Source organism: Pseudomonas sp. 1L-B-1-E-C1, from assembly GCF_057291835.1.
The window spans coordinates 1-56,674 of the sequence record NZ_JBXAWN010000006.1; the positions used below are offsets into that span (position 1 = coordinate 1).

Genomic DNA, 56,674 nt, shown 5'->3' on the forward strand with positions numbered 1-56,674 from the left:
GAAGGTGGCTCTGATCGTCTGATCGAACGCCGCGTTGCCGAAGGTGGCTCTGATCGTCTGATCGAACGCCGCGTTGCCGAAGGTGGCTCTGATCGCCTGATCGAACGCCGCGTCGCATGATTCAATCGCTGTACCGCCACCCCATGAAAAAGCCCGGCCTGATCAGCCGGGCTTTTTACATTCAGTCGTCGCTTGGTGCGAGGTTTTCAGCTTGGCCACGTCGACGGAAACCGCGTGAACCAAACCGAACAGTGCGGCGGCTACTTTGCTGAGGTATTTCACAATAAACCGCATGGGAAAACGTCCGCAATCCATCTCTCGGACGGTGCGTACTCCAACGAGAATAATCCCCATCGGCAGCACCATCTTGGATTTCTTTGAACCCGTTCGCTGGCCGGCCGTCGGCGATGTCGCTTAACATGGCGCCACTTTGATAAAGACAGACACCGCCCTCCATGTTCAAAGCCAGTCTGCGTAGCCATCTCACACTGTGGTTCGGCGGTTTGTCACTGCTGACATTATTGAGCGTGGGCTTCTACGTCGGTCACATTGCCACCGAACAGATGAAACAGGCCAGCGGCAGCGCCTTGCTGAATACGGCGCGGGCGACGGCGACGTTGTTGGGCGAGCAACTGCGCGAACGGCAGTTGGAGGTTTATCTGCTAAGTCGCGCGCCGCATCTGGAGCGTGGTGATCTGGATAACCCGAACATTCTCAAATCGATGCAGCTGCGCACCCAGGCGCGCGCCGAATATGCGTGGATGGGCGTCACCGACGCCGAGGGCAACGTCCGCCAGGCCGTCAATGATTTGCTGGTCGGACAATCAGTGCAAAAACGCCCGTGGTTTCAGGTTGGCTTGCGTCGGCAATACACCGGCGATCCTCACGAAGCAGTGTTGCTGGCCAAATTATTGCCAGGCCTGCCCAATGGCGAGCCGCTGCGTTTCATCGATTTCGCTGCCCCTATTCATAACGCCGAAGGTCAAGTGATTGGCGTGCTGGGCGCACATGCGCACTGGAGCTGGGTGACCCGCATCGTCGAGTCGGCCGCGTTTTCACACAAGAACTCGGCGCCGGATGTCCAGGCGCTGATCGTCGACCACGATGGCAAGGTGCTCTATCCCGAAGCACTCATGGGGCAGCAACTGGCAGTCAACCATTCGGCTACGCAGGGCTGGACCACCGGTAGCGGTTACCTGACCAGCATGGTCACCGTGCCAACGCCATCGGGCACGGCGCTTTCGTGGTCGATCGCCATTCGTCAGCCACTGGAGACCGCGCTGCTCCCGGCGCGAACGCTGCAATACGAATTGTTGATACTCGGCGTATTCGCCGCCATCGTTTTCGGTCTCGTGGCTTATTACCTGGCGCTGTACCTGAGCCGCCCGATCGAACAACTCGCACGCTCGGCGAAAGAAGTGCAAAACAACCAGGCCGGCGCGCAATTCCAGCTCCAGCATCCGGTGCTGGAAATCGCCCAGCTCGGCCAGTCCATCGATGCAATGACGCAATCGCTGCTCGGCAAGGAGCGCGAACTGCAGGAGGCCAACGCGACCCTGGAAGCCACCGTGGCGCAACGCACCGCCGCACTCACCGAGGCCAACGCCGAGCTGCTGAGTCTGGCGACGCACGATGGCCTGACCGGCGTTTACAACCGTCGGCGGTTCGACGAAAAAATCACCGAATACTCACTGCTGTCCCGACGCACCGGACGGCCTTTCGCCCTGTTGTTGATCGACGCCGACCACTTCAAACGCATCAATGACAGCCATGGTCATGCAGTGGGCGATGAAGTCCTGCAGCAATTGGCGGAGCTGATCCAGCACAGTGTGCGCAGCACCGATTTCGTCGCGCGTTACGGTGGCGAAGAGTTCGCCGTGCTGCTGCCGGAAGTGGCGCAACCCGACACCCCGCAAGTCGTCGCCGAGAAGATTCGCGCGGCGGTGGCCGAAGCGGACTTTCCCGGTGCAGGAAACGTCACGGTCAGTGTTGGCCTGGCCCTGGCGGATCCGGCAGACAACAACCACATGGCGCTGATCAAACGTGCCGATCAGCAGCTGTATCAGGCGAAGGCTGCGGGGCGCAATCAGGTCGCGGTCCATGCCCACTGACACCGGCGTATGTCAACCAGAGACAGGTCTGCCGATGTTTTTGAGAGAGCTATCGCGAGCAGGCTCACTCCTACAAAAGCAAGAGCAAGAGCAAGAGCAAGAGCAAAAGATCGCAGCCTTCGGCAGCTCCTACAGTCTCCCAGTTCACCCTAGGCCGAGTGTCAGCTCGCCTGCTCTTGATCTTGATTCACGGGCGACGTCGGAAGGCTGAGCGGAGGGATTGATCCGGGCGTGGGAGCGCAGCGACCGTCTGGCGCAGCCAGACACAGCGGAAGGAGGTGCAGCGAAGCAAACCGGAGCCGCTGCGCCCGGATCGATCCCGCAGCGAAGGAACCCGAGCCTGCGAGGGCCGAACGCAGGAGCAAGCCTTTTCGGTTACCTTTTCGGCGTTTGGAAAAGGTGACCCGCCGTAAGGGCGGAACCCTAAGCAGCCGTTACCGCAGCAATGGATATGTACCCAATCAGACGGTAAACCATCGCCCGACTAGGGCTCAGCACTGAATATCTGCAAATACGCCAGCAAATTATTCAACTTCTCCTCATCACTCAGCCCCCAGAAAATCATCCGCGTACCCGGCACCACCCCTTTCGGATCCTCCAGATAAGCCCTCAACGTCGCCCGATCCCAGGTAATCCCCGAATTCTTCATCGCATCGGAATACACATAATTGGCCGAAGTCCCCGCAGCTCGGCCAATGATGCCGTTGAGCTGCGGGCCAAACCCCGGCCGGGCCGACTCGCCAACCTGATGACAACCGCCGCACAGGCGCGGGAAGATCTTCGCCCCGGCTTCAGGATCGCCCTCAGCCTGTGCGCTGGCGCTGAAGATCAAGGTGAGCAGCAGTGTCGTGGTGAATTTCATTGAACAGTCCAAACCTGGCTTTTCATGGCGTGAGCGCAGTTTACAGATAAGCGCCGACAATCGTTCTGACGGCGAGCAACGCCTGACGCAAGACGTCCATGTCCACTGAGCCCAGCGCCAGACGAAGCGCATGGGGCGTGTTGGATGACACCGAAAACGGCTCGGCGCTGGTGACGGAAATCTGCTGCTGCATCAACTCGACCACGATCTGATCGGCACGCACATCTTCGGGCAACGGCAGCCACAGAAAATACGAGGCCGGATGAGCAATGTAGCGCAGCCCCTCGAGCACCTCGGCGGCCAAGACCTGTCGCGCCATCGCATCACGACGTTTCTGCGCCTCAAGCACGGCGACGGTGCCGTCATCGAGCCAACCGCAGGCAATGGCGGTCATCACCCCGGGCGTGTTCCACGTCGTCGCACGAATGTTCCGTTCCAGTGCAGGCACTTGAGGCAGCGGCGCGGCAATGAAGCCGACCCGCAATCCGGTGGCGATGTTTTTCGACAGGCCCGATACGTAAAACGTCCGTTCCGGTGCCAGCTCGATCAAAGGGCATGGCGGGTTCTCGACCAGAAACCCGTAGGCGGCGTCTTCAATGATCGTCAGATCGTGCCGCCGGGCAATCGCTACCAATTGCTCGCGCTGTTCCAGTGGCATGACCCAGCCCAGCGGATTGTGCAGCGTCGGCATGCTGTACACGGCGCGCACTGCACGCTGGCGGCAGAGCCTGTCCAGTGCCGGCAAATCCGGGCCGTGCTCTGTCATCGGGATGACCAGCACTTCCAGATGCAGCGCGTCGGCCAGCACCTTGAACCCGGAATAGGTCAGCGCATCGGCGGCGATCACATCGCCGGGCTTGAGCAGGGCCATCAGCGTCACCGCCAAGCCTTGCTGAGCGCCATTGACGATCAGCACTTGGTCGGCTTCAACCGTCAGGCCGCGTGTCAACAGATGTCGTGCGACCGAGGCGCGTTCGTGGGCACGCCCAGCGTGGGGTTGATAACGCAACAGCGCTTCCAGATCACCGGACAACGCCAGTTGCCGCAACGCCGTGCGCAACAGCTCGGCCTGACCTGGCAACGAGGGATAGTTGAAATTCAGGTCGATCATGCCGACCGCCACGTCTTTCTGATCGATGCCCTGCCCCGGCGCCAGCGACGTTTCCCGGACAAACGTGCCGCGCCCGGCTTCGCCACTGACCAGGCCCATCGCTTCAAGCTCGGCATAAACCCGTGAAGCGGTAACCAGCGCCAGTCCTTCCTGGCTCGCCAGTTGCCGATGCGTCGGCAATCGCGTACCCGGCGCCAAGCGTCCGCCACGAATGTCCGCTGCGTAACGGTCAACCAAGGTCTTGTAACGGGAACGCGGCATGTCGGCTGTATCCATGACAATTTTTTGATTGTGCTGATTCTCCACCCTACGATCACGGCGACACAAGCCACTCTTTGAGCGCGACCGACATGCACACAACATCGACTGCGGCCAACCCGGCGCTGGACAAGACCAGTGGCTGGATCAACGGTTTTATCGGCGTACTGATTTTCAGCGGTTCGCTACCGGCGACGCGGTTGGCAGTGCTCGAATTCGACCCGGTATTTCTCACCGTAGTGCGGGCAGCGATTGCCGGGGGGTTGGCGGTGGGCCTTTTAACGTTGTTCAAACAGCGGCGACCGGCGCGCCATCAGTGGCTGTCGCTGTCGATTGTGGCGCTGGGCGTGGTGTTGGGTTTTCCGCTGCTGACCGCGTTGGCATTGCAGCACGTAACGTCAGCGCATTCGATCGTGTTTGTAGGATTGCTACCGCTGGCCACGGCGATGTTTGGTGTCTTGCGTGGCGGTGAGCGGCCGCGGCCTGTGTTCTGGATCTTCTCGATCCTGGGCAGTGCGCTGGTGGTAGGCTTTGCCCTGTCTCAAGGCTTGAGCGCCTCGCCCACCGGCGATCTGCTGATGCTCGCGGCGATTCTGGCCTGCGGCCTCGGTTACGCCGAAGGCGCGAAACTGTCGCGCAGCCTCGGCGGCTGGCAGGTGATCTGCTGGGCGCTGGTGTTGTCGTTACCGCTGATGACAGTGCTGAGCCTGTGGCTGGCGCCCGCCTCGTTCGCCGACATCAGCTTGCCTGCGTGGATGTGCCTGGGCTACGTGTCGCTGTTCAGCATGCTGATCGGCTTCGTGTTCTGGTATCGCGGTCTGGCCCAGGGCGGGACCGCCGCGGTCGGGCAGTTGCAGTTGCTGCAGCCGTTTTTTGGTCTGGCACTGGCGGCGACGTTGCTGCATGAGCAGGTCAGTGTCGGGATGCTCGGCGTCACGCTGGGGGTGATTCTTTGTGTGGCCGGGGCGAAGAAATTTGCCAAATAGGATTCAGTGTTCGGCTTTCCATTGCCGAGGACTCAGTCCGGTCTTGCGCCGAAAGGCCCGGGCCAGCGCCGACGGACTTTCGTAACCGACCTCTTCGGCAATCAGCGCAATCGGCCGGCCTTCGCGTAGGCGTTTCTGCGCAAGACTGACGCGCCAGCTCAGCAGGTAATCGGCCGGCGTCTGCCCGACCACGCGGCGAAACTGCTCGGCAAAACCAGCGCGGGACTGATTCGCCGCAGCCGCGAGATCGGCCACACTCCAAGGCTTTTGCGGCTGCTCGTGGATCAGGTTCAAGGCGCGAGACACGCGCGGATCCGCCAGCCCGGCCATCATGCCCGGCTGCTGATCACGACTGCCGATGAGATGGCGCAGCAGCAGAATCACCAGCAATTCAAACAGGCGATCCATCACCGCCACGCGCCCGCAATGTCCTTCAAAAGCTTCGTTGAACAGCCAGTCAAGGGTACTGCGCAGTTCCGGGATGTCGGTGAGTTTCAACACCAGATAGTCGGGTAACGCGGCGGCCAAGGCATTGCCCGAGCCACCGTCGAAAGTCAGCGAAGCACAGACAATCTGGCTGGCCATGGCTTCGTCGGCGAACATCCGATGGGTGAACGGCCGAGGGAAGAAAATCAGCGACGGTTCGTCCAGACGGATCTCCCGTTCGTTGCCCGGCTTGAGCAGCAACGCCCCCGCTTGCAGAACATGCACGTGGCCGACCGGTTCGCCCTCATGAACACTGACGCCGCAAAATGCGCCGCTGTGAAAGGTGCCGGCGTTCACGCCGAAGTGACTGAGTAACGTAGAAAGGCGATCCACGGCTGACTCCCAAGGGCACATCTGGACGATCTGCCGCATATCCTCGACGATTTGCCGCCAAAGCGCCATTGGCAGTCCCTAAGATCTCTCCATCGCCGCTGCACTTCGCTGCGGAATTTCGGAGAATCACCATGAGCCGCATCCCTGCAATCAGCCTCGACACCGCCACCGATGCCACCCGTCCTGCACTGGAAGGCGTGAAGAAAAAAATCGGCTTCCTGCCCAACGTCTTCACTACCCTGGCCCAAGCGCCGGTTGCATTCGACACTTACCTGCAAGCTTCGGCGATCCTCGGCAAGACCTCGCTCAGCGCCCAGGAAAAAGAAGCCGTCTACCTCGCCACTTCGCAAGTCAACGGCTGCGACTACTGCCTGTCCGCACACACGATGTTTGCCGGCAAGGCCGGGCTCTCGCCTGAGGACATCATCGCGGCACGTCATGGCGAACTGAATGCCTACGCTGCCCTCGCCCGCCAACTGACCGAAACCCGTGGCCACTTGAGCGACGAACAATTGGCCGCTGCCCGCGCTGCCGGTATCGATGACCGCAAGATCATCGAAGTGATTGCCCTGGTGGCCGTGCAGACATTGACTAACTACCTGAACAACACGGCGCTGACCGACATTGACTTCCCGGCCGTCGAGGCCTGAGCAGTCGCTCACGATCTGAAGATAAAACCGGTGGCGAAAAGACGCTCTTTTCGCCACCGCTGTTTTTTGCTGCCATGATGTAGGTCAGAATAATTCGCAGCGCAATCAGTGTCTGGTGCGCTGAAACCAAACCCCCAGCGCGCAGGTCTTTGTTCTCAGACAAATGCCCCGGAAAGACACGAACCCCATGACAGACTGGTTGCAAGACAATGGCGAGATGGCCGGGCAGATCCGCCGTCACGACTGGGCGAATTCGCCCCTCGGCCCGTTGGAACACTGGCCCGATGTACTCAAGACCACTGTCTCGCTCAGTCTCGCCTCGCATTTCCCTCAGGCGATCGTCTGGGGCCCGCAACTCATCACTCTCTATAACGACGCCTTCGTACCGATTCTCGGCGACAAGCCGCACGCGTTGGGACGTCCTTTCAGCGACATCTGGAAGGAAGCCTGGCATGAGATCAGCCCGATCGCCGAGGCGGCATTTGCCGGCCACGCCACCTATATCGAAAACTTTGCCCTGAAGATCGAACGCGGCAGCGGCCCAGAGCAGGCCTTTTTCACCTTCTGCTACAGCCCGATTCGCGACTCGCTGGGGGATGTGGTGGGGATGCTCGACACGGTGACCGAAACCACCCAGACCGTGTACCTCAACCAGCGTCTGGCGGTCCTCGATGCCATCGGCGACGCAGTGACCAATGCCACCGATGCGCAAGCAATCCTGGCAGCGAGCACGCGGCTGATGGTCGAGCAATTGCAGCTGTCCAACTGCGCTTACGCCGACATGGATGCCGACGAGGATGGCTTCACCATTCGCGGCGACTATGCGGCACCGGGCTCGCCAAGCATCGTCGGTCATTACCGCTTGCGCGATTTCGGTGAGAAGGCTGTCCGTCTGCTGCGCGCCGGAGAACCGCTGGTCATCCATGACAACCGCAGCGAATTGCCGCCCGAAGAATCGGCGACCTTTCAGGCCATCGGCATCACCGCGACCATTTGTGTGCCACTGATCAAGCAGGGCCGCCTGACGGCATTGATGGCTGTGCACGACAAGGTGCCGCGCGTCTGGTCGCGTTTCGAGCAGGCGCTGATGAGCGAAGTCACCGAACGCTGCTGGGCGCACATCGAGCGAGTGCGCGCCGATGCCAATGTCCGTGAAGGCCTGCTGGCGCTGGCGGAACTCAATGCCACGCTCGAGCAAAGGGTCGAAGAACGCAGCCTGCGGCTGGCCCAGGCCGAATCGGCGCTACGCCAGTCGCAAAAGCTCGAAGCCATCGGCCAATTGACCGGCGGGGTGGCCCATGACTTCAACAACCTGCTGACGATCATTCGCTCGTCAGTGGATTTTCTGCGTCAGCCCGACCTGCCGGAGGAACGCCGCCAACGTTATATGCGTGCGGTTTCCGACACGGTCGAGCGTGCCTCCAAACTGACCAGCCAGTTGCTCGCCTTCGCCCGTCGCCAACCGCTCAATCCGCAAGTGGTGGATGCCGGCGAACGGTTGGCCAATATTGGCGAAATGCTGGAATCGGTCACCGGCGCGCAGATTCATGTCTGTGTCGAACGGCCGGATCATCCCTGCTATATCCGCGTCGATCTCAGTCAGTTTGAAACCGCGTTGATCAACATTGCGCTGAACGCCCGCGATGCCATGAATGGCCAGGGTGAGTTAAAACTGCGCCTGGAGTGCCACAAAGCGCTGCCGGCGATTCGCGGCCATGGCGGTTCCAGCAGCCACTTCGTGTCGATTGCCTTGGCCGATACCGGGGCCGGCATTGATGCACACACCCTGGAACACATTTTCGAACCGTTCTTTACAACCAAGGCTGTTGGCAAAGGCACGGGGTTGGGGCTGTCTCAGGTGTTCGGCTTCGCCAAGCAATCGGGCGGCAACGTCGATGTCTCCAGCGTGCTTGGCCAAGGCACCGAGTTCACCTTGTATCTGCCGCAAGTGCCAGCGGACGAGGCTGAAGTGGACGCCGCCGAGGACGATGGCGAGGTACATCCGGTGTGTGAAAAGCGCCGGGTGCTGGTGGTCGAGGACAATCTCGACGTCGGCCGTTTCGCCAATCAGATCCTGCAGGATCTGGGTTATGAAACCGCGTGGGCGACCAACGCCGAAGAAGCCCTGCAATTGGCGGGCAGCGATGCCATGGCGTTCGATGCGGTGTTTTCCGACGTGGTCATGCCGGGCGTTACCGGCGTTGCCTTGGCCAGAGAGCTGCGCCAGCGCCGCCCCGATCTGCCGGTGATTCTGACGTCCGGCTACAGCGAAGAGCTGGCACGCAGCGGCTACGAAGGTTTCGAATTTCTCGCCAAGCCCTACTCCGCCGAACAGGTCTCGCGGATTCTCGGCAAGACCTGGCTCAAGGACGCGACGCCGGCGGGTTCAATCGTGAGCGACGCCGGCACGCTTGAGTAATTTCTTGCAGCGTTCCGACAGGTGAAACACCTGTAAATGCTTGCCGGCCTTGGCGTAGCGTTCACGCAGGGTTTTCAACGCGGCAATCGCCGAGTAATCGACAAAACTCAGGTGCCGGCAGTCGAGAGTGACTTTGGCCGGATCGTTGGCCGGATCGAACTGATTGAGAAACGGCGTGGTCGAGGCGAAGAACAGCGTGCCGTGCAGGCGATAGAGTTTGCTGCCATCGGCCTCCAGATGTTCATCGGCGTACAGTTCACGCGCCTGCTGCCAGGCGAAGTTGAGCGCGGCGATGATGATCCCGCAGAGCACCGCCGTGGCCAGGTCGGTGAATACGGTGATGGTGGTCACGGCGATGATAACCAGCACATCGTGCAGCGGCACCTTGTTGATCACCCGCAACGATGCCCAGGCGAAGGTCTGCTGCGACACCACGAACATCACCCCGACCAGTGCGGCCAGCGGAATACGCTCGATCAGCGGTGACAGAAACAGAATGAACAACAGAATCAGCACACCGGCCACTACGCCGGACAAGCGCCCGCGCCCGCCGGAGCTGAGGTTGATCACGGTCTGGCCGATCATCGCGCAACCGCCCATGCCGCCGAACGCGCCGGACACCATATTCGCCGCGCCGAGCGCCACGCACTCGCGATCCGGGTAGCCACGAGTCTCGGTGATTTCGTCGGTCAGGTTCAGCGTCAGCAGGGTTTCCAGCAGGCCGACAATCGCCATCAGGATCGCGTACGGAGCGATGATGCGCAGCGTTTCGAAATTCCACGGAATGTCCGGCAAGGCGAATGTCGGCAGACCGCCGGCGATGTGCGCCATGTCACCGAGGGTGCGGGTCGGCAGGCCGAACAGGTAGACCAGCAGACCAACGCCAAGAATCGCCACCAGTGCCGGCGGCACCGCCTTGGTCAGGCGCGGCAGAATGTACACGATGGCCATGGTCAGCAGCACCAGCCCGGTCATCAGGTACAACGGCGTACCGCTGAGCCAGTGCTCGCCGCTTTTGAAATGCTCCAGTTGCGCCAAGGCAATGATGATCGCCAGGCCGTTGACGAAACCGAGCATCACCGGATGCGGCACCATGCGCACCAGTTTGCCCAAGCGCAACAGCCCGAACGCCATCATGATCAGACCGCCGAGCAGCACCGTCGCCAGCAAATACTGCACGCCGTGTTGCACCACCAGCGCGACGATTACCACCGCCATCGAACCCGCCGCGCCGGAAACCATGCCCGGTCGGCCGCCAAACAATGCCGTCAGCGTACAAATGATGAAAGCGCCGTACAGGCCCATCAGCGGATTGAGATGCGCCACGAGCGCGAACGCAATGCATTCGGGCAACAGAGCAAACGAGGTGGTGAGTCCGGCCAGGACATCGGCGCGCAGACGAATCGGTTTCATGGCTTACCTGACTGAGCGGCCGACGGGCACGACCGCGGTTTTCGCGAAAAAAAGAGGGAGGCGAATGTTACGGAATTGTTCGGCCTCGGGCCAGTGAAACGCTGACACGGATTAACTCGGGCTTTATCCTCGCAGGCTTGCCACCTCAATGGATTCGAGCATGTCTGCGTTTCTGTCTGCCCGTGAAGTCTGTCAGCGTCTACGTGAAGTGGCGCTGGGTGTGCTTGCTTTCGAAATCTGCGAAGTGATTGCCGAATCCGGCCTGACTGCCGTCAATATCGAGGGCTGGCACTTGCTGCTGGACTTCGCCGAGGGACGCTTGCATCAGTGTGAATATGCCCGTAGCTGCGCCGGGGTTGAAGCGTCGCTGGATACTTGGCAGCGTTATGGCACTGACCCGGTGAGCCTGCTCAGCACATGGGAACTGGCGCAGATTGAGCGGTTACTGCGTGAGGCGAATCGCGTCCACGCCTAACGCATCGTCTCCAACTGCGGTGTTCTCTGATTTTGAGACCGGCCAAATCCCTGTAGGAGTGAGCCTGCTCGCGATAGCGTTAGTCCAGACAATAAAATTCTGACTGACAAACCGCTATCGCGAGCAGGCTCACTCCTAGAGGGGGGCGTGTGTATCAGAAGGTGATGTCGGCTGCGGGCTTGACGTCGATTCGCGCTACGGAACTGGTGAGCGCGGCGAAGTCCTTGTTGTGTTGGGCAATGATGTCGTCGGCGCTCATGGTGCCGTTGTCGACTGTCGAATGCGCGTCTCCCGCAACAACGACATCGTAGCCCCGCTCATGCGCGCTGCGCACCGTGGCGTTGACGCAGTAGTCGGTTTGCAGGCCGCAGATGATCAGCCGCTCGAAATCTTCGCCGGGTAGCAGCTTGCCGAGATCGGTCTGGTAGAAAGAATCCCCGGTAGTCTTGCCTACACGCAGGTCTTTTGTCGAAGTCAGCAAACCTTCGGCCAGTTGCCAACCGTCCGCACCATGCACGAACGGACCGTCCTTTTCTTCGTGCTGAATCAACACCACCGGAACGCCAGCTGTGCGGGCGCGTTGGCTGAGATCATTGATCGTGGCGATCACGCGGTCGATTTCAAAACACTGATATTCACCAGCACACAGCGCTTGCTGGACGTCGATGATCAGTAATGCGGTGGTCATGTCGAGCCTTCCTTGATCAGTCCTTGAGAATGGGGCGGACCTGCGCCCGCCCCTCTTTTACTCCGCTCAGTAACCCAAAGACAAGCCGGTATTGCGCCTTGGATCGTTGGCGCCGTAGAAGCGATTCTTGCCAACCGGTTTGCCGCCCAGTGACGGCGCGCCGACCAGAATCGCGGCGATGTGGTTGGCATCCTGCGGGCCGGCAAACTTGTGGCCCCAGCTTTCCAGAATCTTTTTCGTATCCGGGCTGGCGGCGAAGTCTTCGAGGTTGGTTTCTTCCGGCATCCACTGCTGATGGAAGCGCGGCGCGTCGACCGCTTCCTGCAAGCCCATGCCGTAATCGATGACGTTGAGCATGGTCAGTAAGGTCGCGGTGATGATCCGGCTACCACCCGGCGTGCCCACCACCATCACCACCTTGCCATCCTTGGTGACGATGGTCGGACTCATCGACGACAGCGGCGCCTTGCCCGGTGCGATGGCATTGGCCTCCCCCTGCACCAGCCCGTACATGTTCGGCACGCCGACCTTGGAGGTGAAATCGTCCATTTCATCGTTGAGGATCACCCCGGTCTTGCTCGCCATCACGCCTGCGCCGAACCAGTCGTTGAGGGTGTAGGTAACCGAGACAGCATTGCCCCACTTGTCGACAATCGAATAGTGCGTGGTGTTGCTGCCTTCGTGGGGCGCTACGCCGGGCTTGAGCTCTGCCGAAACGCCGGCCTTCTGCGGCTGGATGGCGTCGCGCAGTGTGGTCGCGTAGTTCTTGTCCAGCAGGTGCTCGATCGGATTCTTCACGAAGTCCGGATCGCCAAGATAGCTGTTGCGATCGACGTACGCGTGGCGCATCGCTTCAATTTGATAGTGCATGCCCTGGGCCGAATGGAAGCCCAGGTCCTTCATCGGATAGCCTTCAAGGATGTTCATGATCTGGCAGATCACCACCCCGCCGGAGCTTGGCGGCGGCGCCGAGACCACGTGGTAACCGCGATAATCACACTCCACCGGGGCCAGTTCGCGAGTCTTGTACTTGTCCAGGTCGGCCTGGGTGATGATGCCCTTGTTGCCCTGGCTGGAGGTGACGATGGCATCGGCGACCCAGCCTTTGTAGAAGCCATCGGCGCCCTTGTCAGAGATCGTCCGCAGGGTTTTCGCCAGATCCTTTTGCACCAGTTTCTGCCCGACCTGCATCGGCTCGCCGTTGCTGAGGAAAATCGAGCCGGAATCGCGCATGTCCTTCTTGAACACATCCGTCGCGTATTCGAGCAGTTCGACATCGCCCTGCTGCAGTTCAAAACCATCTTCGGCCAGCTTGATCGCCGGGGCGATCATCTCCTTGCGCTGTTTGGTCCCGTATTTGCTCAGGGCCAGCTCCATGCCCGACACCGTGCCTGGTACGCCCACCGCCAAGTGACCGCGAGTACTCAGGTCCGGAATGACGTTACCTTCCTTGTCCAGATACATGTTCGCTGTCGCTGCCAGCGGAGCTTTCTCACGGAAATCGAGAAAGGTCTTGCGTCCGTCCGCCAGTTGAATGGTCATGAACCCGCCGCCGCCAAGGTTGCCCGCAGCCGGGTAGACCACCGCCAGCGCATAGCCCACGGCCACGGCCGCATCTACGGCGTTGCCGCCGTTTTTCAACACATCGACACCAACATGGGTCGCCAGATGTTGCGCGGTGACGACCATTCCGTTCTCCGCCGCAACCGGGGCCACCGATGCCGCGTGAGCCATGAGACAGCTGAGCGCCAGGGAAGTCGCAATGAGCGATCTGGCCAAAGGTTCGTACTTCATGAGTCGATCTCTTTTTTGTTTTTGAGGTCTGCGCGAAACGCAGGGCAACGCTTCAGGAGCAACAAGCAGTATGGTCGGCTTTGCGTATTGCGCCTCCCCGTTCAGCCAGTATGCTGATCCGCGTTATCGCCCCGGATCCGGAGACGCCGTCATGCCTTATACATTCATCACCCTGCCCTCGCCGGTAGGCGCATTGAAGCTGGTCGCGAACGGCAGTCGACTCGCGGCCATCCTCTGGGAAAACGACAAACCGAACCGGGTGCGGCTCGGGCCGATGAGCAAAGCACCGGACAATCCGATCCTCATGCAGACCGCGCGGCAACTCGATGAGTATTTCGCCGGCACACGGAATCGCTTCGATCTCGAACTGGAATTTGTCGGCAGCGAATTCCAGAAAAAAGTCTGGGCCGCCCTCCTGACCATTCCTTTCGGCGAGACGCGCACCTACAGCCAGATCGCCGCGCAGATTGGCCATCCGGCAGCGGTCCGAGCGGTCGGCGCCGCCAACGGGCGCAATCCGATTTCCATTGTTGCGCCGTGTCATCGAGTAATCGGTGCTTCGGGAAAACTCACCGGGTTCGCCGGCGGGCTTGACGCTAAAGAGCGGTTGCTGACGCTTGAGGGTGGCCAGTGGTCAACATTTGGCAAAACAGGCGAACTGTTTTGACTCAGGCACCGAACAGGTTATTCATCGCTGCGTACTGCAACAGCATGATGGTCTTGGCATCGCAGATCTCGCCGCGCTGAAACGCTGCCAGGGCATCATCAAATGCCCACTCGAGCACTTCCAGTTCTTCGGTTTCCTCTTCCAGGCCACCACCGTCGCTGACCTTGGAGGCGGCATCGTATTCGGCGATAAAGAAGTGCAGCTTTTCGGTGACCGAACCGGGGCTCATATAGGCCTCGAAGACCTTCTTCACATCATGCACGCGGTAACCGGTTTCCTCCTCGGCTTCGTCACGGATGCGTTGCTCAGGGGCGGCACCTTCGAGCAACCCCGCCGCCACTTCGATCAATAATCCATCGTGGCCATTGACGAACACCGGCAAGCGGAACTGACGGGTCAGCACCACCGTGCGCTTTTCGCGGTTGAACAGCAGAATCGCCGCGCCGTTGCCGCGGTCGTAAACCTCGCGGGTCTGGCGCTGCCATTCACCGTTGTTGCGGTGGTAGTCGAAAGTGATTTTCTTCAGCAGATACCAGTCGTGGGACAACACCTGGGTGTCGACGATGTTGACCCGTTCAGCTGTGTTGGACATCGCGTCTGATCCTGTCTTCATGGGGGACTGCCATGGTCGGACAATTGCGCCGACAAAAAAAGCCCGGCAGCGCTACCGGGCTCGTTCAGCCTGCGTTGTTACTGGAAGTCGACGTCGAAGGCCTGGTAGAAGGCGTTGCCGGTGTTGGCGACGATCCACATCAGCACAATGACGTGATGTCCCTTTTTGTTGACCGGCAGCTTCACTTCGTGATCAACCTTGGCCTTCAATTCACCGGCATGACTGTAATACGGCACTTGCGGGTAGAAGTCCTCGAAGAATGGCTGGGTTTCGAGCTGCGCACGGCTGATGCGTTGCTGTGGATCCCAGCCGTCTTTGGTGATCAACCAGCGATAACCACGGGTGGTGTGCGGCGCGGTGTAGGCCCAACTGACCTTGAGGAGCTGGCCCGGATCGACATTGAGCAGCGGCCAGCTGAAGGAACGACCAAGCTTCTTGCTCATCTCGTCATCGGTGTAGTTCACGCAATCGCGGGCATCGGTCTTTCCGCCGCTGAGGATGTAGCCATCAGCCGGCGGCGCAACGCTGTCCGAGTCCGTCTCGAAGGGTGATGGAAACGATCCAGCTCCAAGCGCCGGGAAGTTCTTGCCGCCTTCCATTTCATTGACTTGCCAAGCGCCGAGCAAGCCGAGGTCGATGGCCACTGCGCCGCGACTTGCTGGCGAGATAACGCGACCGTGTTTCAGTTGGGTTTGTGGAATTGCCTGATTCAAGATGTTCACTCCGTTGATTTGAGAACTCTCCTTCCCGAGGAGAGGCCTTCAAGCTAACGGAGGTGGTTTTTTTGTCCATCGGCGCTTTTGTCGCAGTGCGATTGTGCAGGACGTAGAAAACCCGGAAATACTGGATGGATAACCAGTACCAGTCGACACGTCGCACTCAACGTGTAGCTGAACACCTACACGCCGAGTCGCCTTTGATCACTCAGACAGTTGCGCCTGATACTCCTTTTCGTACTGCCCGGCGAGTTGGGTTTTCTGTTTATCGTCGAGCAGCTTGCCGGCCATCTGGAAGAACTTGTGCTCTTCTTCCTCGAGGTGGTGATGCACCTTGTCGGAGAGCTTTTTGGCGGTGGCCAGCCACGCCGGACTGGACATCTCGGTCTCGTCGAGTTCTTCCATCATCTCGTCCATTTCGTGATGCTCGGAGATGGCGTGGCGGCTCAGGTCCACGCCTTCGTCGATTGCCATCAACGGGATGTAGAAGTGCCGCTCTTCGGCGGTTTCATGCGCTTGCAGCTCTGCTTTGAGCTGCTTGTAGGCCTCGACCCGCTCAGGGCTGTCGCCGCTGGTCGCGACCAGAGCTTTGGCATAAGTGCGCTGGCGCTCGTGGCTTTCGCGCAGGGCTTCAAAAATATTCAAGGGGCTTTCCTCATCAATCGCGCTCAGGGAAAGACGCGATAAAAGCCTAGACCGCAGCGCTTGTTTGGCGGTTCCGCTCGTTTGATCGAAGGGCTTGGAGGCGCTTGCCCGGACGCGTTAGGCTGGGCGTTCAATTACACAAGGAAGTCATGCATGAATTTGCGTATCGAGTTGACGCAGAACCCTACCGAGGAACAGCGTCAGGCCATTCTGCAGCCACTGATCGAGTACAACGATGCACAAACCGGCGGTTCGAAATCCGAGCCGTTTGCCTTGATGGTCAAAGACGAAAATGGCGAAATACTGGGCGGTTTGTATGGGCGAGTGATTTTTCGCTGGATGTTCATCGATCTGCTGTCAGTACCGGAGCAGGGTCGCGGACGGGGGATCGGCTCGAAGTTGATGGCTCAGGCGGAAGCCTTGGCCAAGGAAAAGAGTTGCTACGGAATCTGGCTCGACACCTTCGACTTTCAGGCGCCGGAATTTTACAAGAAGCTGGGCTTCAGCCAGTTCGGTGAGATCGTTGACTATCCACCGGGACACAAGCGGCATTTCTTTCAGAAGCGCCTGATTGACTGATTGCGCCGTCGTCTTCGCGAGCACGCTCGCTCCCACATTGGAATGCATTTCAACTTGTGGGAGCGAGCCTGCTCGCGAAAGCGCCAGCCGCCTCGACACACAATCAGAGACAGGTCGCCATCGCCGCCATGCGCCGCATCGCGACAAAATCATCCTGCTGCGCGTAGTAGTTCAGGGTCGTACCGGACGCTTCGGTAATCACATCGACAAACGACTCCGCCGAACGGGTGTAAACCGTCGTGCCGCCCGACTTGCGCGGCTCCATATAGGCCGCCGCGTCGACGCCGAACACCGCTTCGTCCTGCCAGGCGAATTGCACGCACCGGGCGACGTCTTTCTCCGGCTTGTCCGAGGTCAGGACCTTGTCCGGGCTCTGGGTACGAGCATCGTTCATCACCGAACCGGCGCACCCGGCCAACAGGGCCGCCGCCAGCGCTACCATCAGCATTCGCATTGCATTCGCTCATTGAGAAAAAAGCGGACTGTAGCACTGCAACGCGACAAATCGTTCTGCTTAACTGTTTTTATGCGCGACATGCGCGAACAGGTGCGGCACCCTACGGTCATCAGCCACACAAGGACATTACATGGCGCCTAGCGACCAGCGACATGAACAGGCTCTTAAACTGTTTCTCGATGCGCGACCCGAACTGCGTGAAACTCTCGACCATCTCAACCCGCTGCTGGCCCAGGCCAAGGGCGAAACCCAGGCGCAATATCGCGAAGAACGCTTGCATGAAGCATTCGAGGCTGAGGCGGAAAGCCAGGGGTTGTTCGCCTGGGAGCTGACGTTGCAGTTGACCGCTGATTCGCCCGAGGACTATCAGGCGCAACGGCTTGAGGTGCATCGGGAAGTCGCGGAAATGGCGGGGATGGACTGGATTGAGTATTGCGATCTTTACGGCATCACACCGTAAAACGTGTAGGAGCTGCCGAAGGCTGCGATCTTTTGATCTTGATCTTGAAGAGCAAAATCAAAAGATCGCAGCCTTCGGCAGCTCCTACCAAGGAATCTGCATGAAACCGGGGTTTCGCGGCTGCCGCAATAAAGCTTTATCATGGGCGCAGTTTCGCTGATCGAGTCCATCATGAAGTTCGCCATTGCGCTGTTTTCCGCCGCCCATGCGCCCTCCTCGCGTCGTGCCCTGCTGTTTGCCCAGGCCGCACTGGCGGGCGGCCATGAGATTGTCCGGCTGTTCTTCTATCAGGACGGCGTCTTCAACGCCTCCGATGCCGTAGTGACACCGCAGGATGAACTGGACCTGCCCAAGCAATGGCGCGCCTTTATCAACGAACAGCAACTGGATGGCGTGGTCTGCATCGCCGCCGCCCTGCGCCGTGGTGTATTGAATGAAGAAGAAGCCAGGCGTTACCAGCATGAAGCGATTTCGCTGAGCGCGCCGTGGGAATTGTCCGGTCTTGGTCAGTTGCACGACGCCGTGCAGGACGCTGACCGTCTCATCTGTTTCGGAGGCGCATGAACATGGCCAAATCGCTGTTGATCATCAGCCGCCAGTCGCCCTGGTCCGGCCCCGGCGCGCGGGAAGCGCTGGACATCGTGCTGGCCGGTGGCGCCTTCGATCTGCCGATCGGCTTGCTGTTTCTCGATGACGGCGTGCTGCAACTGGCCGCGGGGCAAAACGCCAAGGCCTTGCAGCAGAAAGACCTCAGCGCCAATCTGCAGGCGCTGCCGATGTTTGGTGTCGAGGAGTTGTTCTATTGCGCAGAAAGCGCCCACGCCCGCGGTCTTGGCAAACTGTCGCTGGACGAAGCGCAGCCGCTCGCCGCTGAACACATCACCGCCCTTATTGACCGTTACGACCAGGTGATCACCCTCTGATGTCGACTTTGCATGTGTTGTCTCATTCCCCGTTCGGCGACGATCGCCTGACTAGCTGCTTGCGCCTGCTGGGCAGCGCCGATGCGGTGTTGTTGTCCGGCGATGCGGTGTATGCGCTGCAACCGGACACTGTGCCGTTTTCTGCGCTGCAAGAGCGAAAAATCGACCTGTTCGTATTGGTTGAAGACGCACAAGCCCGTGCGATCGAGATTCCGGACTGGGCCAAGGCCATCGATTACCCCGCCTTCGTCGAACTGTCGATCCATCACGCCAAGGTCAACAGTTGGTTATGAATTCGATGACCGTCGGCGCCCGCGCCATCGAACTGGACAAGGATGGTTTTCTCGTCGACCTCAGCGACTGGTCGGCGGAAGTTGCCAGTGCCCTCGCCGCCGCCGAAGACATCGAGTTGACCCCCGAACACTGGGAAGTCCTCGAACTGCTGCGCAGCTTCTACGCCGAATTCCAGCTGTCCCCGGCCACGCGACCGCTGATCAAGTACACCGCGTTGAAACTCGGGGCGGACAAAGGCAACAGCCTGCACCTGAACCGACTGTTCAAAGGCACCCCTGCCAAACTCGCCGCGAAGCTGGCGGGCCTGCCCAAACCGACGAATTGCCTATGACCGACTTTCCAGCGTTGACCCTCGCAACACCCGCCGAACATCCGTTCGCGCAATTCGTACGGATTCTCGGCAAAGGCAAACGCGGCGCCCGCGACCTGACGCGTGAGGAAGCCCGCCAGGCGATGGGCATGGTGCTTGACGATCAGGTGGAAGACACCCAACTCGGCGCATTCCTGATGTTGCTGCGGCACAAGGAAGAAAGCGCCGAGGAAATGGCCGGTTTCACCGAGGCGCTGCGCGAACGCTTGCAGGCGCCGGCAATGAATGTCGATCTGGACTGGCCGACCTACGCCGGCAAAAAACGCCATCTGCCGTGGTATCTGCTGGCGGCCAAGTGCCTGGCGCAGAACGGCGTGCGCATCTTCATGCACGGCGGCGGTGCGCACACGGCCGGGCGTCTGTACAGCGAACAACTGCTGGGGGAACTGAACATTCCTCTGTGCCGCAACTGGCAGCAGGTCGGCACGGCGCTGGACAACGGCGGCCTGGCCTTTATGCCGCTGGTGGACTGGGCGCCGCAGTTGCAAAAGATGATCGACCTGCGCAACACCCTGGGCCTGCGTTCGCCGATCCACTCGCTGGCGCGGATTCTCAATCCGCTGGGCGCACGCTGCGGCCTGCAAAGCATTTTTCACCCGGGTTACCAGGCGGTGCATCGCGATGCCAGCGGCTTGCTTGGCGACACGGCAATCGTGGTCAAGGGCGACGGAGGTGAAATCGAGATCAACCCCGACGCGACCAGCCATCTCTACGGCACCAGCGGCGGTCAGAGCTGGGATGAAGAATGGCCGCAGCTGTCAGCGCAACGTCACGTCAAACCCGCCTCGCTGGACATCGGACACTTGAAAGCCGTGTGGCGTGGCGATGTGGTCGACAGTTACCCGCAAATGGCCCTGATTGCGACCATGGCCCTCGCCCTGCGCGGCCTTGGTCAAAATCGTGAACAGGCGTTCATCACCGCCGAGCAATATTGGGCAACACGCAACACATCGATCTAACCGATCATTAGCGCCCGATCTTTGCGCTTTTTGTTCGAACTCATCGGAATAGACTCGACTCCAACGCATATTGGTTTTGGGAGTCTTGATCATGGGTTTACTCGTCGACGGCCACTGGCAGGACAAGTGGTACGAAAGCAGCAAGGACGGCGCGTTCCAGCGCGAACAAGCGCAACGGCGCAACTGGGTGACCGCCGACGGCCAGCCCGGCCCCAGCGGTGAGGGCGGCTTCGCTGCCGAAGCCGGGCGCTATCACCTCTACGTTTCCCTCGCCTGCCCTTGGGCGCATCGCACGCTGATTCTGCGCAAGCTCAAAGGGCTGGAAAGTCTGATCGACGTTTCGGTCGTCAGTTGGTTGATGCTGGAGAATGGCTGGACCTTCGATACAGCGCTCGGCTCGACCGGCGATAAACTCGATGGCTTCGATTTCATGCATCAACGCTACACCGCTGACACGCCTGACTACACCGGGCGGGTGACGGTGCCAGTGCTGTGGGACAAGAAACTCAAGCGCATCGTCAGCAACGAATCGGCGGAAATCATCCGCATGTTCAACAGTGCATTCGACGACCTCACCGGAAACGACCTGGACTTCTATCCGGCGCCGCTACGCAATGAAATCGATGCGCTGAACGAGCGGATCTATCCGGCGGTGAACAACGGTGTCTACCGCGCCGGTTTTGCCACGTCGCAGCAGGCTTACGAACAGGCGTTCGATGAAGTATTTGCTGAACTGGACCATCTGGAACAATTGCTCGGTGCCAATCGCTACCTGAGCGGGGAATACCTGACCGAAGCCGATGTGCGCCTGTTCACCACGATGATTCGCTTCGACGCGGTGTATCACGGGCACTTCAAGTGCAACCTGCGGCGGATCGCCGATTACCCGAATCTGTCGAACTGGCTGCGTGAGCTTTATCAGTGGCCGGGGATCGCCGAAACGGTGGATTTCCAGCACATCAAGCATCATTACTACGGCAGCCACAAGACGATTAACCCGACAGGGGTTGTGCCGAAGGGGCCGGAGCAGGATTTCACTGTGGCCCATGACCGGGCGCGGCTGAGCGGGAAAGGAGTTTGGCGCCGGGGCTAACCACAAAAGCAAAAGATCGCAGCCTTCGGCAGCTCCTACATGAGAATGCGTTCCCTGTAGGAGCTGCCGAAGGCTGCGATCTTTTTGCTTTGACTCAGATTTGCGCCTGAGCCCCTTCAAACCACGCCAGTTTCTCGCGCAGTTGCACCACTTCGCCAACGATCACCAGGGTCGGCGCATGCACTTCATGCTCCGCCACCAGCCGCGGCAAATCGGCCAGCGTGCCGGTAAATACCCGCTGATTGACCGTGGTGCCCTGCTGAATCAACGCCGCCGGGGTGTCCGCCGCGCGACCATGCCTGATCAACTGCTCGCAAATGATCGGCAAACCCACCAGGCCCATGTAGAACACCAACGTCTGCGCCGGAGCGACAAGGTCAGCCCATGGCAGATCGGTGGAACCATCCTTCAAGTGGCCAGTGACGAACCGCACGGACTGCGCATGATCGCGGTGGGTCAACGGAATACCGGCATAGGCTGCACACCCACTGGCCGCCGTGATCCCCGGCACCACTTGGAAGGGGATGCCGTGAGCCGCCAACTCTTCGATTTCTTCGCCACCACGGCCGAAGATGAACGGATCGCCGCCCTTCAACCGCACCACACGCTTGCCGGCCTTGGCCAGATCGACCAGTTGCTGATTGATCTGATCCTGCGGCACGGCGTGTTCGGAACGACGCTTGCCGACATACACCCGCTCGGCATCGCGACGGCACAGCTCCAGAATCGCCGGCGCTACCAAGCGGTCATAGAGCACCACATCGGCTTGCTGCATCAGACGCAGTGCGCGGAAGGTCAACAGATCCGGATCGCCCGGGCCGGCGCCGACCAGATAAACCTCGCCAGTGGTGACCATTGGCTCGCCATCCACTTTTGCCTGCAACAGGCGCTCGGCTTCAGCGCCCTGCCCGGCCAGTTGACGGTCGGCGATCGGGCCCTGGAAAACGTCTTCCCAGAAGCCGCGACGCTGCTGCACATCCGGAAACAGGTTTTTCACCTGATGGCGAAAACGCGCAGCCAGCCCGGCCAACTGACCGTAAGTCGAGGGAATCCAGGTTTCGATTTTTGCCCGGATCAGACGCGCCAGCACTGGCGCATCGCCGCCGCTGGACACGGCAATGATCAGTGGCGAACGGTCGACGATCGCCGGGAAGATCACGCTGCACAAGGCCGGCGCATCGACCACGTTGACCGGCACGCAACGCCGATGCGCATCGGTGGAGACTTGCGCGTTAAGCGTTTCGTCGTCGGTGGCGGCTATGATCAGCCCGCAACCGTCCAGATCCGTTTCGACGTAACCGCGCAGCAGGCATTCACCGCCGCTGGCAGCGACCAGTTCAGCCAGTTGCGTTTCGATTTCAGGTGCGACCACCCGCAGCAGCGCACCGGCATCGGCCAGCAGGCGGGATTTGCGCAAGGCAATTTCCCCCCCACCGACAACCAACACACGACTGCCGCGCAGGTTATGAAACAGCGGCAGATATTTCATTTAGCCGATGACCTCAAGGCCACCCATGTACGGCTTGAGCACGTCCGGCACACGGATCGAACCGTCGGCCTGCTGATAGTTTTCCAGCACCGCCACCAGCGTACGACCGACCGCGAGGCCGGAACCGTTCAAAGTGTGCACCAGCTCAGGCTTGCCGGTTTCCGGGTTGCGGAAACGCGCCTGCATGCGACGAGCCTGGAAATCGCCGCAGTTCGAGCACGAGGAAATTTCGCGGTACTTGTCCTGGCTCGGAATCCACACTTCAAGGTCGTAGGTCTTGACCGCGCTGAAACCCATGTCGCCAGTGCACAGTGCCAGGGTGCGGTAAGGCAGGCCGAGCAGTTGCAGAACTTTTTCGGCGTTGGCGGTCAGGCCTTCCAGCGCTTCCATCGATTGCGACGGCTCGACGATCTGGACCATTTCGACTTTGTCGAACTGGTGCTGACGGATCATGCCGCGAGTGTCACGGCCCGACGCGCCGGCTTCGCTGCGGAAGCACGGGGTGTGGGCAACGAACTTGATCGGCAGCAACTTGGAATCGACGATTTCGCCGGCAACGATGTTGGTCAGCGACACTTCGGCAGTCGGAATCAGGTACAGATCGGCTTCACCTTCACGGGCGATCTTGAACAGATCTTCTTCGAATTTCGGCAGCTGGCCGGTACCTTGCAGCGCCGGGGCCTGAACCAGGTAAGGCGTGTAAGCCTCTTCGTAGCCATGCTCGTTGACGTGCAGGTTGATCATGAACTGCGCCAGCGCGCGGTGCAGGCGGGCGATCGGACCACGCAACAAGGCGAAACGTGCACCGGACAGCTTGGCGGCGGTTTCGAAGTCCAGCCAGCCAAACTTCTCGCCGAGAGCGACGTGATCTTTGACTTCGAAATCGAACTGGGTCGGCGTGCCCCAGCGGCGCACTTCGACGTTGTCGTCTTCGTCCTTGCCGACCGGAACCGACTCATGCGGCAGGTTGGGAATACCGAGCAGGATCGAATCCAGTTCGGTCTGGATCGCGTCCAGTTCGACCTTCCCAGCGCTCAGTTCGCCCGCCATGCGCTCGACATCCGCCATCAGCGGCGCGATGTCTTCACCGCGCTGCTTGGCCTGGCCGATGGATTTGGAACGCGCGTTACGCTCAGCCTGCAGTGCTTCGGTGCGGGTCTGGACGGTCTTGCGCTGTTCTTCCAGCGCTTCGATGCGCGCGGTGTCCAGGGCAAAGCCACGGGAAGCCAGGCGGTCCGCTACGTCCTGAAGGTTGCTACGTAACAGTTTGGAATCGAGCATGTCGGTTTCTCGTTATCAAAGTTTGGTCAGGGACAGGCCGGCCCACGTGGCGAGCAGCCCGCCGAATACGCTAAGTGCCGCGTAGCCCAGGGCCAGCAACACTTGCCCGCTTTCCAGCAGGCGCACCGTATCCAGTGAAAAGGATGAAAAAGTCGTCAGCCCCCCGAGGAAGCCGACCATCAACCCGGCGCGCACCTCGATCGGCACTTCCGGGCGTATCAAAAACAGGCCGTACAACACGCCAATCAGCAGGCAGCCCACGATATTAACGGCCAGCGTCGCGGTATAGAAGTGCCGCGGCCAATTGGCGCTGACCCAATTGCCGGTGGCGAAGCGCAACAATGTGCCAGCGACGCCGCCGACCGACACTGCGATGATCAATGGGACCACTACTTTCTCCGCTGCCGAGGGCTCAGACGATCGAGTTGAGCGAGGTGATTGAGCTTCTCACCGATCTTCAACTCCAGGCCACGGGGCACTGGCTGATAGAACGGAATCGGCTCGAGTTCTTCCGGGAAATAGTCTTCGCCGGCGGCATAAGCGTCCGGCTCGTCGTGGGCGTAGCGGTACTCGTCGCCGTAACCCAATTGCTTCATCAGCTTGGTCGGTGCATTGCGCAGGTGCAGCGGCACTTCCAGCGAGCCGTTTTCGGCAGCCGCGCGCAGGGCGGTCTTGAAGCCCATGTACACCGCATTACTTTTCGGTGCGCAGGCCAGATACGTGATGGCCTGGGCCACTGCCAATTCACCTTCCGGACTGCCGAGACGCTCCTGCACCTCCCACGCCGCCAGGCAAAGGCTCAGCGCACGCGGGTCGGCGTTGCCGATGTCTTCGCTGGCCATGCGCACCACGCGTCGCGCCAGATACAGCGGATCGCAGCCGCCGTCGATCATCCGCGCGAACCAGTACAGCGCGCCGTCAGGATTGGAGCCGCGCACCGATTTGTGCAGGGCCGAGATCTGGTCGTAGAACGCTTCGCCACCCTTGTCGAAACGCCGACGGGTGTCGCCGAGCAGGCTTTGCAGCAGCTCGGTGCCGATTTCGCTATTGTCTTCAGCCAGGTCGGAGGCGTTCTCCAGCAGATTGAGCAGACGCCGGCCATCGCCATCGGCGGCGGACAGCAGCATCTGAAAACCCTCATCGCTCAGTGTCAGATTGCGCTTGCCCAGCCCGCGCTCTTCGGTCAAGGCCCGATGCACCAGTTTGCGCAGCGCCGCTTCGTCGAGGCTTTTCAGCACATAGACACGGGCACGCGACAACAAGGCGTTGTTCAGTTCGAACGAAGGGTTTTCGGTGGTGGCGCCGATGAAGATCAGCGTGCCGTCTTCAACGTATGGCAGAAACGCGTCCTGCTGCGACTTGTTGAAACGGTGTACTTCATCGACGAACAGGATCGTGCGCTTGCCGTACTGGCCGGCCTGCTGCTTGGCGATCTCAACGGCCTGACGGATTTCCTTGACCCCGGCGAGCACCGCCGAAACCGTTTCGAAGTGCGCATCGGAGACTTCAGCGAGCAACCGCGCCAGGGTAGTCTTGCCCACACCCGGCGGCCCCCAGAAGATCATCGAATGCAGCGCGCCCTGCTCCAGCGCCTCGCGCAGAGGCTTGCCGCGAGCGAGCAGGTGTTCCTGACCGACGTACTCATCCAGATTGGCCGCACGCAGACGCGCGGCCAAAGGTTGGGCTATCGGTGCACTGCGAAACAGATCCATCACGTAGCGTTGAAACCTCTGATTTGCCGATCATTGACACTGTAGGAGTGAGCCTGCTCGCGATCCGGTTTGCCAGTCAATGCTTGATTGGCTGACCCACCGTGATAGCGAGCAGGCTCGCTCCTACAGGTGTTTGCGATTTATTCCTGGATGACGTCGGCACCCTTGGGAATGTCGAATTTGAACTTCGACGCCGGTACCGCCTCGTTGGCCTTGACCCCGGTAAACAGGATATTGGTGCGCTGGCCGACACTGTCAATCAGTTGCATGTCATTGAGCAGACCGTTGCGGAACGACAGGCGCAGATTGTCGAACAGGGTGTCCTTGGTTTTCGGCTTGAGGGTGAAGTCGATCACGCCGCCCGCCTCTTTCGCGCTGATATCGAAGCTCTGGCTGATCTTCGAGACATCGCCGGACAACAGCAGCGCCGGGGTCTGGGTCAGACGCTCATCGAGCTTCTTGATGGTCGCCTGTTCAAGGTCCGGGTCCCACAGGGTGACTTTCTTGCCATCGGAGACCATGGTCTGCTCGGCCGGCGCGTTGGTGTGCCAGTAAAACAGGCCCGGACGCTGCAGGGTCATATTGCCGGTGGTCTCCTGCAATTGAGTGCCGCCGCCGTCGAGGGTCAACTGCGAAAAATTCGCCGACAGGGTTTTCGATGTTTCCAGCAATTGGGTCAGACGCGCCACGTCCTTTTCGTCGGCGTGGGCCGAGAGCGTGGTCAGCGCCAGTACTGGCAACAGCATGCGGATAAGGCGCATGAGAGTCCTCTTGAATACTCGTGGAAGAGCGAGTGGTGCGTCATTGCGCCACTCGAATCGGTGCGTTATCAGTCGCGTACCGGGCCTGGGGCCAGGACTTCACGCGATCCGTTGGTGTTCATTGACGTGACGACGCCCGCCATTTCCATGGCTTCGATCATCCGCGCGGCGCGGTTGTAGCCGATCTTCAGTTTGCGCTGGACTGCGGAAATCGACGCGCGACGGCTTTCGAGGACGAACTGCACGGCTTCGTCATACAGCGCGTCGGCTTCCGGATCATCACCGTCACCACCACCGCTGCTGCCTTCAAAGCCGCTGCCCGCCTCTTCGACACCGTTGAGGATGTCGTCGTTGTATTCCGGCGCGCCGCGCAGTTTCCACGCCTCGACCACACGGTGAACCTCATCGTCGGAAACGAACGCGCCGTGGACGCGGATCGGCAGACTGGTGCCCGGAGGCATGTAAAGCATGTCACCGTGACCGAGCAACTGTTCAGCGCCACCTTGGTCGATGATGGTCCGCGAGTCGATCTTGCTCGATACCTGAAACGCCATACGAGTCGGGATGTTGGCCTTGATCAGACCGGTGATCACGTCCACCGACGGGCGCTGGGTCGCAAGAATCAAGTGAATCCCCGCCGCACGCGCCTTCTGCGCGATCCGCGCGATCAGTTCTTCGACCTTCTTGCCGACGATCATCATCATGTCAGCGAATTCGTCGACCACGACGACGATGGTTGGCAGTTTCTGCAATAGCGGCGCTTCGTCGTGAATGCTTTCACGCTTGTACAGCGGATCGCTCAACGGCTCACCGGCTTCCTGGGCTTCCTTGACCTTGGCGTTAAAGCCGGACAGGTTACGCACCCCCATCTTCGCCATCAGCTTGTAGCGCCGCTCCATCTCGGCAACGCTCCAGCGCAAGGCGTTGGCAGCGTCCTTCATGTCCGTCACCACCGGGCACAGCAGGTGCGGAATGCCTTCGTAGATCGACAGCTCGAGCATTTTCGGGTCGATCATGATCAGCTTGGCGTCGTCCGGGCCGGATTTGAACAGGATCGACAGGATCATCGCGTTCACGCCCACGGACTTACCGGAACCGGTGGTACCGGCCACCAGCAGGTGCGGCATCTTCGCCAGGTCGGTGATGACCGGCTTGCCGCCAATATCGTGACCGAGCGCCAGGGTGACCGGCGATTTGAAGTTGTCGTACTCGGGCGTCGACAGCACTTCGGAGAAGCGCACGATCTGGCGGTCTTCGTTGGGAATTTCGATACCGACAGTGGTCTTGCCCGGAATCACCTCGACCACGCGCACACTGGTCACCGCCAGCGAGCGTGCCAGGTCCTTGGCCAGGTTGGCGATGCGGCTGACTTTCACGCCGGCAGCCGGCTGGATTTCGTAACGGGTGATCACCGGCCCCGGATGGATCGAATCGACGGTGACTTCGACGCTGAATTCCTTGAGCTTGATCTCCAGCAAGTGGCCGACTGCAGCCAAGGACTCAGGCGAATAGTTGAGTTGTTTCTTTTCCGCAGGATCAAGAATCGAAATCGGCGGCAAGGTGCCTTCCACCGCGCTGTCGACGAACAACGGTGCCTGCTTCTCTTTCTGCACGCGCTTGCTCGGCTCCGGCGCCTTGGCCGGTGCCGGGGCGATGACCGGCGGCACCTGCTTCTCACGATCGGACATGTGCTTGCTCAGTGCCTGCTCGCGTTCGATCAGACGTTCCTTGACCTTGGCCTGTTCGCGCTTGTCGGTGACAGTCGGTGCGACCACATCATGTACGCGGTCATCGACCTCACGCAGTTGCGCGACCAGTTGCTTGCGTTCGGTGCGCGCCGACCACCAGCGGTTGAGCGCACCCTGGAAGAGTTCGAAGAGATCAAGGGTGATCTTGCCGGTGACGTCCATCACCTTGAACCACGACAGGTCAGTGAATACGGTCAGGCCGAACAGGAACAAGGCGATGAACAGCAGCGTGCTGCCCTGAATGTTCAGCGCGTTCTTCGCCAGATCGCCAAGGCTTTCGCCCAACGCCCCGCCAGCGCCCGCCGGCAGCCCGGTCGCGGCATGAAAGTGAATGTGCGCCAGCGCAGCACCGGAAAGCACCAGAAACACCAGACCGATCAGGCGCCAGGAGAACAGCCAGCCGCTCCACTGCCACGGTTCGTGACGTTGACGGAAAATCTGATACGCCTTGACCGCCAGCAACAGCGGGAAGATATAGGCGAAGTAACCGAGCACCATGAACAGGATATCGGCGCTGTACGAGCCCGCAGGCCCGCCGAAATTCTGCACATCGTCGATCTTGCTGTTATGGCTCCAGCCCGGATCGTCCTTGCCGTAAGTCAGCAAAGCCATCATCAGGAACAGGCACAAGGCGCCAATGGCGATCAATGCACCTTCCTTGAGCCGGTAGTGCAGCTGTTGGCGCCAGAGCGGAACGACTGTTTTGGGTGCTTCGGTGGTCTTCTTCAAAACGCTTCTTTTCCTGCGCCCGAGGCGCGTCCATCTATTGAATGACGATAAAAAACTGCCAGTCCAGGCAGGTAACAAAGGTGAAAAGCCCAATTGAGACTACTTTTAACACTGTGCCACTGGTTTTATAAACACAGCCATAAACACTGCGCACAGCGCAAAGCCGTTACAACCCGGCATTGTACGGGTTTGTGCGCCCGACGCCATGCTTGAGACCCTTGCCTTGAGCATAGCCAAACGTACACGCGCTGCGTTGCAATTGGAGCACGCATTGTCTTTTGTGACAAAGGCTTATGAGCTGTATTTGATGAACGTAGCGAAGCCAGCGATTTCCATTGAGTCAAAACGATTTGCGAGCATCGCCATGGTGACGCTTACGACCACGGCCGACACATCAAGTTGCAGCCCGATGGTTACCTCACTGGACATCTGTGCAGGACATCGGCGCCGTTTCGCGGCAAACTCTTTCGCGGGGCTGCGCGCCCCTGACCGCCCTCCCCTTCTGCAAGCCTGGATGCCATGCTGACTTGGTTACAACGTAATTCCCTGACCTTCCCTTCACTGGACAAGGCCATGCGCGAACCGAACGGATTGCTCGCCGCCGGTGGCGACCTGTCTGCCGATCGATTGATCCAGGCCTATCGCCATGGCTGCTTTCCATGGTTTTCCGAGGGTCAGCCAATTCTCTGGTGGTCGCCAGATCCCCGCACCGTGCTTTTTCCCGATGAACTGCATGTCTCGCGCAGTCTCGCCAAACTGCTGCGCAAGCAACGCTATCAAGTAACCTTCGACGAGGATTTCGACGCCGTCATCCGCGCCTGCGCCGCGCCCCGGGATTACGCTGACGGCACCTGGATCACCGAGGCCATGCAGAATGCTTACATGGAGCTGCATCGTCGCGGCTTCGCTCATTCGGTTGAGGTCCGGGACGATGGACAACTGGTCGGCGGCCTGTATGGCCTGGCGATGGGCCAGCTGTTTTTTGGCGAGTCGATGTTCAGCCGCGCCGACAACGCTTCCAAGTACGGCTTCGCCACCCTCGTGCAGCATTTGAAAGCCGCCGGCTTTGTCCTGATCGACTGCCAGATGCCGACCGATCACCTGCACAGCCTCGGTGCACGATCGATCGCGCGTAGCGAATTCGCCGATTATCTGGCTCGGCATCTCGACCAACCGAATACAGCGACCTGGGTTTGCTGAGCGACTTTTGCGCAGGTGGCTTACACTTAATCCACCAGCTTATCCCGAGGGTTGATTCATGACCGAGTTGGCGCGATTGAAGTTTTATGCCACTCAGCCCCACTCTTGCAGTTATCTGCCCGAGGAGCAGGCCACGACGCTGTTTCTCGACCCGAGTCAGCCCATGGATGTGCACGTCTACGCAGATCTGTCGGAAATGGGCTTTCGTCGCAGCGGCGATCACCTGTACCGGCCGCATTGCCAGAATTGCAATGCGTGCGTGCCTGCGCGCATTCCCTCCGCGCAATTCATCGCCAATCGCCAGCAAAAGCGCATCTACAAACGCAACGCGGATTTGCAGGTGCAGCCGGTCAAACCGCACTTCAGCGAAGAATATTTCGATCTGTACCAGCGCTACATAGAACAGCGCCATGCCGACGGCGACATGTACCCGCCGAGCCGCGATCAGTTCTCGACGTTCCTTGTGCGTGACCTGCCCTTCTCGCGCTTCTACGAGTTCCGACTCGACGGACGGTTGCTCGCGGTGGCGGTCACCGATCTGCTGCCAAACGGTCTGTCGGCGGTCTACACCTTCTACGAACCGCACGAAGAACGCCGCAGCCTGGGTCGTTACGCGATCCTCTGGCAAATCGCCGAGAGCCAGCGTCTTGGCCTTGAGGCGGTGTACCTCGGTTACTGGATCAAGAACTGCAAAAAGATGAACTACAAGACGCAATATCGGCCCATCGAATTGCTGATCAACCAGCGCTGGGTCATCCTGAACTGAACCTGCGGCCTAAACCCCTTGGCGTAAACACCATTTTTCGGGCACAATGCACGCCGCTTTTGCCTGGCGCAGTTGCACCGGGCCATTCATTGGATACCGAGGGCTTTACTGCATGTCGAAAGAAGACAGCTTCGAAATGGAAGGCACTGTCGTCGACACCCTGCCCAACACCATGTTTCGTGTGGAGTTGGAAAATGGGCACGTCGTAACCGCGCATATTTCCGGCAAGATGCGCAAGAACTACATTCGTATTCTTACCGGTGACAAAGTGCGCGTCGAGCTGACGCCCTATGACTTGAGCAAAGGGCGGATCACTTACCGCGCTCGTTAATCAAGTCAATACAGAACGCCCGGTTTATGCCGGGCGTTTTTGTATCTGCGCTTTATTGGTTTGTGTGTATATCCGTTTTTTCGGGTGCGGCCGCTGGCGGTTTCGCTCTTACAGCGAGTCACCTTTTCCAAACGCCGAAAAGGTAACCCAAAAGGCTTTGCCCCTGGCGTACGGCACTTCGCCTAGGCTCAGTGTTCCCTCGCTACGGTGTCCATCCGGGGGCATCGCCTACGGTTTGCTTCGCTGCACCTCCTCTCGATGTATGCGGCTACGCCGCACGGCGCTGCGCGCCTACCCCCGGATGAACACCTACGCTCGGCCTGCCGATGGGGCAAAAGATCAAAAGCCAAAGCAAGATCAAGAGCCCCTCACCCTAGCCCTCTCCCGGAGGGAGAGGGGACTGACGGTGGTGTTTGGGAGAGTTACGCCGACGTGCGATACCGCGTTGAACTCAGGCTGTGAAAAGCCCACACATCGACCCCCTCTCCCTCGGGAGAGGGCTGGGGTGAGGGGAAGCACCACCACAAATCCAAAGCCGACCACGCCCCGCTCTTCACCACTCAATAGGCCGAGTGTTAGCTCGCCTGCTCTTGTTCTTGATCCATGGGCGACGTCGGAAGGCTGAGCGGAGGGATTGATCCGGGCGTGGGAGCGCAGCGACCGTTTGGCGAAGCCAAACACAGCGGAAGGAGGTGCAGCGAAGCAAACCGGAGCCGCTGCGCCCGGATCGATCCCGCAGCGAAGGAACCCGAGCCTGCGAGGGCCGAACGCAGGAGCTAGCGTTTTTTGCTTACTTTTTTAGGCGCTTGTAAAAAAGTAAGTCGCCGTAAGGGCGAAACCCTAAGCAGCCGTAACCGCAGCAACGGATATTCACCCAAAACCCCCAAACGACAAACAGCAAAAAGGCGCCCGAAGGCGCCTTTAGCTTTATCAACAGCCAACAGCCGTCAGGCCATTTCCGCAGTAGTTTCGAAGTCGAACGTCAACTCCCCGTCCTTGATGTCGATGTGCACCACACCGCCATGCTCGGCCAGTTCGCCAAACAGAATCTCCTCCGCCAGCGGACGCTTGATCTTGTCCTGGATCAGACGCGCCATTGGACGCGCGCCCATCGCCGAGTCATAACCACCCGCCGCCAGCCAACTACGCGCAGCATCAGTAACCTCAAGCAACACACGCTTGTCTTCCAGCTGCGCCTGAAGCTCGGTGAGGAACTTGTCCACCACGCTCTTGATGACCTCATGGCTGAGGCGACCAAACTGGATAATGGTGTCCAAACGGTTACGGAATTCCGGCGTGAAGCTCTTCTTGATCACTTCCATCGCATCAGACGAGTGGTCCTGATGGGTGAAACCGATCGAAGCCCGCGCGGCCGTTTCGGCGCCGGCGTTGGTGGTCATGATCACGATCACATTGCGGAAGTCTGCCTTGCGCCCGTTGTTATCAGTCAGCGTACCGTGATCCATGACCTGCAAGAGCAGGTTGAAGACTTCCGGATGCGCCTTCTCGATCTCATCGAGCAGCAATACGCAATGTGGCTGCTTGGTGATCGCTTCGGTCAACAGACCGCCCTGATCGAAACCAACATAGCCTGGAGGTGCACCGATCAGACGCGATACGGTGTGACGCTCCATGTACTCGGACATGTCGAAGCGAACCAGTTCAATCCCCAAAGCCTTGGCCAGTTGCCGCGCTGCCTCGGTTTTACCGACACCGGTAGGCCCTGCGAACAGGAACGAACCAACTGGCTTGTCAGGCGACTTGAGCCCGGCGCGGGACAGCTTGATCGCGGTCGACAGCGAGTCGATCGCAGCGTCCTGACCAAACACCGTCAGTTTCAGGTCACGTTCAAGATTACGCAGCAGTTCCTTGTCGGAACTGGTGACGTGCTTCGGCGGAATCCGCGCGATTTTCGCAACGATGTCCTCGACCTGTGGCACTTCGATACGCTTGACGCGCATCTCCACCGGCTGCAGACGCTGGTAGGCGCCCGCCTCGTCGATGACGTCGATGGCCTTGTCCGGCATGTGCCGGTCATTGATGTAGCGCGACGCCAGTTCCGCAGCGGCACGCAACGACTCATCGCTGTACTCGATGTTGTGATGCTGCTCGAAACGTCCTTTCAGGCCGCGCAGGATACCGATGGTGTCTTCCACCGACGGCTCGACGACATCGACCTTCTGGAAGCGGCGCGCCAGGGCGCGGTCCTTCTCGAAGATGCCACGGAATTCCTGGAACGTGGTCGAACCGATGCAGCGAATGTCGCCAGACGACAGCAGCGGCTTGAGCAGGTTGGAAGCATCCATCACGCCACCGGAGGCAGCACCCGCACCGATGATGGTGTGGATCTCGTCGATGAACAGGATCGCCTGCGGACGTTTTTTCAGTTCATTGAGCAGCGCCTTGAAGCGCTTCTCGAAATCACCGCGATACTTGGTGCCCGCGAGCAGAGCGCCAAGATCGAGCGAATAAACAACCGCATTGGCCAGCAGATCCGGCACCTGGTTGTCGACGATGCGCTTGGCCAGGCCTTCGGCAATCGCGGTTTTACCAACGCCTGCCTCGCCGACCAGCAGCGGGTTGTTCTTGCGCCGACGCGCGAGAATCTGCGCGACACGCTCGACTTCCGATTCACGGCCGACCAGCGGATCGATGCGACCCTGGCGCGCGAGTTCGTTGAGGTTGCTGGCATAAGCATCCAGAGGATTGCCTGAAGAAGAAGACTCACCGCCCTCGTCGTCCTGCATATCTTGTTCACCTTCAGAGTGATCGCCGTGCCCCGGTACTTTGGAGATGCCGTGGGCGATGTAGTTGACGACATCGATGCGCGCAACGCTCTGCTGCTTCAGCAGGAACACTGCCTGACTCTCTTGCTCACTGAAGATGGCGACCAGCACATTGGCGCCGGTCACTTCGCGTTTGCCCGAGCTCTGTACGTGAAAAACAGCACGCTGCAGGACACGCTGGAAGCCCAGGGTTGGCTGGGTTTCGCGATCCTCGTCATGCACGGGGATCAATGGCGTGGTGGAGTCGATGAACTCCTGCAGATCATGCTTGAGTTTGTCGAGGTTTGCGCCGCAGGCACGCAAAACGGTGGCGGCAGCCTCATTATCCAATAGGGCCAGCAGGAGATGTTCGACAGTCATGAACTCATGACGTTTCGAACGAGCCTCCTTGAAGGCTAGATTGAGGGTGACTTCGAGCTCGCGGTTTAACATAGCTTCACCTCATACCCAAGTGGTCGGCGATTAACCGTCCTTCTCGATTTCACAGAGTAGCGGATGCTGGCTTTCCCTGGCGTACTGGTTGACCTGCATGGCCTTTGTCTCGGCGATGTCGCGGGTAAACACTCCACATACTGCCCGGCCTTCTGTATGGACGGCCAGCATGACCTTGGTCGCCAGCTCGCGATTCAGGTTAAAAAACACCTCGAGCACTTCGACGACGAAATCCATCGGTGTGTAGTCATCGTTGAACAAAACCACCTTGTACATCGGCGGCGCCTGTAACGCGGGCTTTGCTTCCTGAACAGCAACGCCTGCCGAATCGTCGTCGTGCTCCTGTGGAAGATCCTTTTGGAGAAGCGGGCGATCCTGATTGAATGTTAGTCGAATCTGGCTGATTGCATGCATGGAAAAAAAGGTTCGTCAGTTGTGCGAATACAGTGGTGGGGGCGGTTGCACACGTTTTCAACTACGACTGCCCGGTCACCTTGACTATCGGGAAAACGGTGTTACAACCAATAGAGCCCACAGTGGGTAAAAAAGATCCGCGGAGTCAATTCTTTTATCGAATTCGATTGCGGATGTCGTGGATGATACTCCAGCGATGGAGTCTGTTGCAGAGGGATTTGAGCATGGCTGTCGGCAAGGTGAAATGGTTCAACAATGCCAAGGGGTTCGGCTTTATCAATACCGACGCCCGGGAAGGTCGCGATGAGGATGGCAAGGACATTGATTTCTTCGCCCACTACTCGGCCATTCTAATGGACGGGTACAAGACGCTGAAAGCGGGCCAGTCAGTGAAATTCGACATCGTGCAAGGTCCGAAGGGACTGCATGCGGTAGCCATTGAGTCCGTAATCATCGAACCATCCACCGCTTCTGAAAGTGCCGCTGTCGGCGCAGCTGCCGCTGCCGCAACTGCCAAAGCGATGAGCTGACTGATTCCGGCCTGAATACGCTTAGAAAAAAAACCGCCTGACTCAACCCATCGAGTCAGGCGGTTTTCATGTGCCTGTAACTTTTACATATGCGAAATCAACGCATCCCCGAACCCCGAAGACGAAACCAGCTTGGCCCCATCCATCAAACGCTCGAAATCATAAGTAACAGTCTTCGCGCCGATCGCACCGTTGGTGCCCTTGATGATCAGGTCCGCCGCTTCAGTCCAGCCCATGTGACGCAACATCATCTCGGCCGAGAGGATCAGCGAGCCCGGGTTGACCTGATCCTTGCCGGCATACTTCGGCGCGGTACCGTGGGTCGCCTCGAACATCGCCACGGTGTCCGACAGGTTGGCGCCCGGCGCAATGCCGATACCACCCACTTCCGCGGCCAGGGCGTCAGACAGATAGTCACCGTTGAGGTTAAGCGTAGCGATCACATCGTATTCGGCCGGGCGCAGCAGGATCTGCTGGAGCATGGCGTCGGCGATGGCGTCCTTGACCACAACGTTCTTGCCGGTTTTCGGGTTCTTGAACTGCATCCACGGGCCGCCATCGAGCAGGGTCGCGCCGAACTCTTCCGCCGCTACCTCGTAGGCCCATTCCTTGAAGGCACCTTCGGTGAACTTCATGATGTTGCCTTTGTGCACGATCGTCAGCGAGTCGCGGTCATTGTCGACCACGTATTGCAGGGCCTTGCGCGCCAGGCGCTTGGTGCCTTCGCGGGATACAGGCTTGACGCCGATGCCGCAGTTTTCGTCGAAACGGATCTTGGTGACGCCCATTTCTTCTTTAAGGAATTTGATGACCTTGGTGGCTTCCGGCGAACCGGCCTTCCATTCGATACCGGCGTAAATGTCTTCGGAGTTTTCGCGGAAGATGGTCATGTCGACATCGCCAGGCTTTTTCACCGGGCTTGGCACGCCTTCGAACCAGCGCACCGGGCGCAGGCAGACGTACAGGTCGAGCTGCTGACGCAGGGCCACGTTCAGCGAGCGGATACCGCCACCGACCGGAGTGGTCAGCGGGCCTTTGATGGAGACCACGTAATCCTTGACGGCGTCGAGGGTTTCCTGCGGCAGCCAGGTGTCCTGATCGTAAACCTGGGTAGCTTTTTCGCCGGCGTAGACTTCCATCCAGGAAATCTTGCGCTTGCCGCCGTAGGCCTTTTCAACAGCAGCATCGACAACCTTGATCATCACCGGACTGATGTCGACACCAATACCGTCACCTTCGATGAAGGGAATGATCGGGTTATCAGGAACATTGAGAGAATGGTCTGCATTGACGGTGATTTTGTCGCCGACGGCTGGAACCTGAATCTTCTTGTAACCCATGCTGAACTCCATTGTTTGGATTGAACACCTGGCTTGCTTCGAGCGTAACCCAGTTGAATCAACACGCAAACCCTATGTTCCGGCGCCGCGCACATCTCGTTTCGTACAAGCCTGAAAGCAAAGGGAAAAGCGCCAAACTCCAGCATTCGTAACGAGTCTTTGCCCGATGCTGCCCTGCGACCTTTAGACCAATGGACGAGAATCGTTGCATATGAACCATCGGCAGATTGCCAGCTACCTATGTATAATGCCGCCCGCTGACCACAGGGTCACGACGGCTGGCCTCTCTAGCACGAGACTTTCCGCCTGATTGGTCGGGTTGTTACCGCAGCCTGACTGCTTGACGCTCTACTGATGCACCCAACATCACCGCGAAGAATCTCGACATTCGGTTCATGGATGACTTTGAACGAACGCGCTTACCCGGCGCCCCTCGAGTTTCTGCGCACGCTTTAGCAAAGAAGAGAGAGTTAATCCGAATATGCCCACCCGCTCGAAGATCATCTATACCTTCACCGACGAAGCTCCTGCCCTCGCCACCTATTCCCTGCTGCCGATCATCGAGGCTTACACCGCCTCGGCCGATATCGCCGTGGAAACCCGCGATATCTCTCTTGCAGCACGCATTCTGGCAAGCTTCCCCGAGCAACTGGGCGACAAAGCCGTAGCCGACCACCTCGCTGAACTGGGCGACCTGGCCGTTACGCCTGAAGCCAACATCATCAAGCTGCCGAACATCAGTGCTTCGGTGCCACAGCTGCAAGCCGCGATCAAAGAGTTGCAGGCACAGGGCTACAACCTGCCGGATTACCCGGAAACCGTGACCAGCGACGCCGACAAAGACGCCAAGGCGCGTTACGACAAGGTCAAGGGCAGCGCCGTGAACCCGGTTCTGCGTGAAGGCAACTCCGACCGCCGCGCTCCGCTGTCGGTGAAGAACTATGCGCGCAAGCACCCGCACAAAATGGGCGCCTGGGCCAAAGACTCCAAGTCCCACGTCGCTCACATGAGCACCGGCGATTTCTACGGCAGCGAAAAAGCTGTCCTGATCGACGCCGCTGACGCTGTGAAGATCGAACTGATCGCCAAGGACGGTACCGCTTCCGTTCTGAAAGAAAAAACCACCGTTCAGGCTGGCGAGATCCTCGACTGCGCCGTGATGAGCAAAAACGCCCTGCGTGCGTTCATCGCTGCCGAGATCGAAAGCGCCAAGGCCCAGGGCGTGCTGCTCTCGGTGCACTTGAAAGCGACCATGATGAAGGTCTCGGACCCGATCATGTTCGGCCAGATCGTTGCCGAGTTCTATAAAGACGCACTGACCAAGCACGCTGACGTGCTGAACCAGATCGGCTTCAATCTGAACAACGGCATCGGCGATCTGTACGCGCGCATCAAGGCCCTGCCGGCCGAGCAGCAAGCGCAGATCGAAGCCGATATCGCAGCGGTCTATGCCGATCGTCCGTCGCTGGCGATGGTCAACTCCGACAAAGGCATCACCAACCTGCACGTGCCGAGCGACGTCATCGTCGACGCCTCGATGCCGGCGATGATCCGTGACTCCGGCAAGATGTGGGGCACCGACGGTCAGCTGCACGACACCAAGGCTGTGATCCCGGATCGTTGCTACGCGACCATCTACCAGGCCGTGATCGAAGACTGCAAAGCCAATGGCGCTTTCGATCCGACCACCATGGGCAGCGTGCCGAACGTCGGTCTGATGGCGAAGAAAGCCGAAGAGTACGGCTCCCACGACAAGACCTTCCAGATCAAGGCTGACGGCATCGTTCGCGTCACCGACAGCAAAGGCAAGCTGCTGATGGAACAGGCTGTCGAAGCCGGCGACATCTTCCGCATGTGCCAGACCAAGGACGCGCCGATCCAGGACTGGGTCAAACTGGCCGTCAACCGTGCTCGCGCAAGCAGCACGCCAGCGATCTTCTGGCTCGACCCGATGCGCGCTCATGATGGCGTGGTGATCGAGAAGGTTCAGGCGTACCTGAAGGATCACGACACCAGCGGCCTGGACATCCAGATCATGGCCCCGGTCGATGCGATGAAGTACACCCTGCAGCGCACCCGCGAAGGCAAGGACACCATTTCGGTGACCGGTAACGTACTGCGCGACTACCTGACCGACCTGTTCCCGATCATGGAGCTGGGCACCAGCGCCAAGATGCTGTCGATCGTGCCGCTGATGAACGGCGGTGGTCTGTTCGAAACCGGCGCCGGCGGCTCGGCTCCGAAGCACGTGCAGCAACTGGTTGAAGAGAACTTCCTGCGCTGGGATTCGCTGGGTGAGTTCCTCGCCCTCGCCGCTTCCCTTGAGCACCTGGGCGTGAACTACAACAACCCGAAAGCGCTGGTGCTGTCGAAAACCCTGGACCAGGCCACCGGCCAGTTCCTCGACAACAACAAGTCGCCATCGCGCAAAGTCGGCAACATCGACAACCGCGGCAGCCACTTCTACCTGGCGATGTACTGGGCTCAGGCCCTGGCCGCCCAGACTGAAGACGCTGCACTGCAAGCGCAGTTCGCGACCCTGGCCAAAACCTTGACCGAGAACGAAGCGACCATCGTTGCCGAGCTCAACGCCGTTCAGGGCAAGCCAGTCGACATCGGTGGTTACTACCACGCCGACGCCGAGCTGATCAGCAAGGCCATGCGCCCAAGCGCAACCTTCAACGCCGCGATCGCTGCGCTGGTTTAAGGTTGTAATGCGTTAAACAAACCCCGGCCTTGTGCCGGGGTTTGTGTTTTCAGAATGCACGCAATTCCCTTGTGGGAGCGAGCTTGCTCGCGAATGCGGTTTATCATTCAAGGTCTTCATTGACTGACCCACCGCTTTCGCGAGCAAGCTCGCTCCCACAGTGTTCTCATTACATTCTCAGAATTGAGGAAAATTTATGGAATGGCTCCCCCACATCACCGTCGCTACCGTCGTCGAGGACAACGGTCGCTTCCTGATGGTCGAAGAACACAAAGGCGGCCGTAACGTGCTCAACCAGCCCGCCGGCCATCTCGATCCGGATGAAACCCTGATCGACGCGGCCATTCGCGAAACCCTTGAAGAAACCGGTTGGGACGTTGAACCCACCGGGGTGATCGGCATTTATCTGTACACCGCCCCGAGCAACGGCGTGACCTATCAGCGCGTGTGCTTCAGCGCCAAAGCCGTCCAGCACCATCCGGATTACCAGCTCGACGACGGCATTCTCGGGGCCAAGTGGCTGACCCGCGACGAATTAATCGCCCAGCGCGACCACTGGCGCAGCGAGCTGATCATCCGTTGCATCGACGATTATCTGGCGGGCAATCACTTCGGCCTCGAACTGATCCGCCCTTCTCTTTAGCCTTGCGGCCGCGAGCCTGATAGAATCGCGCCCTTTTCCAAGACACTCATTGAATTCCTATGCGTGATCCAGCCCCTTCTGACACATCCAAGAAGCGCGTCATTGTCGGCATGTCCGGCGGCGTGGACTCTTCCGTTTCCGCCCTTCTGCTGATCGAGCAGGGTTATGAAGTGGAAGGCCTGTTCATGAAGAACTGGGAAGAAGACGACGGAACGGAATACTGCACCGCCATGGACGATCTGGCGGATGCGCAGGCTGTCTGCGACAAGATTGGCATCAAGCTGCACACCGCCAACTTTGCCGCCGAGTACTGGGACAACGTGTTCGAGCACTTCCTCGCCGAATACAAGGCCGGCCGTACGCCGAACCCGGACATCCTGTGTAACCGCGAGATCAAGTTCAAAGCGTTCCTCGACTACGCGATGATGCTCGGCGCCGACCTGATCGCCACCGGCCACTACGTGCGCCGCCGCGATATCGATGGCCGCACCGAGCTGCTCAAAGGGCTCGATCCGAACAAGGATCAGAGCTACTTCCTGCACGCCGTCGGCGGCGAGCAGATTGCCAAGACCCTGTTCCCCGTCGGCGAACTGGAAAAGCCTGAAGTCCGCGCGATTGCCGAGAAGTACGAACTGGCCACCGCCAAGAAGAAGGATTCCACCGGGATCTGCTTCATCGGCGAGCGCCGTTTCAGCGATTTCCTCAAGCAATACCTGCCGGCACAACCGGGCGAGATCAAAACCACCGAAGGCGAAGTCATCGGCCGTCATCACGGCTTGATGTACCACACCATCGGCCAGCGTCAGGGCCTCGGCATCGGCGGTTTGAAGGACGCCGGTGACGAGCCGTGGTACGTGCTGCGCAAGGACCTGGACACCAACGAGCTGATCGTCGGCCAGGGCAACAACCATCCGTGGCTGTTCTCCAGCGCCCTGCTCGCTTCGGAAATCTACTGGGTCAACCCGATCGACCTGAGCCAGCCGCTGCGCCTGACGGCGAAAGTGCGTTATCGCCAGAGCGATCAGGCCTGCATCCTGGAAAAAACCGCCAGCGGCTACCGCGCCGTGTTCGACGAGCCGCAACGCGCGGTGACGCCGGGCCAGTCGGTGGTGTTCTATGACGGCGAAATCTGCCTTGGTGGCGGTGTGATCGAAGTGGCCGAGCCGTGGAGCGGCCAGGCATGAGCCCGACTCAGGAGCAATTGACGGCGCTGGGCGGCGTGTTTCTCGCCGCCGTGCTGGTGGATCGCATCGCCAAGACCGGCCAGACCAACGAAGCGGGCCTGAGCTGCATGCTCGGCAGCCTGCTGGTGCGTGATCCGAAAGATACGCTGGATGTGTACGGCGGCGACGACATCAATCTGCGTGAGGGTTACCGCGCGCTGATTGGCGCCCTCGAGCGCGATCCGAGCACCTTGCAGCGCGAGCCACTGCGCTATGCCCTGTCGATGCTCGGTCTTGAGCGGCAACTGGCCAAGCGTGACGACATGCTTGAGACGATTGCCAAACGCCTGCCGCAGATTCAGTCGCAGGTGGAGCATTTCGGCCCGGCCCACGAAAACGTCGTGGCCGCTTGCGGTGCGTTGTACCAGGACACTTTGAGCACTCTGCGCCAGCGCATTCAGGTGCACGGCGACATGCGCAACCTGCAGCAGCCGAGCAACGCCTCGAAGATCCGCGCCCTGCTCCTCGCCGGTATCCGCTCGGCGCGCCTGTGGCGACAGCTCGGCGGCCATCGCTGGCAGTTGGTGATCAGCCGCCGCAAGCTGCTCAAGGAGCTTTATCCGTTGATGCGCAGCGAATAAACGCCGCGTCATGAAGGCTTTGTAGTCTGTAACGCGTAATACGCCGGTCAGTTGGCGACGGACCGGCGGATTTTTTCATGTATGATACGCGCCCCATTTCGTTGCCCGACTGTCCGAGAACACCCCATGCAGCTCTCTTCGCTCACTGCGGTTTCCCCTGTTGACGGCCGCTACGCCGGCAAAACCCAGGCCCTGCGCCCGATTTTCAGCGAGTACGGCCTGATCCGTGCCCGAGTTCTGGTTGAAGTGCGCTGGCTCCAGCGCCTGGGCGCCCACGCTGGCATCCCTGAAGTGCCAGCCTTCTCCGCCGAGGCCAACGCCGTTCTCAACGAACTGGCGGAAAACTTCTCGCTGGAGCACGCCGAGCGCGTCAAAGAGATCGAGCGCACCACCAACCACGACGTCAAAGCAATCGAATACCTGCTCAAAGAGCAGGCAGCCAAGCTGCCGGAGCTGGCCAAGGTCAGCGAATTCATCCACTTTGCCTGCACCAGCGAAGACATCAACAACCTGTCCCACGCGCTGATGCTGCGCGAAGGCCGTGACGACGTAATGCTGCCGCTGATGCGCCAGACCGCCAACGCTATCCGCGAACTGGCCATCCGTTTCGCCGACGTGCCGATGCTGTCGCGCACCCACGGCCAGCCGGCTTCGCCAACCACTTTGGGTAAAGAGCTGGCCAACGTGGTTTACCGTCTCGAGCGCCAGATCGCTCAGGTCGCTGCCGTGCCACTGCTGGGCAAGATCAACGGCGCCGTCGGCAACTACAATGCGCACCTCTCGGCCTACCCGCAGATCGATTGGGAAGCCAACGCCCGCGCCTTCATCGAAGACGAGCTGGGCCTGGGCTTCAACCCGTACACCACGCAGATCGAACCGCACGACTACATTGCCGAGCTGTTCGACGCGATCGCGCGCTTCAACACCATCCTGATCGACTTCGACCGTGACATCTGGGGCTACATCTCCCTGGGCTATTTCAAGCAGCGCACCATCGCTGGCGAAATCGGTTCGTCGACCATGCCGCACAAGGTCAACCCGATCGACTTCGAAAACTCCGAAGGCAACCTGGGTATCGCCAACGCACTGTTCCAGCACCTGGCGAGCAAACTGCCGATCTCCCGCTGGCAGCGCGACCTGACCGACTCCACCGTCCTGCGCAACCTCGGTGTCGGCTTCGCCCACAGCGTGATCGCTTACGAAGCCAGCCTCAAAGGCATCAGCAAACTCGAACTCAACGAGCAGAAGATTGCCGCTGACCTCGATGCTTGCTGGGAAGTATTGGCCGAGCCGATCCAGACCGTGATGCGTCGCTACAACATCGAAAACCCGTACGAAAAGCTGAAAGAACTGACCCGTGGCAAGGGCATCAGCCCTGAAGCGTTGCAGACTTTCATCGATGGCCTGGACATGCCAGCCGAAGCCAAAGCCGAGCTCAAGCAACTGACCCCGGCCAACTACATCGGCAACGCTGTGGCACAAGCCAAACGCATCTGATCGACCGTTTGCTCCGTTTGAGACGCCCGGCCGCGCCGGGCGTTTTTATTCCCGTCTGAAAAGTGCTTTTTTTCAATAGGTTACATATGAATTCCGATATTCCTCTTCAACTTCTGGGCGGCCTCACAGCACGCGAATTCCTGCGTGACTACTGGCAGAAAAAACCGCTGCTGATCCGTCAGGCGATTCCTGACTTCGAAAGCCCGATCGACGCCGACGAACTGGCCGGCCTGGCCCTGGAAGAAGAAGTCGAATCGCGCCTGGTCATCGAGCACGGCGAGCGTCCGTGGGAACTGCGTCGCGGCCCGTTCGCCGAAGACGAGTTCAGCAAACTGCCGGAAAAAGAGTGGACCCTGCTGGTGCAGGCGGTTGACCAGTTCGTGCCGGAAGTCAGCGAGCTGCTGGAAAACTTCCGCTTCCTGCCGAGCTGGCGAGTCGACGACGTGATGATCAGCTTCGCCGCACCGGGTGGCAGCGTCGGCCCGCACTTCGACAACTACGATGTGTTCCTGCTGCAGGGCCACGGCAAGCGCAACTGGAAAATCGGCCAGATGTGCGACTCCGAGAGTCCGCTGCTGCAGCACGCCGACCTGCGCATCCTCGCTGAATTCCACGAGACTGAAGAGTGGGTGCTGGAGCCGGGCGACATGCTTTACCTGCCGCCGCGTCTCGCCCATTGCGGCGTCGCGGTCGACAACTGCATGACCTATTCGGTCGGCTTCCGCGCCCCAAGCGCCGCTGAAGTGCTGACCCACTTCACCGACTTCCTCAGCCAGTTCCTGACCGACGAAGAGCGCTACACCGATGCCGACGCCAAGCCGGCGGTCGACCCGCACCAGATTCAACACGACGCGCTGGATCGCCTGAAAAGCCTGCTCGCCGAGCACATGAGCGATGAGCGTCTGCTGCTGACCTGGTTCGGCCAGTACATGACTGAGCCGCGTTATCCGGAACTGGTGGTCGGACCGGAAGACGTCGAAGAAGAAGACTTCCTCGCCGCCCTGCAGGACGGTGCTGTGCTGATCCGCAACCCGAGCGCGCGCCTGGCCTGGTCGGAAGTCGATGACGATCTGCTGCTGTTCGCCAGCGGCCAGAGCCGTTACCTGCCGGGCAAGCTGCGCGAACTGCTGAAGCTGATCTGCGCCGCTGACGCCCTGCACGCCGATAACCTCGGCGAATGGCTGAGCGATGAAGACGGCCGCAGCCTGCTCTGCGAACTGGTCAAGCAAGGAAGCCTGGGGTTCGCCGATGAATAAAATTCGCGTTCGTGTCGCAGACTGGCAGAAGGATATCGCCGAGATCCGGCGCATTCGTGAAACGGTGTTCATCGCCGAACAATCAGTGCCACCCGAGCTTGAGTGGGACGCGGATGACGCGACCGCCGTGCATTTTCTGGCGTTCGAAGGCGACTTCCCGATCGGCACGGCGCGACTGTTGCCCGATGGGCATATCGGTCGGGTTTCGGTACTCAAAGACTGGCGCGGAATGAAGGTCGGTGACGCGCTGATGCAAGCCGTCATCGCCGAAGCCGAAGCCCGCGGTCTGAAGCAACAGAAGCTCAGCGCTCAGGTGCAAGCCACAGCGTTTTATGAACGCCTGGGCTTCAGCCTGGTCAGTGAGGAATTCCTGGAAGCCGGGATTCCGCATGTCGACATGGTTCGGCATTCGGCCTGATACCGAGGCGCGGCCTTCGCGAGCAGGCTCGCTCCCACAGTAGATCTGCGGTGGACACATATTTTGTGTCAGAAAGAGATCCAGTGTGGGAGCGAGCCTGCTCGCGAAAAGGCCCTTGAGAACACCACTAACCGCCCCGGCATTCAACGATGTCGGGGCGTTTTGCTGTCTACGATTCAACTTGCCCCACCCCGGGCCGACAAACTGGCAATATCAAGCCTTTCGAACGCGGAGATAACGGACATGTCCCTACGCACCCTGCTCACCACCCTGCTGCTCGGCTGCAGTTTTTCGGTGCTGGCAGCCACAGAAATCGTCCCTCTCAAATACCACACCAGCGCCGACATGCTGCCGGTGGCGCAGGACTTCATCGGCCAGGACGGTCAGGTCAGCGCTTACGGCAACCAACTGATCGTCAAGGCCGAGCCGGGCAAGATTCAGGAGTTGAAGGATCTGCTGGCGCAACTCGACACCGCGCCCAAGCGCTTGCTGATCACCGTCGACACCAACGAAAACAATGGGCGTGGCGACGAAGGCTACTCGGTCAATGGCGCCCAGCCGAACCAGACCCGGATCATCAGTCGCAGCACCACCAGCCGCAACGGCGGCGTCCAGCAAGTGCAGACCAGTGAAGGCACTCCGGCGCTGATCCAGGTCGGCCAGAGTGTGCCGATCACCAACACCCAGAGCGATTCCTACGGCGGTTACAGCAGCGAGACCCAATACCGCAACGTCACCCAGGGTTTCTACGTCACCGCCAGCGTCACCGGCGAGACCGTTCATCTGGCAATCAGTACCAACCGTGACCAGATGAGCCAGGAACGTCCCGATGTAGTGAACGTTCAGAGTACCGACACAACCGTCACCGGACGCCTCGGTGAGTGGATCACCCTCGCCGGCGTCAACAGCCAGACTCAGGCCGATAAACAGGGCCTGACCCGCAGCTACTCGACTCAAGGCCGGGATGACATGACCTTGCGGGTCAAAGTCGACACGCTGGACTAAAGCACCGAAAACTGACTGATTAGTCGTATCAGACTAAAGATGTAGTGCTTGAAAAAAAGCACTACAAAACGTTTGACGGGGTAAAAAAGCGAAGGCATGATGGCCTCGCTCCCGCTAATCAGAGGCCCTGGCAAGGGCCTTCGAAGCGCCGTTCGCACCTACCCCGCGAACCGTTTCGTGTCTGTACCGCCCACAAGGTGTGTTTGACGAGGTTGCCGACTGGAACGAAGTTGTCCCGAGGGACGGAAGCGTATTTAGGTAACCCGGCTTCACACTGTTGTCCGTATAGAGGCCCACGACGCCCGCATGCGCCCCGCAGTCCGCCACTACCTGCTCACTTCCCCTCGAGCCCATCGTTCATCCCGTCGCCTACCCCGCCGAATCCGACTTGACCACCTAAGCTTCTGGTCAGCGAGCGCAGGAATTTTCCACCGCAGAACAACTTTTCATAAAAGACGCGACGAGGTTTATCTCCATGGCACTGACACGCGAACAGCAAATTGCAGCCCTCGAAAAAGACTGGGCCGAGAACCCGCGCTGGAAAGGCGTGACTCGCACTTACTCCGCTGCCGACGTGGTCCGCCTGCGTGGCTCGGTTCAGCCTGAGCACACCTTCGCGAAGATGGGCGCCGAGAAGCTGTGGAACCTGGTCACCCAGGGTGCCAAGCCGTCCTTCCGTCCAGAGAAAGATTTCGTCAACTGCATGGGCGCCCTGACCGGCGGCCAGGCTGTTCAGCAGGTTAAAGCCGGTATCCAGGCGATCTACCTGTCCGGCTGGCAGGTGGCTGCGGACAACAACTCCGCCGAATCGATGTACCCGGACCAGTCGCTGTACCCGGTGGACTCGGTGCCAACCGTGGTCAAGCGCATCAACAACTCGTTCCGTCGTGCTGACCAGATCCAGTGGAAAGCCGGCAAGAACCCGGGCGATGAAGGCTACATCGACTACTTCGCGCCAATCGTGGCCGACGCTGAAGCTGGCTTCGGCGGCGTACTCAACGCCTACGAGTTGATGAAGAGCATGATCGAAGCAGGCGCCGCTGGCGTTCACTTCGAAGACCAATTGGCTTCGGTAAAGAAATGCGGCCACATGGGCGGCAAGGTTCTGGTGCCAACCCAGGAAGCCGTACAGAAGCTGACCGCTGCCCGTCTGGCGGCTGACGTTGCCGGTACGCCGACGATCATTCTGGCCCGCACCGACGCCAACGCGGCTGACCTGCTGACCTCCGACTGCGACCCGTACGATCAGCCATTCGTGACCGGCGAGCGTACTCAGGAAGGTTTCTACAAGGTACGTGCCGGCCTGGACCAAGCGATCGCCCGTGGCCTGGCTTACGCGCCGTACGCCGACCTGATCTGGTGCGAAACCGCCAAGCCGGATCTGGAAGAAGCCCGTCGCTTCGCTGAAGCGATCAAGAAGGAATACCCGGACCAGCTGCTGTCGTACAACTGCTCGCCTTCCTTCAACTGGAAGAAGAACCTGGACGACGCGACCATCGCCAAGTTCCAGCGCGAACTGTCCGCCATGGGCTACAAGCACCAGTTCATCACCCTGGCCGGCATTCACAACATGTGGCACAGCATGTTCAACCTGGCGCACGACTACGCCCGCAACGACATGACTGCCTACGTGAAGCTGCAAGAGCAGGAATTCGCTGACGCCGCCAAAGGCTACACCTTTGTGGCGCACCAGCAGGAAGTGGGCACCGGCTACTTCGACGACATGACCACCGTGATCCAGGGCGGCTCCTCCTCGGTGACCGCGCTGACCGGTTCGACCGAAGAAGAACAGTTCCACTGATAGCGCTTCGCTGAGCAAACGGCCTTTGCGGATCGAATAAAAGCTAACCGCAGAGCCGCAAAACTGACGCCCCGACTGGATCGGGGCGTTTTTTTTGCCTGGGGAAATCGATTCGCGCAGTGTAGGAGCTGCCGAAGGCTGCGATCTTTTGATCTTGCCCTTCAAAAGCAAAATCAAAAGATCGCAGCCTTCGGCAGCTCCTACAGGGGATCTGTGGCGTGGGCGTGAAACATTGATCTGAAGCGGTACAAGCGTCAGAAATTTCCGCTAAAACCGTAGGCCTCGCTACTTGCAGTAACGCGCAAGTATGACAACTTCCCAACCACCCACTCGTTAAACAGTTACAAAACCACCGCAAACGATATCAATTATCATTCAGCGGCAACTATGTTCGTTACAAACCCTACAAAACATAATTGATGGAAACCCGGCTAATGCCCGCAACGCATGGGCCGCAGGGCTATGAGCAAGCGCTATGTCCTTAATCCGGTAAATAATTTCGCCTTTGGAATTTTACTTGCCGGGTGTTTAGCCATAAAATCAGCCCGATTGATTGCTGCGACATATCGTCACTGCCTTATTTCTTTATCAAGCTCAGAGACCTTTGCTCTCTGTTAAGGATTACCAGCATGCCCGAAGCGACAGGACTCATGGCCCACAACTGGGGCTTTGCCATTTTCCTTCTGGGTGTCGTCGGCCTGTGTGCCTTCATGCTTGGCGTCTCCAGCCTCCTCGGGTCAAAAGCCTGGGGTCGCAGCAAAAACGAACCGTTCGAGTCGGGCATGCTACCTACCGGTGGCGCCCGCCTGCGGCTCTCAGCCAAATTCTATCTGGTCGCGATGCTCTTCGTGATCTTCGATATCGAAGCCCTCTTTCTCTTTGCATGGTCTGTGTCCGTCCGCGAAAGCGGCTGGACCGGATTCGTCGAAGCTCTCGTTTTCATAGCAATTCTGTTGGCAGGTCTTGTCTACCTGTTCCGAGTGGGCGCCCTTGACTGGGCTCCGGAAGCTCGTCGCAAGCGGCAGGCGAAGCTGAAACAATGAGGCTTTGGCAATGCAATACAATCTCACCAGGATCGACCCCGATGCTCCTAACGAGCAGTATCCGATTGGCCAGCGGGAAACCGTTGCCGATCCGTTAGAAGATCAAGTCCACAAAAACATTTTCATGGGCAAGCTGGAAGACGTGCTGAGTGGCGCGGTCAACTGGGGACGTAAAAACTCCCTGTGGCCGTACAACTTCGGCCTGTCGTGCTGCTACGTGGAAATGACCACCGCCTTCACGGCGCCCCACGACATCGCGCGCTTTGGCGCCGAAGTGATCCGGGCCTCGCCGCGTCAGGCCGACTTCATGGTTATCGCCGGTACCTGCTTCATCAAGATGGCGCCGATCATTCAGCGTCTCTACGAGCAAATGCTCGAACCGAAATGGGTTATCTCCATGGGTTCGTGCGCCAACTCCGGCGGCATGTACGACATCTACTCCGTGGTTCAAGGGGTAGACAAGTTCCTGCCCGTAGACGTCTACGTACCTGGCTGCCCGCCCCGTCCGGAAGCATTTCTGCAAGGCTTGATGCTGTTGCAGGAATCGATTGGACAGGAGCGTCGTCCGCTTTCCTGGGTCGTTGGTGATCAAGGCGTCTATCGCGCCGACATGCCTTCGCAGAAGGAACAGCGCCGCGAACAGCGAATCGCAGTCACCAATCTGCGCAGCCCTGACGAAGTCTGATCCAGTTCTGTTCCAAGTAACGAGAAGCTGGCTTCATTCTTTACGTTGACCGAAAGCGAAAAAATAACCATGACTACAGGCAGTGCTCTGTACATCCCGCCTTACAAGGCAGACGACCAGGATGTGGTCGTCGAACTGAACAACCGTTTTGGCGCCGAAGCGTTCACCGCGCAGGCAACCCGCACCGGCATGCCGGTGCTGTGGGTGGCCCGCGCCAGACTGGTTGAAGTCCTGACTTTCCTGCGCAACCTGCCCAAGCCGTACGTCATGCTCTATGACCTGCACGGCGTGGACGAGCGTCTGCGCACCAAGCGTCAAGGGCTGCCAACCGGCGCCGATTTCACCGTGTTCTATCACCTCATGTCGCTGGAGCGTAATAGTGACGTGATGATCAAGGTGGCCTTGTCCGAAGGCGACCTCAGCATGCCTTCCGTCACCAGCATCTGGCCGAACGCCAACTGGTACGAGCGCGAAGTCTGGGACATGTTCGGCATCGACTTCAAAGGCCACCCGCACCTGTCGCGCATCATGATGCCGCCGACCTGGGAAGGTCACCCGCTGCGCAAGGACTTCCCGGCGCGCGCCACCGAATTCGATCCGTACAGCCTCAACCTCGCCAAGCAGCAGCTTGAAGAGGAAGCCGCGCGTTTCCGTCCCGAAGACTGGGGCATGAAGCGTTCCGGTGCCAACGAGGACTACATGTTCCTCAACCTCGGCCCGAACCACCCTTCAGCGCACGGTGCGTTCCGCATCATTCTGCAGCTGGACGGCGAAGAGATCGTCGACTGCGTCCCGGACATCGGTTACCACCACCGTGGCGCCGAGAAGATGGGCGAACGTCAGTCCTGGCACAGCTACATTCCGTACACCGACCGTATCGACTACCTCGGCGGCGTGATGAACAACCTGCCGTACGTGCTCTCGGTCGAGAAGCTCGCCGGCATCAAGGTGCCGCAGAAGGTCGACGTCATCCGCATCATGATGGCCGAGTTCTTCCGGATCACCAGTCACCTGCTGTTCCTGGGTACCTACATCCAGGACGTCGGCGCCATGACGCCGGTGTTCTTCACTTTCACCGACCGCCAGAAGGCGTACACGGTGATCGAGGCGATTACCGGTTTCCGTCTGCACCCGGCCTGGTACCGCATCGGTGGCGTCGCCCACGATCTGCCGCGTGGTTGGGAAAAACTGGTCAAGGATTTCGTCGAGTGGATGCCCAAGCGTCTGGACGAATACACCAAGGCCGCCCTGCAGAACAGCATTCTCAAGGGCCGTACCGTCGGCGTCGCTGCCTACAACACCAAAGAGGCCCTGGAATGGGGCGTCACCGGTGCCGGCCTGCGTTCGACCGGTTGCGATTTCGACCTGCGTAAAGCGCGTCCGTACTCGGGCTACGAGAACTTCGAATTCGAAGTGCCGCTGGCCGTCAACGGCGATGCCTACGACCGCTGCATGGTCCGCGTCGAAGAGATGCGCCAGAGCATCAAGATCATCGATCAATGCATGCGCAACATGCCGGAAGGCCCGTACAAGGCGGATCACCCGCTGACCACGCCGCCGCCGAAAGAGCGCACCCTGCAGCACATCGAAACCCTGATCACGCACTTCCTGCAGGTTTCGTGGGGTCCGGTCATGCCGGCCAACGAATCCTTCCAGATGATCGAAGCGACCAAGGGTATCAACAGTTATTACCTGACGAGCGACGGCGGCACCATGAGCTACCGTACCCGGATCCGTACTCCGAGCTTCCCGCACCTGCAGCAGATCCCTTCGGTGATCAAAGGCAGCATGGTCGCGGACTTGATTGCGTACCTGGGTAGTATCGACTTCGTTATGGCCGACGTGGACCGCTAAGCATGAACAGCACGCTTATCCAGACAGACCGTTTCACCTTGAGTGAAACCGAGCGCTCGGCCATCGAGCACGAGCTGCATCACTACGAAGACCCGCGCGCGGCGTCGATCGAAGCCCTGAAGATCGTTCAGAAGGAACGCGGCTGGGTGCCGGACGGCGCCCTGTACGCGATCGGCGAGATCCTCGGCATCCCCGCCAGCGACGTTGAAGGCGTGGCGACGTTCTACAGCCAGATCTTCCGTCAGCCGGTCGGCCGCCACATCATTCGCGTCTGCGACAGCATGGTCTGCTACATCGGCGGCCACGAGTCGGTGGTCAGCGAAATCCAGAACAATCTGGGCATCGGCCTGGGTCAGACCACCGCCGACGGTCGTTTCACCCTGCTGCCTGTCTGCTGCCTCGGCAACTGCGACAAGGCACCGGCGCTGATGATCGACGACGACACCTTTGGCGACGTCCAGCCTGCCGGCGTGGCCAAACTGCTCGAGGGCTACGTATGACCCTGACATCTTTTGGTCCAGCCAACCGCATCCAGCGCTCGGCCGAGACACACCCGCTGACCTGGCGTCTGCGTGATGACGGCGAAGCCGTGTGGCTCGACGAGTACCAGGCCAAGAACGGTTACGCCGCTGCGCGCAAAGCCTTCGCCGACATGGATCAGGACGCTATCGTCCAGACCGTCAAAGACGCCGGCCTCAAGGGTCGCGGCGGCGCCGGCTTCCCCACTGGCGTGAAGTGGGGCCTGATGCCCAAGGACGAATCCATCAACATCCGCTACCTGCTGTGCAACGCGGATGAAATGGAGCCGAACACCTGGAAAGACCGCATGCTGATGGAGCAACTGCCCCATCTGCTGATCGAAGGTATGTTGATCAGTGCCCGCGCGCTGAAAACCTACCGTGGCTACATCTTCCTGCGCGGCGAATACACCACCGCCGCCAAGCACCTCAACCGTGCCGTGGAAGAAGCCAAGGCGGCCGGCCTGCTGGGCAAGAACATTCTCGGTTCGGGTTTCGATTTCGAGCTGTTCGTCCACACCGGCGCCGGGCGTTACATCTGCGGTGAAGAAACCGCACTGATCAACTCCCTCGAAGGCCGCCGCGCCAACCCGCGCTCCAAGCCGCCCTTCCCTGCCGCCGTCGGCGTGTGGGGCAAGCCGACCTGTGTGAACAACGTCGAAACCCTGTGCAACGTGCCGGCGATCATTGCCGACGGCGTTGACTGGTACAAATCGTTGGCCCGCGAAGGCTCCGAAGATATGGGCACCAAGCTCATGGGCTTCTCCGGCAAGGTCAAGAACCCGGGCCTGTGGGAACTGCCATTCGGCGTCACCGGTCGTGAACTGTTCGAAGATTACGCCGGCGGCATGCGCGACGGCTTCAAGCTCAAGGCCTGGCAACCAGGGGGTGCCGGTACCGGTTTCCTCCTGCCGGAGCACCTCGACGCACAAATGTATGCCGGCGGCATCGCCAAGGTCGGCACCCGGATGGGTACCGGTCTGGCGATGGCGGTGGATGACAGCGTCAACATGGTCTCGCTGCTGCGCAATATGGAGCAGTTCTTCGCACGCGAATCCTGCGGTTTCTGCACCCCGTGCCGTGATGGTCTGCCATGGAGCGTCAAGCTCCTGATGGCCATCGAACAGGGCAAGGGCCAGCCGGGCGATATCGAGACCCTGCTGGGTCTGGTCGGTTTCCTCGGCCCGGGCAAGACCTTCTGTGCTCACGCACCGGGTGCCGTGGAGCCGTTGGGCAGCGCCATCAAATACTTCCGTCCAGAGTTCGAAGCCGGTATCGCGCCTGTCAGCGCCGCCGTCCCGCCTCTGGCAAGGCCGATCGTAGTCGGCGCGTAAACGCTTAAAAAGGCGAAGGGTCCGTGCCCTTCGCCTTTCGTCCGATGACGCCCTTCGGGGCTGTTTGGATTCGGACGCATAACAAGATTCCATTAGCCACGCCCGCTGACACCGGGCCAACGAAGACCTTTGAACCATGGCCACTATCCACGTAGACGGCAAAGCGCTCGAAGTCGACGGGGCAGACAACCTGTTACAGGCATGTCTGTCGCTGGGCCTCGACATTCCATATTTCTGCTGGCACCCCGCGCTTGGTAGCGTCGGGGCCTGCCGCCAGTGCGCAGTCAAGCAGTACACCGACGAGAACGACACCCGTGGTCGCATCGTCATGTCCTGCATGACCCCCGCCACCGACAACACCTGGATCTCCATCGACGATGAAGAATCCAAGGCATTCCGCGCCAGCGTTGTCGAATGGCTGATGACCAACCACCCGCACGACTGCCCGGTGTGCGAGGAAGGCGGTCACTGCCACCTGCAAGACATGACAGTGATGACCGGCCACAACGAGCGCCGTTATCGCTTCAGCAAGCGCACCCACCAGAACCAGCAACTGGGCCCGTTCATTTCCCACGAAATGAACCGCTGCATCGCTTGCTACCGCTGCGTGCGTTTCTACAAGGACTACGCCGGCGGCACCGACCTCGGTGTATTCGGCGCCCACGACAACGTGTACTTCGGTCGCGTTGAAGACGGCACCCTCGAGAGCGAGTTCTCCGGCAACCTCACCGAGGTCTGCCCGACCGGTGTGTTCACCGACAAGACGCACTCCGAACGTTACAACCGCAAATGGGACATGCAGTTCGCGCCGAGCATCTGCCATGGCTGCTCGAGCGGTTGCAATATCTCCCCGGGCGAGCGTTACGGTGAACTGCGTCGCATCGAAAACCGTTTCAACGGTTCGGTGAACCAGTACTTCCTCTGCGACCGTGGCCGTTTTGGTTATGGCTACGTCAACCGCACCGACCGTCCACGTCAGCCGCTGCTGGCCGATGGCACCAAACTCAGCCTCGACGCGGCGCTGGACAAAGCCGCCGATCTGCTGCGCGGACGCAACATCGTCGGTATCGGTTCGCCGCGCGCCAGTCTTGAAAGCAACTACGCGTTGCGCGAACTGGTCGGTGCCGAGCACTTCTACTCCGGCATCGAAGCCTCCGAACTGGAGCGCATTCGTCTGGTCCTGCAGGTGCTGAACGACAGCCCGTTGCCAGTGCCGAACATGCGCGACATCGAAGACCACGACGCGATCTTCGTCCTCGGCGAAGACCTGACCCAGACCGCCGCCCGTATGGCGCTGGCCCTGCGTCAGTCGGTCAAGGGCAAGGCTGAAGACATGGCCGAAGCCATGCGCGTCCAGCCTTGGCTCGACGCGGCGGTGAAGAACATCGGTCAGCACGCGCTGAACCCGCTGTTTATCGCCAGCCTCGCTGAGACCAAGCTCGACGACGTCGCTGAAGAATGCGTACACGCCGCTCCCGACGATCTGGCACGCATCGGTTTCGCCGTGGCTCACGCGCTGGATGCCAGCGCTCCGGCCGTCGAAGGTCTGGACGCTGAAGCCCTGGAACTGGCCAAGCGCATCGCCGACGCCCTGCTCGCGGCCAAGCGCCCGCTGATCATCGCCGGTACTTCGCTGGGTTCCAAAGCGCTGATCGAAGCCGCGGCGAACATCGCCAAAGCCTTGAAGCTGCGCGAGAAGAACGGTTCGATCAGCCTGATCGTGCCGGAAGCCAACAGCCTCGGTCTGGCCATGCTCGGTGGCGAATCGGTCGACGACGCGCTGCAAGCGGTCATCGATGGCAAGGCCGACGCGATCGTCGTGCTGGAAAACGATCTGTACACCCGCACTGCCAACGCCAAGGTCGATGCTGCACTGAACGCCGCTAAAGTGGTGATCGTCGCTGACCATCAGAAAACCGCCACCACCGATCGCGCGCACCTGGTGCTGCCAGCGGCGAGCTTCGCCGAAGGCGACGGTACGCTGGTCAGCCAGGAAGGTCGCGCCCAGCGCTTCTTCCAGGTTTTCGATCCGCAATACCTCGACGCGAGCATTCTGGTCCACGAAGGCTGGCGCTGGCTGCACGCCCTGCGCGCGACCCTGCTGAACCAGCCGATCGACTGGACGCAACTCGACCACGTCACCGCTGCCGTTGCCTCGAGCACCGCGCAACTGGCACGTATCGTCGATGCTGCACCTTCCGCGGCGTTCCGCATCAAGGGTCTGAAACTGGCCCGTGAGCCGCTGCGTTACTCCGGTCGCACCGCAATGCGCGCCGACATCAGCGTTCACGAACCACGCACTCCGCAAGACCAGGACACCGCGTTCGCCTTCTCCATGGAAGGTTACTCGGGCTCTGCCGAACCGCGTCAGCAGGTGCCTTTTGCATGGTCGCCGGGCTGGAACTCGCCACAAGCGTGGAACAAGTTCCAGGACGAAGTCGGTGGTCACCTGCGCGCTGGCGATCCGGGCACGCGCCTGATCGAAAGCACTGGCGACTCGCTGAACTGGTTCGCCGCTGCGCCGCGCGCATTCAACCCGGCGCCGGGCACCTGGCAGGCCGTGCCGTTCTACCACCTGTTCGGCAGCGAAGAAAATTCTTCGAAAGCCGCGCCGGTGCAAGAGCGTATTCCGGCTCCGTACGTGGCCTTGGCGAAATCCGAAGCGGATCGCCTCGGCGTCAACGACGGTGCTCTGCTGAGCCTGAACGTTGCCGGCCAGACCCTGCGTCTGCCGCTGCGCATCAATGAGGAACTGGGCGCCGGTCTGGTGGCATTGCCTGCGGGCATCGCCGGCATTCCACCGGCATTCGCCGGCGTGTCCGTCGACGGTCTGCAGGAGGCAGCGCAATGACCTGGTTCACCCCTGAAGTGATCGATGTGATCCTGACGGTCATCAAAGCCATCGTGATCCTGCTGGCCGTGGTGGTCGCAGGCGCCTTGCTCAGCTTTGTCGAACGTCGCCTGCTGGGCTGGTGGCAGGACCGTTACGGTCCGAACCGCGTTGGCCCGTTCGGCATGTTCCAGATCGCCGCCGACATGCTGAAGATGTTCTTCAAGGAAGACTGGACTCCGCCGTTCGCCGACAAGGTGATTTTCACCCTGGCGCCGGTGGTGGCCATGTCCGCCCTGCTGATCGCCTTCGCGATCATCCCGATCACCCCGACCTGGGGCGTGGCGGATCTGAACATCGGCCTGCTGTTCTTCTTCGCCATGGCCGGTCTGTCGGTG

The 56,674-nt window shown here is 59.9% G+C and carries 54 protein-coding genes and 1 pseudogene (1 of these 55 cut by a window edge); 35 read left to right on the top strand and 20 right to left on the bottom strand.

Annotation, left to right across the window (positions count from 1 at the left end; genetic code table 11):
• A pseudogene (locus AC0Z4S_RS11895) lies at positions 1-120 on the top strand (phage infection protein); the annotation flags it as partial.
• Between the two features lie 42 nt (positions 121-162).
• On the opposite strand, the gene AC0Z4S_RS11900 reads toward AC0Z4S_RS11895, so the two are convergent.
• Positions 163-366, bottom strand: coding sequence for a hypothetical protein (locus tag AC0Z4S_RS11900; RefSeq protein ID WP_485623130.1), 204 nt, complete (start codon positions 364-366; stop codon positions 163-165).
• Between the two features lie 89 nt (positions 367-455).
• Between AC0Z4S_RS11900 and AC0Z4S_RS11905 the strand changes: the two genes are divergently transcribed.
• Positions 456-2,111: a sensor domain-containing diguanylate cyclase gene (locus AC0Z4S_RS11905; RefSeq protein WP_253503186.1), complete on the top strand. Its 1,656-nt coding sequence runs from the start codon at positions 456-458 to the stop codon at positions 2,109-2,111.
• 484 nt (positions 2,112-2,595) lie between these two features.
• Here the strand turns inward: AC0Z4S_RS11905 and AC0Z4S_RS11910 are convergent, their stop codons facing one another.
• Both AC0Z4S_RS11910 and AC0Z4S_RS11915 read right to left on the bottom strand, forming a co-directional pair.
• Entirely contained in the window at positions 2,596-2,973 is a 378-nt protein-coding gene (locus AC0Z4S_RS11910; protein WP_485623132.1) for a c-type cytochrome, read from the bottom strand.
• Between the two features lie 40 nt (positions 2,974-3,013).
• Positions 3,014-4,345 carry an aminotransferase-like domain-containing protein gene (locus AC0Z4S_RS11915; RefSeq protein ID WP_485623134.1) on the bottom strand — a complete coding sequence of 444 codons (1,332 nt, stop codon included), beginning with the start codon at positions 4,343-4,345 and terminating at the stop codon, positions 3,014-3,016.
• 89 nt (positions 4,346-4,434) lie between these two features.
• On the opposite strand from AC0Z4S_RS11915, the gene AC0Z4S_RS11920 reads away from it, so the two are divergent.
• Complete coding sequence (locus AC0Z4S_RS11920) at positions 4,435-5,328, top strand: DMT family transporter (RefSeq protein ID WP_485623136.1); 894 nt, start codon at positions 4,435-4,437, stop codon at positions 5,326-5,328.
• 3 nt (positions 5,329-5,331) lie between these two features.
• On the opposite strand, the gene AC0Z4S_RS11925 is transcribed toward AC0Z4S_RS11920, so the two are convergent.
• On the bottom strand, positions 5,332-6,147 hold the full coding sequence (locus AC0Z4S_RS11925) for a cupin domain-containing protein (RefSeq protein WP_485623137.1): 816 nt from the start codon (positions 6,145-6,147) through the stop codon (positions 5,332-5,334).
• 131 nt (positions 6,148-6,278) lie between these two features.
• Here AC0Z4S_RS11925 and AC0Z4S_RS11930 point away from each other — a divergent pair, with 131 nt between their 5' ends.
• Together AC0Z4S_RS11930 and AC0Z4S_RS11935 are read left to right on the top strand one after the other, a co-directional pair.
• Complete coding sequence (locus tag AC0Z4S_RS11930) at positions 6,279-6,797, top strand: carboxymuconolactone decarboxylase family protein (RefSeq protein ID WP_485623138.1); 519 nt, start codon at positions 6,279-6,281, stop codon at positions 6,795-6,797.
• A gap of 187 nt (positions 6,798-6,984) precedes the next feature.
• Positions 6,985-9,216 carry a response regulator gene (locus AC0Z4S_RS11935; RefSeq protein ID WP_485623139.1) on the top strand — a complete coding sequence of 744 codons (2,232 nt, stop codon included), beginning with the start codon at positions 6,985-6,987 and terminating at the stop codon, positions 9,214-9,216.
• On the opposite strand, the gene AC0Z4S_RS11940 is transcribed toward AC0Z4S_RS11935, so the two are convergent.
• Entirely contained in the window at positions 9,184-10,629 is a 1,446-nt protein-coding gene (locus AC0Z4S_RS11940; RefSeq protein WP_485623140.1) for a SulP family inorganic anion transporter, read from the bottom strand. The genes AC0Z4S_RS11935 and AC0Z4S_RS11940 overlap by 33 nt on opposite strands.
• Before the next feature lie 160 nt (positions 10,630-10,789).
• On the opposite strand from AC0Z4S_RS11940, the gene AC0Z4S_RS11945 reads away from it, so the two are divergent.
• Positions 10,790-11,104 (top strand): DUF7693 family protein, encoded by a 315-nt coding sequence (locus AC0Z4S_RS11945; RefSeq protein ID WP_485623141.1) that lies wholly within the window; start codon positions 10,790-10,792, stop codon positions 11,102-11,104.
• Positions 11,105-11,258: 154 nt separating this feature from the next.
• On the opposite strand, the gene AC0Z4S_RS11950 is transcribed toward AC0Z4S_RS11945, so the two are convergent.
• Positions 11,259-11,792, bottom strand: coding sequence for a cysteine hydrolase family protein (locus AC0Z4S_RS11950; RefSeq protein WP_485623142.1), 534 nt, complete (start codon positions 11,790-11,792; stop codon positions 11,259-11,261).
• A 66-nt stretch (positions 11,793-11,858) separates the two neighbouring features.
• On the bottom strand, positions 11,859-13,586 hold the full coding sequence (gene ggt / locus AC0Z4S_RS11955) for a gamma-glutamyltransferase (protein ID WP_485623143.1): 1,728 nt from the start codon (positions 13,584-13,586) through the stop codon (positions 11,859-11,861).
• Positions 13,587-13,737: 151 nt separating this feature from the next.
• On the opposite strand from ggt, the gene AC0Z4S_RS11960 reads away from it, so the two are divergent.
• Positions 13,738-14,253, top strand: coding sequence for a methylated-DNA--[protein]-cysteine S-methyltransferase (locus AC0Z4S_RS11960; protein WP_485623363.1), 516 nt, complete (start codon positions 13,738-13,740; stop codon positions 14,251-14,253).
• 1 nt (position 14,254) lies between these two features.
• Here AC0Z4S_RS11960 and AC0Z4S_RS11965 read toward each other — a convergent pair whose 3' ends face one another.
• The 3 genes from AC0Z4S_RS11965 to AC0Z4S_RS11975 all read right to left on the bottom strand — a co-directional run bounded on the left by AC0Z4S_RS11965 (position 14,255) and on the right by AC0Z4S_RS11975 (position 16,227).
• Entirely contained in the window at positions 14,255-14,845 is a 591-nt protein-coding gene (locus AC0Z4S_RS11965) for an NUDIX domain-containing protein (RefSeq protein WP_485623144.1), read from the bottom strand.
• A gap of 98 nt (positions 14,846-14,943) precedes the next feature.
• A complete protein-coding gene (locus AC0Z4S_RS11970) occupies positions 14,944-15,579 on the bottom strand; it encodes a lytic polysaccharide monooxygenase auxiliary activity family 9 protein (RefSeq protein WP_485623145.1) in 636 nt (211 codons plus the stop codon).
• Positions 15,580-15,786: 207 nt separating this feature from the next.
• Positions 15,787-16,227 carry a hemerythrin domain-containing protein gene (locus tag AC0Z4S_RS11975; RefSeq protein ID WP_471879612.1) on the bottom strand — a complete coding sequence of 147 codons (441 nt, stop codon included), beginning with the start codon at positions 16,225-16,227 and terminating at the stop codon, positions 15,787-15,789.
• Between the two features lie 153 nt (positions 16,228-16,380).
• Between AC0Z4S_RS11975 and AC0Z4S_RS11980 the strand changes: the two genes are divergently transcribed.
• Positions 16,381-16,806 (top strand): GNAT family N-acetyltransferase, encoded by a 426-nt coding sequence (locus tag AC0Z4S_RS11980; protein ID WP_471879613.1) that lies wholly within the window; start codon positions 16,381-16,383, stop codon positions 16,804-16,806.
• 103 nt (positions 16,807-16,909) lie between these two features.
• On the opposite strand, the gene AC0Z4S_RS11985 is transcribed toward AC0Z4S_RS11980, so the two are convergent.
• Complete coding sequence (locus AC0Z4S_RS11985; RefSeq protein ID WP_485623147.1) at positions 16,910-17,260, bottom strand: hypothetical protein; 351 nt, start codon at positions 17,258-17,260, stop codon at positions 16,910-16,912.
• A gap of 133 nt (positions 17,261-17,393) precedes the next feature.
• Here AC0Z4S_RS11985 and AC0Z4S_RS11990 point away from each other — a divergent pair, with 133 nt between their 5' ends.
• From AC0Z4S_RS11990 to AC0Z4S_RS12020, 7 genes are all read left to right on the top strand, one after another.
• Positions 17,394-17,723: a DUF6388 family protein gene (locus AC0Z4S_RS11990; protein ID WP_137214798.1), complete on the top strand. Its 330-nt coding sequence runs from the start codon at positions 17,394-17,396 to the stop codon at positions 17,721-17,723.
• A 171-nt stretch (positions 17,724-17,894) separates the two neighbouring features.
• On the top strand, positions 17,895-18,287 hold the full coding sequence (gene tusD, locus AC0Z4S_RS11995) for a sulfurtransferase complex subunit TusD (protein ID WP_485623149.1): 393 nt from the start codon (positions 17,895-17,897) through the stop codon (positions 18,285-18,287).
• Between the two features lie 2 nt (positions 18,288-18,289).
• A complete protein-coding gene (tusC, locus tag AC0Z4S_RS12000) occupies positions 18,290-18,646 on the top strand; it encodes a sulfurtransferase complex subunit TusC (protein ID WP_253505295.1) in 357 nt (118 codons plus the stop codon).
• A complete protein-coding gene (gene tusB / locus AC0Z4S_RS12005) occupies positions 18,646-18,939 on the top strand; it encodes a sulfurtransferase complex subunit TusB (protein ID WP_485623150.1) in 294 nt (97 codons plus the stop codon). Before tusC ends, tusB begins: the two co-directional genes overlap by 1 nt.
• Positions 18,936-19,271, top strand: coding sequence for a TusE/DsrC/DsvC family sulfur relay protein (locus AC0Z4S_RS12010; RefSeq protein WP_016770652.1), 336 nt, complete (start codon positions 18,936-18,938; stop codon positions 19,269-19,271). Before tusB ends, AC0Z4S_RS12010 begins: the two co-directional genes overlap by 4 nt.
• Positions 19,268-20,269: a glycosyl transferase family protein gene (locus AC0Z4S_RS12015; protein WP_485623151.1), complete on the top strand. Its 1,002-nt coding sequence runs from the start codon at positions 19,268-19,270 to the stop codon at positions 20,267-20,269. Before AC0Z4S_RS12010 ends, AC0Z4S_RS12015 begins: the two co-directional genes overlap by 4 nt.
• A 91-nt stretch (positions 20,270-20,360) precedes the next feature.
• A complete protein-coding gene (locus tag AC0Z4S_RS12020) occupies positions 20,361-21,362 on the top strand; it encodes a glutathione S-transferase family protein (protein ID WP_485623152.1) in 1,002 nt (333 codons plus the stop codon).
• 94 nt (positions 21,363-21,456) lie between these two features.
• On the opposite strand, the gene cysG is transcribed toward AC0Z4S_RS12020, so the two are convergent.
• From cysG to ftsK, 6 genes are all read right to left on the bottom strand, one after another.
• On the bottom strand, positions 21,457-22,851 hold the full coding sequence (cysG, locus tag AC0Z4S_RS12025) for a siroheme synthase CysG (protein WP_485623153.1): 1,395 nt from the start codon (positions 22,849-22,851) through the stop codon (positions 21,457-21,459).
• Positions 22,852-24,132 (bottom strand): serine--tRNA ligase, encoded by a 1,281-nt coding sequence (gene serS / locus AC0Z4S_RS12030; RefSeq protein WP_125927824.1) that lies wholly within the window; start codon positions 24,130-24,132, stop codon positions 22,852-22,854.
• Positions 24,133-24,147: 15 nt separating this feature from the next.
• A complete protein-coding gene (gene crcB / locus AC0Z4S_RS12035; RefSeq protein WP_253503264.1) occupies positions 24,148-24,522 on the bottom strand; it encodes a fluoride efflux transporter CrcB in 375 nt (124 codons plus the stop codon).
• A complete protein-coding gene (locus AC0Z4S_RS12040; protein ID WP_253503268.1) occupies positions 24,522-25,844 on the bottom strand; it encodes a replication-associated recombination protein A in 1,323 nt (440 codons plus the stop codon). Before AC0Z4S_RS12040 ends, crcB begins: the two co-directional genes overlap by 1 nt.
• Before the next feature lie 140 nt (positions 25,845-25,984).
• Entirely contained in the window at positions 25,985-26,605 is a 621-nt protein-coding gene (lolA, locus tag AC0Z4S_RS12045) for an outer membrane lipoprotein periplasmic chaperone LolA (protein ID WP_485623155.1), read from the bottom strand.
• 68 nt (positions 26,606-26,673) lie between these two features.
• Positions 26,674-29,082, bottom strand: a complete 2,409-nt coding sequence (gene ftsK / locus AC0Z4S_RS12050) for a DNA translocase FtsK (RefSeq protein ID WP_485623157.1) — start codon at positions 29,080-29,082, stop codon at positions 26,674-26,676.
• Positions 29,083-29,601: 519 nt separating this feature from the next.
• Between ftsK and aat the strand changes: the two genes are divergently transcribed.
• The 3 genes from aat (at position 29,602) to infA (ending at position 31,379) form a co-directional block, all read left to right on the top strand.
• The gene (aat, locus tag AC0Z4S_RS12055; protein WP_485623158.1) at positions 29,602-30,282 is read left to right on the top strand and encodes a leucyl/phenylalanyl-tRNA--protein transferase; all 681 of its coding nucleotides are present in this window, start codon (positions 29,602-29,604) and stop codon (positions 30,280-30,282) included.
• 58 nt (positions 30,283-30,340) lie between these two features.
• Positions 30,341-31,048 (top strand): arginyltransferase, encoded by a 708-nt coding sequence (locus tag AC0Z4S_RS12060; RefSeq protein ID WP_485623159.1) that lies wholly within the window; start codon positions 30,341-30,343, stop codon positions 31,046-31,048.
• A 112-nt stretch (positions 31,049-31,160) separates the two neighbouring features.
• Positions 31,161-31,379 carry a translation initiation factor IF-1 gene (gene infA, locus AC0Z4S_RS12065; RefSeq protein WP_002553999.1) on the top strand — a complete coding sequence of 73 codons (219 nt, stop codon included), beginning with the start codon at positions 31,161-31,163 and terminating at the stop codon, positions 31,377-31,379.
• 947 nt (positions 31,380-32,326) lie between these two features.
• On the opposite strand, the gene clpA is transcribed toward infA, so the two are convergent.
• Entirely contained in the window at positions 32,327-34,597 is a 2,271-nt protein-coding gene (clpA, locus tag AC0Z4S_RS12070; RefSeq protein WP_016775266.1) for an ATP-dependent Clp protease ATP-binding subunit ClpA, read from the bottom strand.
• Positions 34,598-34,627: 30 nt separating this feature from the next.
• Positions 34,628-35,011 (bottom strand): ATP-dependent Clp protease adapter ClpS, encoded by a 384-nt coding sequence (clpS, locus tag AC0Z4S_RS12075; RefSeq protein WP_011334948.1) that lies wholly within the window; start codon positions 35,009-35,011, stop codon positions 34,628-34,630.
• A gap of 224 nt (positions 35,012-35,235) precedes the next feature.
• Between clpS and AC0Z4S_RS12080 the strand changes: the two genes are divergently transcribed.
• On the top strand, positions 35,236-35,541 hold the full coding sequence (locus AC0Z4S_RS12080) for a cold shock domain-containing protein (protein WP_485623160.1): 306 nt from the start codon (positions 35,236-35,238) through the stop codon (positions 35,539-35,541).
• An 83-nt stretch (positions 35,542-35,624) separates the two neighbouring features.
• On the opposite strand, the gene icd is transcribed toward AC0Z4S_RS12080, so the two are convergent.
• Positions 35,625-36,881, bottom strand: coding sequence for an NADP-dependent isocitrate dehydrogenase (gene icd / locus AC0Z4S_RS12085; RefSeq protein WP_024013414.1), 1,257 nt, complete (start codon positions 36,879-36,881; stop codon positions 35,625-35,627).
• A gap of 481 nt (positions 36,882-37,362) precedes the next feature.
• Between icd and AC0Z4S_RS12090 the strand changes: the two genes are divergently transcribed.
• From AC0Z4S_RS12090 to nuoH, 16 genes are all read left to right on the top strand, one after another.
• Positions 37,363-39,588 carry an NADP-dependent isocitrate dehydrogenase gene (locus AC0Z4S_RS12090; RefSeq protein WP_485623162.1) on the top strand — a complete coding sequence of 742 codons (2,226 nt, stop codon included), beginning with the start codon at positions 37,363-37,365 and terminating at the stop codon, positions 39,586-39,588.
• 196 nt (positions 39,589-39,784) lie between these two features.
• Positions 39,785-40,231, top strand: a complete 447-nt coding sequence (locus AC0Z4S_RS12095) for an NUDIX hydrolase (protein ID WP_253503281.1) — start codon at positions 39,785-39,787, stop codon at positions 40,229-40,231.
• A 59-nt stretch (positions 40,232-40,290) separates the two neighbouring features.
• Positions 40,291-41,415 (top strand): tRNA 2-thiouridine(34) synthase MnmA, encoded by a 1,125-nt coding sequence (mnmA, locus tag AC0Z4S_RS12100; protein WP_485623163.1) that lies wholly within the window; start codon positions 40,291-40,293, stop codon positions 41,413-41,415.
• On the top strand, positions 41,412-42,035 hold the full coding sequence (hflD, locus tag AC0Z4S_RS12105) for a high frequency lysogenization protein HflD (RefSeq protein WP_039763308.1): 624 nt from the start codon (positions 41,412-41,414) through the stop codon (positions 42,033-42,035). Before mnmA ends, hflD begins: the two co-directional genes overlap by 4 nt.
• Positions 42,036-42,161: 126 nt before the next feature.
• Positions 42,162-43,532 (top strand): adenylosuccinate lyase, encoded by a 1,371-nt coding sequence (gene purB, locus AC0Z4S_RS12110; RefSeq protein ID WP_485623164.1) that lies wholly within the window; start codon positions 42,162-42,164, stop codon positions 43,530-43,532.
• 86 nt (positions 43,533-43,618) lie between these two features.
• Positions 43,619-44,788 (top strand): ribosomal protein uL16 3-hydroxylase, encoded by a 1,170-nt coding sequence (locus AC0Z4S_RS12115; protein ID WP_016775274.1) that lies wholly within the window; start codon positions 43,619-43,621, stop codon positions 44,786-44,788.
• Positions 44,781-45,206, top strand: coding sequence for a GNAT family N-acetyltransferase (locus AC0Z4S_RS12120; protein WP_016775275.1), 426 nt, complete (start codon positions 44,781-44,783; stop codon positions 45,204-45,206). The genes AC0Z4S_RS12115 and AC0Z4S_RS12120 overlap by 8 nt, the downstream gene beginning before the upstream one ends.
• Positions 45,207-45,449: 243 nt before the next feature.
• Positions 45,450-46,211 (top strand): secretin N-terminal domain-containing protein, encoded by a 762-nt coding sequence (locus AC0Z4S_RS12125; protein WP_485623165.1) that lies wholly within the window; start codon positions 45,450-45,452, stop codon positions 46,209-46,211.
• A gap of 475 nt (positions 46,212-46,686) precedes the next feature.
• On the top strand, positions 46,687-48,012 hold the full coding sequence (gene aceA, locus AC0Z4S_RS12130) for an isocitrate lyase (RefSeq protein WP_003223815.1): 1,326 nt from the start codon (positions 46,687-46,689) through the stop codon (positions 48,010-48,012).
• 629 nt (positions 48,013-48,641) lie between these two features.
• A complete protein-coding gene (locus AC0Z4S_RS12135) occupies positions 48,642-49,055 on the top strand; it encodes an NADH-quinone oxidoreductase subunit A (RefSeq protein ID WP_003223812.1) in 414 nt (137 codons plus the stop codon).
• Between the two features lie 10 nt (positions 49,056-49,065).
• Positions 49,066-49,740, top strand: a complete 675-nt coding sequence (locus AC0Z4S_RS12140; RefSeq protein ID WP_016775278.1) for a NuoB/complex I 20 kDa subunit family protein — start codon at positions 49,066-49,068, stop codon at positions 49,738-49,740.
• Between the two features lie 69 nt (positions 49,741-49,809).
• Positions 49,810-51,594: an NADH-quinone oxidoreductase subunit C/D gene (nuoC, locus tag AC0Z4S_RS12145; RefSeq protein WP_042609213.1), complete on the top strand. Its 1,785-nt coding sequence runs from the start codon at positions 49,810-49,812 to the stop codon at positions 51,592-51,594.
• A gap of 2 nt (positions 51,595-51,596) precedes the next feature.
• Positions 51,597-52,094, top strand: a complete 498-nt coding sequence (gene nuoE / locus AC0Z4S_RS12150; protein ID WP_003223804.1) for an NADH-quinone oxidoreductase subunit NuoE — start codon at positions 51,597-51,599, stop codon at positions 52,092-52,094.
• A complete protein-coding gene (nuoF, locus tag AC0Z4S_RS12155) occupies positions 52,091-53,446 on the top strand; it encodes an NADH-quinone oxidoreductase subunit NuoF (RefSeq protein ID WP_064363636.1) in 1,356 nt (451 codons plus the stop codon). Before nuoE ends, nuoF begins: the two co-directional genes overlap by 4 nt.
• 136 nt (positions 53,447-53,582) lie before the next feature.
• Entirely contained in the window at positions 53,583-56,297 is a 2,715-nt protein-coding gene (nuoG, locus tag AC0Z4S_RS12160) for an NADH-quinone oxidoreductase subunit NuoG (protein ID WP_485623167.1), read from the top strand.
• Positions 56,294-56,674, top strand: the start of a protein-coding gene (nuoH, locus tag AC0Z4S_RS12165; protein ID WP_039763316.1) for an NADH-quinone oxidoreductase subunit NuoH. 627 nt of this gene lie beyond the right edge of the window; 381 of the gene's 1,008 nt are visible here — the first part of the coding sequence; its start codon is at positions 56,294-56,296; its stop codon lies beyond the right edge, outside the window. The genes nuoG and nuoH overlap by 4 nt, the downstream gene beginning before the upstream one ends.

Coding starts and splice junctions, on each gene's coding strand:
- AC0Z4S_RS11900 (WP_485623130.1), bottom strand. CDS start 366: ATGGTGCTGCCGATGGGGATTATTCTCGTTGGAGTACGCACCGTCCGA.
- AC0Z4S_RS11905 (WP_253503186.1), top strand. CDS start 456: ATGTTCAAAGCCAGTCTGCGTAGCCATCTCACACTGTGGTTCGGCGGT.
- AC0Z4S_RS11910 (WP_485623132.1), bottom strand. CDS start 2,973: ATGAAATTCACCACGACACTGCTGCTCACCTTGATCTTCAGCGCCAGC.
- AC0Z4S_RS11915 (WP_485623134.1), bottom strand. CDS start 4,345: ATGCCGCGTTCCCGTTACAAGACCTTGGTTGACCGTTACGCAGCGGAC.
- AC0Z4S_RS11920 (WP_485623136.1), top strand. CDS start 4,435: ATGCACACAACATCGACTGCGGCCAACCCGGCGCTGGACAAGACCAGT.
- AC0Z4S_RS11930 (WP_485623138.1), top strand. CDS start 6,279: ATGAGCCGCATCCCTGCAATCAGCCTCGACACCGCCACCGATGCCACC.
- AC0Z4S_RS11935 (WP_485623139.1), top strand. CDS start 6,985: ATGACAGACTGGTTGCAAGACAATGGCGAGATGGCCGGGCAGATCCGC.
- AC0Z4S_RS11940 (WP_485623140.1), bottom strand. CDS start 10,629: ATGAAACCGATTCGTCTGCGCGCCGATGTCCTGGCCGGACTCACCACC.
- AC0Z4S_RS11945 (WP_485623141.1), top strand. CDS start 10,790: ATGTCTGCGTTTCTGTCTGCCCGTGAAGTCTGTCAGCGTCTACGTGAA.
- AC0Z4S_RS11950 (WP_485623142.1), bottom strand. CDS start 11,792: ATGACCACCGCATTACTGATCATCGACGTCCAGCAAGCGCTGTGTGCT.
- ggt (WP_485623143.1), bottom strand. CDS start 13,586: ATGAAGTACGAACCTTTGGCCAGATCGCTCATTGCGACTTCCCTGGCG.
- AC0Z4S_RS11960 (WP_485623363.1), top strand. CDS start 13,738: ATGCCTTATACATTCATCACCCTGCCCTCGCCGGTAGGCGCATTGAAG.
- AC0Z4S_RS11965 (WP_485623144.1), bottom strand. CDS start 14,845: ATGTCCAACACAGCTGAACGGGTCAACATCGTCGACACCCAGGTGTTG.
- AC0Z4S_RS11980 (WP_471879613.1), top strand. CDS start 16,381: ATGAATTTGCGTATCGAGTTGACGCAGAACCCTACCGAGGAACAGCGT.
- AC0Z4S_RS11985 (WP_485623147.1), bottom strand. CDS start 17,260: ATGCGAATGCTGATGGTAGCGCTGGCGGCGGCCCTGTTGGCCGGGTGC.
- AC0Z4S_RS11990 (WP_137214798.1), top strand. CDS start 17,394: ATGGCGCCTAGCGACCAGCGACATGAACAGGCTCTTAAACTGTTTCTC.
- tusD (WP_485623149.1), top strand. CDS start 17,895: ATGAAGTTCGCCATTGCGCTGTTTTCCGCCGCCCATGCGCCCTCCTCG.
- tusC (WP_253505295.1), top strand. CDS start 18,290: ATGGCCAAATCGCTGTTGATCATCAGCCGCCAGTCGCCCTGGTCCGGC.
- tusB (WP_485623150.1), top strand. CDS start 18,646: ATGTCGACTTTGCATGTGTTGTCTCATTCCCCGTTCGGCGACGATCGC.
- AC0Z4S_RS12010 (WP_016770652.1), top strand. CDS start 18,936: ATGAATTCGATGACCGTCGGCGCCCGCGCCATCGAACTGGACAAGGAT.
- AC0Z4S_RS12015 (WP_485623151.1), top strand. CDS start 19,268: ATGACCGACTTTCCAGCGTTGACCCTCGCAACACCCGCCGAACATCCG.
- AC0Z4S_RS12020 (WP_485623152.1), top strand. CDS start 20,361: ATGGGTTTACTCGTCGACGGCCACTGGCAGGACAAGTGGTACGAAAGC.
- cysG (WP_485623153.1), bottom strand. CDS start 22,851: ATGAAATATCTGCCGCTGTTTCATAACCTGCGCGGCAGTCGTGTGTTG.
- serS (WP_125927824.1), bottom strand. CDS start 24,132: ATGCTCGATTCCAAACTGTTACGTAGCAACCTTCAGGACGTAGCGGAC.
- AC0Z4S_RS12040 (WP_253503268.1), bottom strand. CDS start 25,844: ATGGATCTGTTTCGCAGTGCACCGATAGCCCAACCTTTGGCCGCGCGT.
- lolA (WP_485623155.1), bottom strand. CDS start 26,605: ATGCGCCTTATCCGCATGCTGTTGCCAGTACTGGCGCTGACCACGCTC.
- aat (WP_485623158.1), top strand. CDS start 29,602: ATGCTGACTTGGTTACAACGTAATTCCCTGACCTTCCCTTCACTGGAC.
- AC0Z4S_RS12060 (WP_485623159.1), top strand. CDS start 30,341: ATGACCGAGTTGGCGCGATTGAAGTTTTATGCCACTCAGCCCCACTCT.
- infA (WP_002553999.1), top strand. CDS start 31,161: ATGTCGAAAGAAGACAGCTTCGAAATGGAAGGCACTGTCGTCGACACC.
- clpA (WP_016775266.1), bottom strand. CDS start 34,597: ATGTTAAACCGCGAGCTCGAAGTCACCCTCAATCTAGCCTTCAAGGAG.
- clpS (WP_011334948.1), bottom strand. CDS start 35,011: ATGCATGCAATCAGCCAGATTCGACTAACATTCAATCAGGATCGCCCG.
- AC0Z4S_RS12080 (WP_485623160.1), top strand. CDS start 35,236: ATGGCTGTCGGCAAGGTGAAATGGTTCAACAATGCCAAGGGGTTCGGC.
- icd (WP_024013414.1), bottom strand. CDS start 36,881: ATGGGTTACAAGAAGATTCAGGTTCCAGCCGTCGGCGACAAAATCACC.
- AC0Z4S_RS12090 (WP_485623162.1), top strand. CDS start 37,363: ATGCCCACCCGCTCGAAGATCATCTATACCTTCACCGACGAAGCTCCT.
- AC0Z4S_RS12095 (WP_253503281.1), top strand. CDS start 39,785: ATGGAATGGCTCCCCCACATCACCGTCGCTACCGTCGTCGAGGACAAC.
- mnmA (WP_485623163.1), top strand. CDS start 40,291: ATGCGTGATCCAGCCCCTTCTGACACATCCAAGAAGCGCGTCATTGTC.
- hflD (WP_039763308.1), top strand. CDS start 41,412: ATGAGCCCGACTCAGGAGCAATTGACGGCGCTGGGCGGCGTGTTTCTC.
- purB (WP_485623164.1), top strand. CDS start 42,162: ATGCAGCTCTCTTCGCTCACTGCGGTTTCCCCTGTTGACGGCCGCTAC.
- AC0Z4S_RS12115 (WP_016775274.1), top strand. CDS start 43,619: ATGAATTCCGATATTCCTCTTCAACTTCTGGGCGGCCTCACAGCACGC.
- AC0Z4S_RS12120 (WP_016775275.1), top strand. CDS start 44,781: ATGAATAAAATTCGCGTTCGTGTCGCAGACTGGCAGAAGGATATCGCC.
- AC0Z4S_RS12125 (WP_485623165.1), top strand. CDS start 45,450: ATGTCCCTACGCACCCTGCTCACCACCCTGCTGCTCGGCTGCAGTTTT.
- aceA (WP_003223815.1), top strand. CDS start 46,687: ATGGCACTGACACGCGAACAGCAAATTGCAGCCCTCGAAAAAGACTGG.
- AC0Z4S_RS12135 (WP_003223812.1), top strand. CDS start 48,642: ATGCCCGAAGCGACAGGACTCATGGCCCACAACTGGGGCTTTGCCATT.
- AC0Z4S_RS12140 (WP_016775278.1), top strand. CDS start 49,066: ATGCAATACAATCTCACCAGGATCGACCCCGATGCTCCTAACGAGCAG.
- nuoC (WP_042609213.1), top strand. CDS start 49,810: ATGACTACAGGCAGTGCTCTGTACATCCCGCCTTACAAGGCAGACGAC.
- nuoE (WP_003223804.1), top strand. CDS start 51,597: ATGAACAGCACGCTTATCCAGACAGACCGTTTCACCTTGAGTGAAACC.
- nuoF (WP_064363636.1), top strand. CDS start 52,091: ATGACCCTGACATCTTTTGGTCCAGCCAACCGCATCCAGCGCTCGGCC.
- nuoG (WP_485623167.1), top strand. CDS start 53,583: ATGGCCACTATCCACGTAGACGGCAAAGCGCTCGAAGTCGACGGGGCA.